This is a genomic window from Actinoplanes sp. M2I2 (genome assembly GCF_023544445.1).
In the GTDB taxonomy this organism is placed as follows: domain Bacteria; phylum Actinomycetota; class Actinomycetes; order Mycobacteriales; family Micromonosporaceae; genus Actinoplanes.
The window spans coordinates 168660-224381 of sequence record NZ_JALPVJ010000014.1 but is presented as its reverse complement, the minus strand read 5'-3'; the positions used below and the strand labels follow the sequence as shown (position 1 = coordinate 224381).

Sequence of the window (55722 nt, the reverse complement as noted above, 5' to 3'; positions counted from 1 at the left end):
CGACCGGTCCGGCGGCGGGCCGATCCCGTTCCGCGTCACGCTGGACGGCCAGGCCCCGGGCGACGCCGCCGGTCTCGACGTCGGAGCCGACGGCGCCGGAGTGCTCGACGAGGGCCGGATGTATCAGCTCGTCCGCCAGCCCGGCCCGGTCGAGGAACGGTTCCTCGAGATCACGTTCGCAGCGCCGGGTGCCCGGGCGTACGTCTTCACCTTCGGATAGGCGCGGCGTCTCAGCCTTTGTCCTCGCCGCGGCGCTGCCGCTCGTCGGAGTCGCGGCGGGTCGCCTCGGCGTCGAAGGGGGTGCCGCCGGGCTGGTCGGCCGCGTCGGGCGCCCGGATCTCGTCCGGTTCGGGTACGCGGACATTCCGGGCCCCAGAGCGCGGGTCGGGCTGGTAGCCGCGGGCGGCCTCGCTGCCGGTCGCCCCGCCGGGCGTCGCCACGTCGGAGCCGTCCGGCCCGCCGTCGGAGCGCAGCTCCGATGCGACCGACTGCGCCACCCGGCTGTCCCCCGTGCGCAGCTCGCGACCCAGGTCGGACACCTCGTCGCCGTACTTGGCGTCGAAGGCCGGCCGCTCGGACCGGATCCGCGGCATCTTGTCGAAGTTGCGCAGCGGCGGCGGGCACGAGGTGGCCCACTCCAGCGAGTTGCCGTAGCCCCACGGGTCGTCCACGGTCACGACCTGGCCGACCTTGTACGACTTCCAGACGTTGTAGAGGAACGGCAGCATGGAGGCCCCGAGCACGAACGAGCCGATGCTGGAGATCGTGTGCAGCTCGGTGAAGCCGTCGGAGGGCAGATAGTCGGCGTAGCGGCGCGGCATGCCCTCGGCCCCCAGCCAGTGCTGCACCAGGAACGTGGTGTGGAAGCCGACGAACGTCAGCCAGAAGTGCACCTTGCCCAGCCGGTCGTCGAGCATCCGGCCGGTCATCTTCGGGAACCAGAAGTACAGTCCGGCGAAGACCGCGAAGACGATCGTGCCGAACAACACGTAGTGGAAGTGCGCCACGACGAAGTAGCTGTCGTGCACGTGGAAGTCGATCGGCGGCGAGGCGAGCAGCACGCCCGACAGCCCGCCGAACAGGAACGTCACCAGGAAGCCGATGGCGAACAGCATCGGCGTCTCCAGCGAGATCTGCCCGCGCCACATCGTGCCGATCCAGACGAAGAACTTCATGCCCGTCGGTACGGCGATGAGGAAGCTCAGGAAGCTGAAGAACGGCAGCAGGACCTGGCCGGTGGCGAACATGTGGTGGGCCCAGACGCTCATCGACAGGCCGGCGATCAGCAACGTCGCCGCGACCAGGCCCTTGTAGCCGAACACCGGCTTGCGGCTGAACACCGGGATGACCTCGGTGATGATGCCGAAGAACGGCAGCGCCACCACGTAGACCTCGGGGTGGCCGAAGAACCAGAACAGGTGCTGCCACAGCATCGGCCCGCCGGTGTTCACGTCGAAGACGTGCGCCCCGAGCACGCGGTCGGCGGCCAGGGCGAACAGCGCGGCGGCCAGGAACGGGAAGACCATCACGACCAGCAGACTGGTGATCAGGATGTTCCACGTCATGATCGGCATGCGGAACATCGTCATGCCCGGCGCCCGCAGGGTCAGGATCGTGGTGATCATGTTGACCCCGCCGAGGATCGTGCCGAGACCCGACAGGGCCAGGCCGACGACCCACATGTTGCCGCCGACGCCGGGGGAGTGGACCTCGTCGCTGAGCGGGGTGTACGCCGTCCAGCCGAAGTCCGCGGCGCCGCCCGGGGTGGCGAACGACCCGATGGCGATCAGGCCGCCGAACAGGAACAGCCAGTACGCGAACGAGTTCAGCCGCGGGAAGGCCACGTCGGGCGCGCCGATCTGGATCGGCACGATGTAGTTGGCGAAGGCGAACACGATCGGCGTCGCGAAGAACAGCAGCATGATCGTGCCGTGCATCGTGAACAGCTGGTTGTACTGCTCCGGGGAGAGGAACTGCAGGCCGGGCCGGGCCAGCTCGCCCCGGATCAGCAGCGCCATCACCCCGCCGATGATGAAGAACACGAACGCCGTGACCATGTACATGAGGCCGATCTGCTTCGCGTCGGTCGTGCGCAGCAGCCGGGCCAGCGCGGATCCCTTGACCTGGCGCCGCACCGGGGCGGGCCGGGTCACCACGGGGCGTGGGGTAACGGCAGTCACGGCGGCTCCTCAAGCGGCGGAATCGATGGCACGGGAAGTCGGTCGTACGGGAAATCGGCGCTGCCTACCCGGCGGGCCCGGTGATTAACGCCGGACCCGGGATCGATCAGGATCGGTGTTCCAGCGGCCGGTGAGCGGGTACCTGCACCTGCGGCAGGTTGAGCAGCGAAGGGAAACGCAGTGACAGAGCGTCGGATCGCCGTGATCACCGGAGGAACCGCCGGGGTCGGCCGGGCCGTGGTGCGGGAGCTGGCCGGAAACGGCTGGGACGTGGCGGTGCTGGCCCGGGGCCAGGCCGGGCTGGACGGGGCGGTCGCGGATGCCGAGAAGGCCGGCGCGCGGGCCCTGGGCATCCCGACCGACGTGGCCGACGCCGAGCAGGTGCGCCAGGCCGCCCTCCGGGTGGAGCAGGACCTGGGGCCGATCGACCTCTGGGTGAACGACGCCTTCTCGGGCGACCTGCGCTACTTCTGGGACATCCCGGAGGACGAATATCGCAAGATCACCGACGTCACCTATCTCGGCCAGGTGCACGGCACCCGCGCCGCGCTGGAGCACATGCGGCCCCGCGACCGCGGGGTGATCGTGCAGGTCGGCAGTGCGCTGGCCTTCCGCGGCATCCCGTTGCAGTCGGCCTACTGCGGTGCCAAGCACGCCGTGAAGGGCTTCACCGACAGCGTGATCGCCGAGCTCAAGCACACCGGCAGCGCCGTCCGGGTGTGCTCGGTGCAGCTGCCGGGGATCAACACGGTGCAGTTCGACTGGAACGCCACCGAGTTCGCGGACCACCCGCAGCCGGTCGAGCCGATTTTCCAGCCCGAGATCGCCGCCCGCGCGGTGCGCTTCCTGGCCGAGAACCCGCGCCGCAACCTGTGGGTCGGGATCTCCACCGCCTACACCATCCTGGGCAGCCGGCTGGCCCCCTCGTTCATGGACTGGTATCTGGCCCGCAAGGTGGTCGACGGCCAGCTCAGCGAGGATGCCGGCCCCCGGTACGGCAGCAACGTCTTCGAGCCGAAGGACGACGACACCGACCGCGGCGCCCACGGCATGTTCGACGACAAGGCCAAGTCCCGGGATCTGTGGTCATGGTCGTCGATGCACCGTGCCGGCCTGGCCGGCGCTGCCGTGGCCGTCCTCGTGGGCGCCGGCGCGATCCTGGGTCGCCGCCGCGGTTGACGCCTCCCGCGTACGGGTGCCGGAGAGACCGGGATGGCGGTCGCGGTCTCCCCGGCATGAAGGACCCGCGCCCTGGCCACCGAACCGGTGGGCGGAGCGCGGGCCCTGTGGGAGGGTTCGTTTCCCGCGTCCCATGCTCCGGGCGGGCGATGGCGATAGACCTCCGGGCATATGACGGTTGCGTGACGAAACCGGGGATTCGGCACTGCGCCGTGTCGTCCCGTGGTCGGCGCGGCATCATGCGGTTATGAGCGCCGTGCTGTTGATCGAGGACGACGACCGGATCCGGCTGTCGCTGGCCATGGCTCTGGAGGACGAGGGCTACGAGACCCACGCCGTGGCCACCGCCGAGGAGGGGCTGGAGCTGCAGCGCCGGCAGCCCGCCGACGCCGTGCTGGTCGACCTCATGCTGCCGGGCATGGACGGTTTCGAGTGCATCCGGCAGCTGCGCCGCACCGATGACGTGCCGGTCATCGTGGTCAGCGCCCGCGACGACACCCACGACATCGTGGCCGGGCTCGAGGCGGGGGCGGACGACTACGTGGTCAAGCCGGTCGCCGTGAAGGAGCTCGCGGCCCGGCTGCGGGCGCTGCGCCGCCGGGGGCGGGCCGCGTCGGCCGGCCCGTCGATGACCGTGCTGACCTTCGGTGACCTGGAGATCCGGCCCGAGGCGGGTGAGGTGCGGCTGCACGGCGAGCCCGTCGCGGTCACCCGGACGGAGTTCCGGCTGCTCTGTGAGCTGGCCGAGCACCCCGGGCAGGTGCTGTCGCGCCAGCAGCTGCTGAGCCGGGTGTGGGAGTACGAGATCGGCGACGAGCGGCTGGTGGACGTGCACGTGGGCCGGCTCCGGCACAAGATCGAGGACAGCGCGGGCAAGCCGCGGCACCTGGTGACCGTGCGCGGTCTGGGCTACAAGCTGCAGCCGTGAGACGGGCCGGGCTGCGGACCCGGGTCAGCGCCGCCTTCGCCATCGGCGCTCTGGCCCTGTCGGCCGGGGTCACCTTCGTCTCGTACGAGTTGATCAGCAACACGCTGTTCCGCGAGCGTGAGCGGGCGGCCGTGCGGGCCACCTACTTCGACGCGGCGGCCATCAACGCCGGGCTGACCGGTCCGAACCCGGACGTACGGGAGCTGTTGCAGTCGCTCGACTTCGGCGCCGACCGCTACGTGCTGCTGGAGTTCCAGGGCGAATGGTATTCGCGCAGCGCCGGTCCGGCCGCGAGCGACTTCGTACCGGAGGCCCTGCAGGAGATGGCCGCGAGCGGCGAGGCCGGCGCCCAGCGGATCCGCCGCGGCCGGGAAGCGTCCCTGGTCGTGGCCGTGCCCGTGCAGGGTTCGGCGGTGTTCTACGAGATCGTGTCGCTGGGTGAGCTGGAGCGGACGCTGCAGCTGCTCGCGCTGGTCCTGACCGCCGTGGCGATCATGGTGTCGGCCGGGGGAGCGGCGGTCGGCTGGTACGTCACCCGGCACGCCCTGCGACCGCTGGCGGCGGTGGCCGAGGCGGCGAGCGGCATCGCCGACGGTGACCTGGACACCCGCCTCGACCCGGACGCCGAACCCGACCTGGCCCGGCTGACCGCCTCGTTCAACCACATGGCCGACGAGCTGTCCCGGCGGTTGCGCCGGGACCGCCGCTTCGCCGCCGACGTGAGCCACGAGCTGCGCTCCCCCCTGCAGACCCTGGCGGCCGCGGTGAGCGTGCTCAACCGGCGCCGCGACAGCCTCGACGAACGGTCGGCCGCGGCCGTCGGGCTGATCGCCGACGAGGTGGCCCGGTTCCAGGCGCTGGTCGACGACCTGCTCGAACTGGCCCGCAGCGACCAGCCGGTGCACCTCGAGGACGCCGACATCGGGCTGCTGGCGGCCCGCGTGCTGAACACCCGGAACCTGCCGGCCGAGCTCATCGAGGTCGAGCCGGGCACCGAGGTCGACTGGCACGTCGACCGGCGCCGCGTCGAACAGGCGCTGGGCAACCTGGTCGACAACGCGATCCGCTACGGCGGGGGGCCGGTGGCCGTCCGGATCGGGCCGGGGTTCCTCGAGGTGGACGACGCCGGGCCGGGGGTCCCGGACGAGGCGCGGGCCACCATCTTCGACCGATTCGTGCGGGGGCCGGCCGCGAACGCGCGCGGCGGGGGCGACGGCACCGGGCTGGGGCTGGCGATCGTGGCCGAGCACGCGGCGGCCCACGGCGGCACGGTGTCGCTGGCCGACCGGCCCGGCGGCGGGGCGCGGTTCCGGATCGACCTGCCTACGCGCTGAGCGCGGCGTCGACGTCCGGGTACAACGGGAAGACCTGGTGCAGCTTCATGGTGTGCAGCACCGTCACGACGTACCGCGAAGGCGCGGCCAGGGCCAGGGTGCCGCCGTTGCCCTTGGCCTCGTTGTAGGCGCGCACGAGCATGCTCAGCCCGGCCGAGTCGATGGTCGGGGCCGCGTGCAGGTCCACCACGACGTACCGATGATCACGGACGGCCTCGGTCAGCGACTCGCGCAGCAGCTCCACGGCGGCCGCGTCCAGATCGCTGAGCGGGGTGACGACTGCTGTGTCGAGGTCGTCGCGTACGTCGGTCATCGGAGGCCCTCCTTCTCGGGCGTTCGGCGGTCGCCGGTGGTCACCACGGCGGCCACCCCGGCCCCGCCGAACACCACCTGCAGGGTCAGCTCGGCCAGGCTCAGCCCCGTGGGCAGGTCGGCGGCGATGCGGGCGACGGTCGTGGCGAACACGGCCGCGCCGACGCCGACCGTCGGGGGCAGCCAGAAGGGGACCCGGCGGTCCGCCTTCGTCAGCAGGTGCCCGGCGACGCCCAGGGCGCCGCCGATGACGACGGCGGTGACCAGACTGGTGACCGTCATGCTCCCCACAGTGCCCGTCGAGGTTGGCGGAAGTTCTCCGGCGATATGACAGTTCCATGACGGAGTCCGGATGCCGGCCGGTCGCGGGGCATCATGGGGTGGATGCGGCGGCTCGGGACGGCTCTGACGGCGGCCGTCGTGCTGCTCGGGGGCTGCGGCGTACGCGCCCAGGACGAACCGCACGGCGTCGACCTGCCCCGGCACCCGCTGACCACGCCGGGCGCCGGGCCGGCGGTCGCCAACGGCGAGGTGGCGCAGGTGCTCTGCCTGGTGCGCGACGGCCGGCTGGTGCAGACCGTGCGGCGCACGCCCGCCTATCCCGCCGTCCAGGCGCAACTCAACACCCTGACGGCCGGGCCCACCGCCGCCGAGCGGACGGCCGGCCTGGGCACGGCGCTGTCCGGGCTCACGCTCACCGCGGAGGAGATCGCGGGCGCCGAGGTGACCGTCGGCTTCCCCGAGGTCGACGAGGGCAACGCCCGCAACGACGAGATCCTGGCGTACGGGCAGATCGTGTGCACGCTGACGGCGCGCGCGGACGTGGGCACGGTGCTGTTCACCCGGGCCGGGCAGCCGCTCGAAGTGCCGCGTTCCGATGGCACGCTCACCGGTGCGCCGCTGCGCAGCAGTGACTACTCCGACCTCCTGCAGCCGGGCTGAGCGGTTGTCTCATTTCTCGCAGAGACGTGACAACGGGCTGGTCAGGCCGCACTCTGGGGCCACGTCACCGGCGCGCGGGACCCGCGTGGCGGTGTGCGTGGGACGCGGAGGAAGCCATGGACACACCGATTCTGCGGCGGCTGCGTGAGGGTTCGATCGGCACCGGCTCGGTGATCGACGGGCCGTTCGGGCCGCGCCGCGTCACGTACGCCGACCAGACCGCCTCCGCGCAGGCGCTCGATTTCGTCGAGGACCACATCCGCGACACGGTCCTGACCGGTTATGCCAACACCCACACCGAAGCCTCGGCGACCGGCGCCCGGACCGGGGCGTTCCGCGAGCAGGCCCGCGAGCTCATCCACCGCTCGGTCGGCGCCGGCCCCGACGACGTGGTGCTGTTCTGCGGCTCCGGCTCGACGACGGCGGTGAACAAGCTCGTCGCCCTGCTCGGCCTGCGCGTCCCCGAGAACCTCGACGACCGGTACGGCTGGAGCGCCCGGATCCCACCGGCCGAGCGCCCGGTCGTCTTCGTCGGCCCGTACGAGCACCACTCGAACGTCCTGCCCTGGCGCGAGTCGATCGCCGACGTGGTCGAGATCGGCAGCGACGGCCGCGGCCGGCCCGATCTCGACGACCTGCGGGAGCACCTCCGGGCGTACGGGGAAAGGCCGTTGCTCCTCGGCAGCTTCAGCGCCGCCTCGAACGTGACCGGCCTGCTCACCGACGTCGCGGCCATCGCGGCCGTGCTGCGCGAGCACGGGGCCCTGTCGGTGTGGGACTACGCGGCCGGTGGCCCCTACCTGCCCATCAGCATGCGCGACAAGGACGCCGTCTTCCTGTCCCCGCACAAGTTCCCGGGTGGCCCGCAGACGCCCGGCGTCCTGGTCGTCGGCCGCCATCTGCTGCTCAACCGGGTCCCCACGGTTCCCGGCGGCGGCACAGTCGCGTTCGTCGACCCCGACAGCCACCGCTACCTGGACGACCCGATCGCCCGCGAGGAGGGCGGCACCCCGGCCATCGTCGAGTCGATCCGGGCCGGCCTGGTCTTCGCCGTGAAAGAGTCGGTCGGCACCGAACTGATCACCGCCCAGGAACACCGACTGTGGCAGCGGGCGCGCGACCGCTGGGCCACCGACGACCGCATCGAGATCCTGGGCGACCGGGACGCGGACCGCCTGCCGATCGTCTCGTTCCAGCTCCGCTCGGGCACCCACTACCTGCACCACAACTACGTGGTCACGCTGCTCAACGACCTGTTCGGCATCCAGGCCCGGGGCGGTTGCTCCTGCGCCGGACCGTACGGTCACCGCCTGCTGGGCATCGGCGCCGAGCTCTCGCACCGCTTCCAGCACGAGATCGAGGACGGCTGGGAAGGCATCAAGCCCGGCTGGTCCCGCCTGAACTTCCCGTACTTCTGGTCGGACACGGTGGCCGACTACGTGATCGAGTCGGTCGTCCTGATCGCCCGGCACGGCGCCCACCTGCTGCCCGACTACCGCTTCGACCCGCTCACCGGCCAGTGGTGCCACGTCCGCGGGCCCAAGGTGCTGCCCCGGCTGACCGACCTGAGACTCGCCGCCGACGGCACGGTGACCCGGCCGCCGGTGCCACCCCGGCTGGGCGAGGACGTCCTCGAGGAGCAGCTGGTCGCGGCCCGGTCCATCCTGACGAGCCGTCCGGCCCCGATCGACGGCGACGGCGCCCGGCTCCCGGCCGCTTTCGAGAAGCTGCGCTGGTTCCTGCTCCCCGACGAGTGCCTGGACGGCTGGCCGGGCCGGCCCGGAGACGGCACGCCGCTGCTGTAGGGCGGACGGCCGGTGTGTCATGCTCCCGCGGTGCGAGAGGACGCGATAACGACGCCACGGCTGGTCGTCCGGCGCTTCACCAGCGGCGACCTGGCCGACTTCCTGTCCTACCAGAGTGATCCGGCGGTGCGCCGATACCTGCCCGGCGCGCCGATGACCGCCGACCAGGCCCTCGAGTATCTCGCCGCCCAGGCGGTGCTCGACGACGACCAGCTGGACGCGTGGCACGGTTTCGCCGTTCACCACGTGGCCGACGACCGGGTCATCGGCGACGTGGGCGTCTGGCTGGCCTCCGATCGTGACCACGCGGGCGACGTGGGATTCCAGTTCGATCCTCGCTATCACGGTCAGGGCTATGCCCGGGAGGCGATGGAGGCCTTTCTGGGCCACCTGTTCGGCCCGGCCGGCCTGCGCGCGGTGACCGCCGGCTGCGATCCGGGCAACGACGCGTCGTGGGGCCTCATGCTCCGACTGGGCCTGCGCCCAATGCCCGGCACCGAGCAGTCCCTGATGTACGGCCTGACGCGCGAGCAGTGGCTGGCCTCCCGCTGACTCCGGTGCACGACCTAACGTGACGGCGGCCATCGCCGCCCGCTAAATACTTGACGGTACAAGCAATTGGCGTATCGTGGACCATAGCTTGAGGCTTCAAGTAATTGCCGCGCTTCAAGTAACAGTCGCGCTTCAAGTAACAGTCGTGGAACCGAACGCCGGGAGCTCGCATGACCAGCACGCCCAGCACCACCGCGGTGGCCGACGCCGGCATCCCGGTCGCCCACCCGTTCGCGCAGCACGTGCGCCGGGCCGCCGCGGCCGAGGCCGCCGACCCGCACCGCGAGTGGACGCCCGCGGACGGCCCGCTGCCCAGCCTCTACGTCAGCCACGGCGGCGGACCCATGCCGTTCGAGAACCCGGAGTGGCTGAACCCGCTGCGCCGGTGGGCCCGCGCCCTGCCCAAGCCCAAGGCGATCCTGGTCGTCAGCGCCCACTGGGAGTCGGCCCCGCTGTCGGTCAGCGCCGCGCGGCCGAGCGAGCTGGTCTACGACTTCGGCGGCTTCGACCCGCTCTACTACACGTTCCGCTACGACACCCCGGACGCCGGCGCGCTGGCCCGGCAGGTCACCGCGATGATGCCGGGCAGCGAGCAGGTGCACGAGCACAACCGGCGCGGTCTCGACCACGGCGCCTGGGTGCCGCTGAAGATCATGTATCCGGCCGCCGACGTCCCGGTGCTGCAGCTCAGCCTGCCGACCGACGACCCGGACCGGCTGCTCGCCCTGGGCGAGCGACTGCGCCCGCTGCGCGAGCAGGGCGTGCTCGTCGTCGGCTCCGGCCACATGACCCACGGCCTGCCGTTCCTCACCCGCGAGCAGTTCGTCGACAACAAGGTGCCCGGCTGGTCGGCCGACTTCGACTCCTGGGCCGCCGACGCCCTCGACCGCGGCGACGTCGCCGAGCTGGCCCGCTTCCGCAGCGCCGCCCCCGGCATGCCGTTCTCGCACCCCACGGTCGAGCACTTCACGCCGCTCTTCGTCACGCTCGGCGCGGCCGCCGACCCGGCCGCCCCGGTGGTCACCACGCTCGACGGCTACTCCCTGGGCCTCTCGCGGCGGTCGTTCCAGACGGCCTGAACACAGCCCGCACCCAGCCTTTACCCAACCCTGACAAAGGCCCCCTAGCGTCGCCGGCATGACTGACCGACGCCAGGTGTCGCATCTGCTGCGCCGGCTCACCTTCGGGCCCACCTCGGCCGAGGTGGACGCCGCCGTGCGAGCCGGATACGACGCCACCGTGGAGAGGCTGCTGCGCCCGGTGGCCTCGCCGGATCCGCCCCCGCTGGAGACGGCCCCGGCGGCCGGCGACAGCCGGGAGCAACGGCAGGCCGCCCGCAAGGCCCAGCGCGAGCAGGTCACCGTGCTGACGCGCTGGTGGCTGACCCGGATGGTGGCCGGGGGAGCGGCCGAGAAGCTCACCTTCTTCTGGCACGGGCACTGGGCGACCAGCGTCCAGAAGGTGCGCTCGGCCCCCCTCATGCTCGCCCAGCAACAGACCTTCCGGCGGTACGGGTGGGGCGACACCGGTCCGCTGGTCCGGGCGATGCTGCGCGACCCCGCGCTCATCCTGTGGCTGGACGGGCAGAAGAACACCCGCAAGGCGCCCAACGAGAACCTCGCCCGTGAAGTCATGGAGCTGTTCACGCTGGGCGCCGGCGCCTACACCGAGGCGGACGTCAAGGCCGGGGCGCGGGTCCTCACCGGGTGGCAGGTCGACCGGGCCACCGGCCGGACGCGTCTCGTCCCCCGGCGGCACGACGATCAGCCCGTCACCCTGCTCGGCCGCGACGCTGTCCAGGGCGTCGACGCGTACGCGGACCTGCTCGTCCGGCACCCGGCCCACGTGCCGTTCGTGGCCGGCCGGCTGTGGGCGCGCTACGGCGGCCCGGGGACGCCGCCCCCGGGGGTCGCGGCGGCCGGGCGCACCACCACAGCCCTGCTGAAGGCCGTCTGCACGGCCCCCGAGTTCGCCGCGACCGCCGGCACCCTGGTCAAGCAGCCCGTCGAATGGCTGATCGGCGCGCTGCGTCACCTGGCACTGCCGCCCGAGGGGGCGGAGCCGGTCCTGCGCGCGCTGGGACAGGTGCCGCTGCGGCCGCCGTCGGTCGGCGGGTGGCCCGAGGGCGCGGCCTGGCTCACCACGTCGTCCACGCTGACCCGCCTGCGGGCCGGGCAGAAACTGGCCGCCCGGGCCGAGGTCGACGGGCTCACCGGCGCCGACCGCCTCGACGCGCTGGCCGACCGGCTCGTCGTCGACGGCTGGAGCGACCGCACCCGGGCCGCGCTCAGCGGCACCAAGGACCCCGAGAAGTTGCTCGCGCTCGGCCTGGCCAGCCCCGAATACGCCGTCCACTGAGGAGATCGACATGGATGCCCTGACCAGACGGCGGTTCCTGATCGCCAGCGGCGTCACCGCGGGCGCGGCGGCGGCGACCACCCTCGGGCTGCGCGAGATCCTCGCGACCGCCGGCGACCGTGACCCGGCCGCGAGGACGCTCGTGCTGATCACGCTCTACGGCGGCAACGACGGGCTGAACACGGTCATCCCGTACGCCGACCCGGCCTACGCCGCCGCCCGCCCGGACTTCACCTACCAGCCCGAGGAAATGCTCGACCTGGGTGAGGGCGAAGCGCTCAACCCCGGCCTGCCCGGCCTGCACAAGCTGTTCGGCGAGGGCCGGCTGGCGATCATCCGCGGCGTCGGCTACCCCCGGCCGAACCGCAGCCACTTCCAGTCGATGGACATCTGGCAGACCGCCCAGCCCGACCGGCCCGGCACGACCGGCTGGCTGGGCCGCTGGCTCGATACGGCCGGCGGCGACCCGCGCCTGGCGATCTCGTTCGAGCCGGTGCTGCCGCCGCTGCTGGCCGGGTCCGGCAGCGCGGGCGCCACCGTCCCGGGCGGCGAGCTGAAACTGCCCGCCGGGGTGACCCCGGAGCAGCTGGGCCACCTCGGCCGGCCGGAGCCGGGGGAGTCGGCCGCCCGGGCCCGGGCGGCGGCCTGCTTCACCGACCTGGCCCGGGTGCGCGACCTGATCGCGTCGGCGCCCCTGGCCGAGGACGACGACACCGAGGCCCCGGCGACCGCGACCGGTGGGGCCGCCCCGCCGCTCGACCAGCAGCTCGACCTGGTGGCCCGCTGCGTCGAGGCGGGCGTGGCGACCCGCGTCTACTCGGTGTCGCTGGGCGGCTTCGACCTGCACGCCGACGGCAAGGACGCGCAGAAGACGCTGCTCGCCAAGCTGGACAAGCCGCTGGCGGCGTTCGCCTCTCGCATGGCCGGCCACGGCGTGGTCACCGCCGTCTACTCCGAGTTCGGCCGCCGGGTGCGCGCGAACGCCTCCGACGGCACCGACCACGGCACCGCGTCCCCCATGTTCCTGCTCGGCGACGGCATCCGCGGCGGCCTGCACGGCGAGCAGCCCAGCCTGACCGACCTCGACGACGGCGACCTGAAGTTCACCACCGACTTCCGGGACGTCTACGCCCTGCTGCTCGCCGACGTCCTCGGCAGCGACCCCGAAAGGGTGCTCGACGGCTGGACCGGCCGGCTGAAGCTAAGCGCCTGACTACTTGGTGGCCCGGCCGGTGAGCTTGTCGCGCAGACGGTCGACCAGACCGACGCCGGGCCCGACGAGCTTGTGGAACAGCTCATTGTTGGGGGCGCCCGGGTGCGGGCGGGTCGGGGCGAGCTTCTTGGCCGTCTCGACCTTGCCGGCCAGCTCGACCAGCTCGTCGGCCGGCACCCGGCGGCGCAGCTCCGGGAACTGCTCGGTCTCCTCGTCCTGGACGTGGTCGGCCAGGATCGTCTCGAGCTTGCCCAGCGCCTCCTCGAACGCGGTGCTGTCCACGTCGACGTCCTCGAGGCGCTTCATGGCCTCCTCGAGCTCCTTGTGCTCCTCGACGTCGTGCTCGACCGCCTTGTCGCCGTCGGGCAGATACTTCTTCATCGCCGGATAGACGTACATCTCCTCGGCCACCGCGTGCCGCACGAGCTCGCTGATCGCGGTGTCGGTCAGGTCGCGCCGGATCATCGGGTCGCGTACCGTCCGGATCTCGCCGATCAGGGCGGTCACGTCCCGGTGGTCACTGGTCAGGATGTCGACGACATCGGCAGTCATGCTGTCTCCTCAGCTGGTGGACTGCGGCGCGGCATACCCGGTCCGGAGTGATCTATGCGGTCACCCTTCGCGCCAGGCGTCGCTCTCCAGATGCGAGCCGGCCTGCGGTCCCATCAGCAACATGCCGCCGTCGACCACGTACGACGAACCGGTCACGTAGGCCGCCGACGGCCCGGCCAGCATGGCCACCACGGCCGCGACCTCGTTGGCGTCGCCCGGCCGGCCGGCGGGGATGCCGGGGCGCTCGACCGTGAACGGGTCGACGTCCTCGTTGCCGGTCATCTCGGTGGCGATCTCTCCCGGCGCCACGGCGTTCACCGTGATCCCCTGAGCCGCGAGCTCCTGAGCCATCACCTTGGTGAGCAGCCCCAGCCCGCCCTTCGCGGCGCAGTACGCGCCCGACCCCACCCGCGGCGCATGCTCGTGCACACTGGTGATGTTGATGATCCGCCCGCCCCGCCCGGCCGCGAGCATCCGCCGCGCCGCCCGCCGCGCGCACAGAAAGGGCCCGTCCAGGTCGGTCGAAAGCACCTCACGCCAGTCCTCGAACGACGTCTCCACCACCGGCGTCGAGGTGCCGGTGCCCGCGCAGTTCACGAGCACCCCGAGCCCGCCCAGCGCATCGGCCAGCTCGTCGACCACCGAGGCCGCGCCGGGGAGCCGGGTGAGGTCGAGGTGACGCACTTCGGCCCGGCGCCCGGCGGCTCGCACCTTCTCGGCCGTGGTGATCGCGCCGGCCTCGTCCGACCGGTAGGTGACGCCGACGTCGAAACCGTCCCGGGCCAGCGCCACAGCGATGGCTTCCCCGATGCCCGAGTCGGAGCCGGTCACCACGGCGACGCGGTCGTAGGTTTCGTAGCGCTGTGGCATGGGAGTTCCCTTCGGCTTGGGGCGATGTGGGCGCGGTTACCCCGGAGCTGGGGCGGCACACGCGTGGTCTCGGATCTCCTTGGCTGGGTGGGCTGGGGATTCTTGCGGTCGACCTTGGGGGATGGTCACTGTGGGAGCTGCCGTGTGGTCCCGCGCTGAGGGGTGCGGCTACGCGATGTGCGGGCACGATGCTCCTGCGCGGAGCGGACCTGATCGAAGTGCGCTCCGCACAGTTCTCTTGCGCTGAGCAAGATATGCCTGAGGGCTGCTTCCGGCGGTGTTCTTCACGCGACGCAAGGTTGTTTCGCGACTGTCTGTGCGGATTATCGTCTTTGCCGATGACTAGGGTCTGTTTCGTAGCTGGGGCGGGGCTGCGGCGAGGCCCAGATCCCGCCTGGCGGCGTCCCGCGAAAACCCGGTTCCAACACCGGGAGCCGGGCTTCCACGGGCCACCACCAGACGAAATCTGAACCGCGCCTCGCTCCCACCCCAGCTACGAAACAGACCCTAGTTCCGTCAGTCCACCCTGGAGCTTAAGGTCGGCTTGGCAAGATCAAGGAATCGACGGATCAAGGGGATCTTCATGAAGTTCGCTCTGCTCTATCAATATGATCCGACGCAAGCCGGGCCTGCCGACGGCGAAGTCCAGGATTGGTTGGAGTTCGACAAGCACGTCCGCGACGCGGGCTCATTCGTGTACGAAGCCGGCTTCCATCCCGCCGACGCCGCACGCTGGGTGACGGTTCGCGACGGGGTGAGCGCGGTGGATGGCGCCGGCGGTCGACCGGGTCAGGCAGTTGCCGGCCTCTACGTCGTCGATGTCGCCGACCTCGACGCGGCGACGGCGTTGGCGGAGCAGCTTCCCACCGCTCGATACGGCGCTGTCGAGGTGCGCGAGGTAGTCGATTACGCAGGCTGACTCAAGGGTCGCCGATGAGCGCCGATGGACCTCTCGCGGTATAGGGCCGAGAATGGCGGCCGGTGTCTTGCGCACCGGCCGCCATTCCCTGGCCGCAACCGGAAGGCGACGGGCCATGCGTTTGTGTCGTGGTCGGTCGCTTCGACGCTTATGGGGGCGCGGCTGGACGCCATCTCGCCGGTGGCGGCGGAGGGCATGACGTACTCAGGTACGACGAGGCCGGCAAGTCACAGCCACGTCAGCTGACCGAGCGAATCGCACTCGAAGGGTCGAACGGAAACAGGCGGTGAATGCACCATCAGCCCAATCTGGCCGGTGAGGAATGCGGTATTGATGGTGCCATCACCTCTTATCAGCGTTGGTTAGAATCACAATCGGTGAATATGCAACCACTTACGGTAAGCAAAAGAGAGCCCTGAAGACCTTTTGCCGGAGGTCGCAGTGACTATCTATCGAACTGCCGCCCACGGCGAGGCCACGAGGACAAGCATGCGCCCCGGTCGCCGTCCACTGTCTGAGCGGGCCGCAATCGCCACCGTCATCGCTGCGCTGGCTGCGGTTCTCGGGCTTGCACGCGACGTCGCGGAATGGGTCCTGCCTCAGCCGCCGGCCAACAAACAGGCACCTGCGATGGTTGTCGTTCCGGATCCCCCATGCCGGTGGGTGCGACCGACTTACCCGGTGTCGTCGCCCGACGAGTTGCGAAGAGCCTGACGAAGGTTGACCACCGGCTCCTGCCGCGGGCGGTGTGGCCGGCTTCCACTCGAGCCTTCGTCCTTGCGGTCCGGACTCTGAGCGGTGCCGGGTGGGCGTGAAGGCCGCCGGGGCGGTGGGCGCGTGGACGCTGGAGGAGGGCCTGCTGGGCAGGGAGGTCGCAATGAAAGGATGGCAGGCATGGACGAGCTGAGAAGCTACGGCGTAGATGCTGAAGCGCTGGTGAGTGCGATGTCGGAGCCGGTCTCGGAGAGTGAACCGGAAGATGATCTGGTGACCTGGCTCCGGCTGCGGCTTCAGGAGCGGGAGCGCCACCTCGGGCACAGCGCCTCCGCCTGTGACGACCCGGAAAACCACGTCAGCGACCCACAGTGGGAGTCCGTGATCGTCGCCGGCCGGAAGCTTCTCGCTCTGTACGAGGCCAACCAGGACATCACCGTGCCGCCGCTGGCCCTGGTGGTGCTGGACGAGGCGGTTCAGGTGTTCGCCGAGGCGTTCGCCGACCAGCCCGGCTATCGCGAGGAGTGGCGACCGGAGTAGGCGCGCCGCCTCACGGGACAGGGGACCCCGGAACGGCCGGCCACGAATCCTCCCTGATCCGGGCGTGCAGGTGCATGTCGTGGCGGCCGTCCGCGTGTACCGCCTCGCTGCGCTTGGTGCCCTCCAGCCGGAAGCCGGCCTTGACGGCGACCCGGCAGGAGGCGTCGTTCGTGGTCGAGTGGCTCAGGTGCAGTCGGTGGAACCCGGCTGCCCCGAGCGCCCACCCGGCGACCGCCGACAGCGCCCGCGGAGCCACCCCCGTCCCGCGCGCCGCGGGCAGCACCCAGTACGCGCACCCCGCGATCCCGTCGGCGAGCTCCATGTTTCCCAGCGCCACCCGGCCGGCCACCTCTCCGCCCCGGGTCACCGCCCAGCTCGCGCCGGCCTCGCGCTCCCAGTTGTGGCGGTACTGCTCGAACCACTGCCGGACGTCGCCCTCGGAGGCCGGCCGGCGGGTGTGCCAGCGCCGGATCGCCGGGTCCTGGTAGGCGCCGAGGAAGACCGGCGCGTCGGCGTCCTCCCACGGGCGCAGGGTCACCTCGCCCGGCGCGGTCAGGACCGGTTGCCGGCCGGCCGCGATCGAGCCGGGCGGGATGGCCGGCGGGGTGCTCAGGTACGGGTCCATCGGCTCATCCCTCGGCGGTCTGCGGGCGGTCGGGCAGTTTGCCGGCGAGCTCCGTGCGGGAGGTGACGCCGAGCTTGCCGAAGACCTTGCCCAGGTGCCATTCGACGGTGCGGGCGCTCAGGAAGAGCTGCGCCCCGATCTCGGGGTTGCTCAGGCCTTCGGCGGCCAGCCAGGCGATCAGGGACTCGCGGGCGGTCAGCGCGGCGGGGGCGACGTCCCTGCGGCGGCGCGCCGCGCGTTCCCCGGTGGCCAGCAGTTCGCGGCGGGCCCGGTCGGCGTACGCGGTCATGCCCATGGTTTCGAACGCCTCCCGGGCGGTGCGCAGCTCGGAGCGGGCCTCGTCGAGGCGGTTGTCCTGGCGCAGCCGTTCGCCGAGCAGCAGACGGGCCCGGGCCTGTTCGGTGCGGATGCCGGCCCGGCCGAACAGGTCGATCGCCTCGCCGTACGCGGGGCCGTCGCCGAGCAACGCACGGCCGAGCGCCTCCTGGGCCCGGCCGAACTCCGTGCCGTCCCGGGTGGTGGCGGTCAGCTGTTCCCAGGCTCGCGCGGCCACGTCCTGCTCGCCGACCTTGACTGCCGACTCGATCAGCTGGGGCAGGGCCCAGGTCGAGACGAACACGTGGCCGTCGTCGACCGCGAGCTTGGCCTGCGCGTACGCGTCGGCATGGCGTCCGTGCCCGCCCGCGAGGACCGCGTTGACCCAGTGGGCGTAGGTGGCCTGGGACTGCTGACCGATCCGGGCGACGGCGAACAGGGTCTCGGTGTGCGGGGCCAGCGTGGCCGGGTCGCCGCGCAGCGCCGCGAGGAAGGCCGTGGTCGAGGGCGGCATCTGGCTGCCGGTGATCTCGCAGATGGCCGCGGTCTCGGCCATGTGGGCCTCGGCCGAGGCGAAGTCGCCCCGCCAGGCCTCGGAGAGTGCCAGCGCGACCAGGTCGAGTGGCAGCTGGTCGAGGGCGCCGGTCGCGCGGGAGACCGCCACCTGCCGGGCGTTGATCCGGTACGCCGCGTCGTCGTCCCAGATCACCGCGGAGGCGAGCCAGCCGAACGCCAGCCCGTCCTCGCGGGTGAGCGGGCTCGTGGCGAACTCGCGCGCGACCTGCCGCAGGGCCGGGGCGGCGGCCGCCGGGCTCTCGGTGAAGATCGTCGCCAGCGCGTCGAGCAGCCGGTCCACCGGACGTGGCCGGGCCGCGGGCGGCAGCGCCCGGGCGGCGAACGCGATCTCACGCATCGACCCCGGCCCGGTCATCCGGCCCGCGAACGACGCCGCCCGGATCGCCTCCAGGTAGCTCAGCCGGGCCAGGCCGGGGTCGAGCGGGGTCAGCGTCTCGGCCGAGCGGATCAGCACGGCGAGGGCGTCCTCACCGACGCCGGCGACGAAGGTGATGCGGGCGCGCAGCTGGCCGGCCTGCGCGGCGGCGAACGGCGGGAGCGGACCGGCGGTGGCCGTGTCGAGCAGTTCGCGGGCCCGGCCGAAGGCGCCGGACGCCATGGTGACGGCCGCGGCGGCCAGGGCCCGCTCGGCGTGCCGGGCCGGGTCGGGGGTCAGCCGTACGGACTGCTCGCGGAAGGCGGCCGCGGCGGCGAGCCCGCCTCGCGACTGCGCCCGGTCGGCCGAGAGCTCCAACTCGGCGGCGACGGCCTCGTCATGGCCGGAGACGGCCTGCGCGCGGTGCCAGGCCCGGCGGTCCGGATCGGCCACCGCGTCGGTGACCTCGGCGAGCGCCGCGTGCATCTCGCGCCGGGCCGGTCCGGAGGCCGACCGGTACGCCACCGTGCGCACGATCGGGTGCCGGAAGTGCACCCGCTCGTTGAACTGCAGCAGCTCCGCCTCGGCGGCCGGCACCGCGGCCTGCGGCGGGATGCCGAGCCGGCGGGCCGCGCGGTGCACCAGCACCGGGTCGCCGGACGGGTCGGCCGCCGCCAGTTGCAGCAGCCGCTGGGCCGGGGCCGGCAACGACTCCATCCGGCGCAGGAAGCCCTCCTCGAGGCGGGCCGAGACCGACGGCGTCACCGGGAACCCGAACCCGCCGGCGAAATCGGCGGTGGTCAGGCTGCGCGGCAGTTCCAGCAGGGCCAGCGGGTTGCCCTGGGCCTCGCTGACGATGCGGTCGCGCACCTGGTCGTCGAGCGGCCCGGACAGGCTCGCGTCGAGCAGGTCGCGGGCGTGACCCGGCTCGAGCCCGGCGACCTCGAGCACCGGCAGTCCGGCCAGGTGGGCACTGGGCTCCCGGGCGCCGAAGACCAGCCCGACCGGGTCGGCCGCGAGCCGCCGGGCCACGAAACCGAGGGCCTGGGCCGACGCCTGGTCGAGCCACTGCTCGTCGTCGACGACGCAGATGAGCGGTCGGTCCCCGGCCGACTCGGAGAGCAGCGTGAGCAGGGCCAGGCCGACCAGGAAGCGGTCCGGTGGCGGCCCGGCGCTGAGGCCGAGCGCGGTGCGCAGCGCGGTGCGTTGCGGCGCGGGCATCTCGTCCAGCCGGTGCAGGAGCGGCTCGACGAGCAGGTGCAGGGCGGCGTACGCGAGCTCCATCTGGGACTGCACCCCGGAGACCGGGAGCACCTGGAACTCCCGGGCCCGCCCGGTGAGATAGCCGAGTAGCGCGGTCTTGCCGACACCCGGGTCGCCCCGGACGATCAGGGCCTGGCTGCGGGCCGAGCGGACGGTCTCGAGGAGGCGGTCGAGCGACGCGCGTTCGGTTTCACGGTCCATCAATGCCGGCACGACGAGCCCCCCACGACAGTCAGCACGGTGATCCTAACCAGCTCGGCAACCCCTGTGACCTGGGGCACATCGGCCCGCAGCGATCCGGAGTTAGGATTCCGGCACGCCGTCGGCGCGGGAGGCGGAGATGGCTGCGGACGCGGAACGGAGACCGGCCGGGCTGCTCGGGCGACAGGCGGAGTGCGCCGCTCTCGACCGGCTTCTCGACGACGTCACCGGCGGCAGCGGCCGCGCGCTGGTGGTGCGGGGCGAGGAAGGCAGCGGCAAAAGCGCGCTGCTGACCTACGCGACCGGGCGCGCCGGCAAGTTCCAGGTGTTGCCGGTCGCCGGGGTCGAGTCCGAACAGGAGATGCCGTACGGCGGTCTGCATCAGTTGTGCGCGCCGCTGCTCCTGCATCTCGACCAGTTGCCCGCTCCGCAGCGTGACGCGCTCGCCGTCGTCTTCGGACTGGGCGCCGGCCCGCCGCCCGACCGGCTGATGGTCGGGCTGGCCGTGCTCAACCTGCTGGCCGAGGCGGCCGCCGCCCAGCCGGTGCTCTGCCTGGTCGACGACGCCCAGTGGCTCGACAGCGCCTCGACGCACATCCTGTCGTTCGTCGCCCGCCGCCTGCGGGCCGACCCGGTCGGCTGTGTCTACGCCACCCGGGACAACGGTGACGACCTGCTCGCCGGGCTGCCCACCGTGTGGGTCCGCGGGCTGGACGACGCCGACGCGCGGGCGTTGTTGCGGCGCACCGTCCACGGCTTCCTGGACGTCGCCGTTCTCGACCAGATCGTCGCCGAGAGCCACGGCAACCCGCTGGCCCTGCTCGAACTGCCGCGCACCTGGACGGCCACCGGCCTGGCCGGGGGCTTCGGCCTGCCGGGCAGCCGGTCGGTGGCCGGCCGGATCGAGCAGAGCCACGGCCGCCGCCTGGGCCGGCTGCCCGCCGACACCCGCCTGCTCGTGCTGGCCGCCGCGGCCGACCCGCTGGGCGACCCGGCCCTGCTCGACCGGGCCGCGCACCTGCTCGGCGCCGACCCGGCCGCCCTGGCCCCCGCGGTCGACGAGGGGCTGCTCGAGGTGGGCCGGCGGGTGGTCTTCGCGCACCCGCTGGTCCGGTCGGCCGCCTACCGGTACGCGGAACTGGACGACCGCCACCGGGTGCACCGCGCGCTGGCCGGCGCCACCGACGCCGCGGCCGACCCGGACAGGCACGCCTGGCACCGGGCCCGCGCGGCGCCCGACCCCGACGAACAGGTGGCGGCCGAGCTGGAGCACTCGGCCGGCCGGGCGCAGTCACGGGGCGGGCTCGGCGCCGCGGCGGCCTTTCTGAGCCGGTCCGCCGAGCTCACCCCCGACCCGGGCGACCAGGTCCGGCGCGGCCTCGACGCCGCCTTCGCCAACCTGCGCGCGGGCGCCGTGGACCAGGCGCGCCGGCTGCTCGTGCTGGCTCTGGCCGGTCCGCTCGACGCGTTGCAGCACGCCCGGACCGACCTGCTGCGCGCCCGCCTGGCGTCCGCGTCCCGGGCCACGGACGCGGTGCCGCTCCTGCTCGCGGCGGCCGAACGTCTGCAGCCGCTCGACCCGGTGCTGTCCCGGCAGGCCCGCCTGGACGCTCTCGTCGCGGCTCAGGACCCGCAGGGCCGGCGGCACGGTGGCGGCCTGGCCGAGGTGGCCCGGGCAATCCGCGCCGCTCCCCGCCGGCCCGGCGGCTCACCGGGCACGACCGATCTGCTGCTGGAAGCGTTCGCGGCGATCACGCAGGACGACTACGACGCCGCCGGGCCGGCCACGCGCGAGGCTCTGATCGCGTTGCGCGACGGCGAGCCGGCCGCCGCCGAGCTGGGCCAGGGCGCCAAGCTCGCGGTCAGCCTGTGGGCCGACCAGGACGCGTACGACCTCTCCGACCGCAACCTGCGCGCGGCCCGCATCACCGGCGCGCTGAGCGAGCTGCAACCGGCCCTCACCATCCGCGCCGCCGTCCTGGTGCTGTGCGGCGAGGCCGCCGCGGCCGCCTCCCTGATCGAGGAGGCCCGGTCGGTGCGCGCGGCGACGGGGGTCGGCGAGACGTCGTACGCCGCGGTCATCCAGGCCGGCTGGCAGGGCCACGACGGCCGTGCCCGAGGCCTGATCGAGGGTGGCGGCGCGCCCGTGGAGTACGCCCGGGCCGTGCTGGCGAACGGGCTCGGCCGGCACGACGAGGCCCTGGCGGCGGCCCGGCGGGCCGCCGACGAGCGGGGCGAGACGACCGCGGGCAACCACGCGCTGCCCGAGCTGGTCGAGGCGGCCGTGCGCGGCGGACACGACGACCTCGCCGCCGGAGCGCTGCGCGAGCTGACCCGCCGGGCCGAGGCGAGCGGCACCGACTGGGCCCTCGGCCTGGCCGCCGGCGCGCGGGCCCAGCTGAGCCGGGACGACGCCGACTTCCGGCGGGCGGTCGCGCTGCTCAGCCGCACCCGGGCCCGGCCCGCCCTGGCCCGCGCCCATCTGCTGTACGGCGAGTGGCTGGGCCGCACCGGACGGCGCGCCGACGCCGGCCGCGAGCTCGCCCTGGCGTACGAGATGTGCACCGCGATGAGTCTGCTGGGTTTCGCCGAGCGGGCCCGCCGGGAGCTGCTCGCCGCCGGGGCGGCCGCCCCGCACCGCCAGGCCCGCCTGCGCGAGGAGCTGACCGCGCAGGAGGCGCAGATCGCCCAGATGGCCCGCGAGGGGCTGTCCAACCCGGAGATCGGCGCCCAGCTGTTCCTCAGCGCCCGCACGGTCGAGTGGCACATGCGCAAGGTCTTCACCAAGCTGGGCATCAGCTCGCGCCGCCAGCTGCGCGAGGCCCTGTCCCGCTGAGGTCCGGCCGGCGAGGGTCAGCCGGTGAGGGTCTGGCGCAGGCGCCGGCGGTTGTCGACGCCGAGCTTCGAATAGATGCGCCGCAGGTGCCACTCCACCGTGCGCGGGCTGATGTAGAGCGCCGCGCCGATCTCCGGGTTGGTCAGGCCCTCGGCGGCGAGGCGGGCGATGTGGGCCTCCTGCGCGGTGAGCTTGCCCGGGGCCTCGACCGTACGCCGCCGGATGGTCTCGCCGGTGGCCTGCAGCTCCCGGGCGGCCCGCCCGGCGAACGCCTTCGCGCCGATCGCCCCGAACGCCTCGTGGGCGGCCCGCAGGTGAACCCGCGCGTCCACCCGGCGACCCTCGCGGCGCAGCCACTCCCCGTAGAGCAGGCGGGCGCGGGCGGCCTCCAGCTCTACCCGGGTCCGGTCGAGCCGCTCGATCGCCTCCCGGTGCAGCTCGTCCGCGGTCCGGCCGCCCTCGGCCAGGGCCCGGCGGCTCGCCTCGACCCCGAGCGCCCAGTCGGTGCCGCTGGCCCGGGCCAGCGAGGACAACTCGGCCAGGGCGGTGGCCGCCGAGCCGGCATCGCCACTGTGCACCGCGGCCTCGACCAGCTCGCCGAGCGCCCACTGCGGCAGACCCAGCTCCCGCGGGTCGGCGACGGCCTCCCGGGCGGCCGCCGCCGCCTCCTGATAGCGGCCCGACCCGTTGTACAGCACGGCGCGGGCCCACTGCGTCAGGTTGACGCCGACCCCCTCGCCCCGGGCCGTGACGTCCTCCAGACAGGCCCGGATCAGCGGTTCGGCCCGCTCGACGTCGCCGCGCACGGCGACCAGACCGATCTCCCCGTACGGGGCCAGGCCGCTCCGGGTCGCCTCGGCGACCGACCGCCGCTCCTCGACCAGCGCCGCCGCCGCGGCCAGGTCGCCGGTGAACAACTCCACGATCGCGCGGGTGTCGAGAGCCAGCGGGAGCGCGCTGAGCGCCCCCGACGACCGGGCCATGGCCAGATGCCGCCGGGTGAGCACATCCCAGCCGGCGTCGTCCCAGAGAGCTGAGGCGGTCACCAGCGACAACCACTCGGAGCTCATCGCCTCCTGCAGGGTCACCGGCTCGGTGCTGAAGGCCCGCACCGCGTCGCGCAGCAGCGGCGCCGCGGCCGGGTAGCCGTCGGTGAACAACGTCGTCAACCCGTCCAGCAGCACATCGCTCTTGCGGGACATGGCCCAGCGCATTGGCGAGGAGGCCCGCACCGCCCGGGCGACCTCGGAGGCCCCGGCGCCCGCGGCGAGGCGCCCGGCGAACAACGCGGCCGACATCGCGTCCAGATAGGTGTCGCGGGACAGCAACGGGTCGAGCTCCTCCAGCCGCCGCGCGGCGGTCAGCAACAGCGGGAGCGCCTCGTTCCCGCGGTGGGCGGTGAACGAGATCCGCGCGCGCAGCACCTCGGCGCGGGCCTGCTCGGCCCGGCCCAAGGGGCTCGACTCGGCCATGGCCAGCACGTCCAGCGCGTCCTGGAACGCCCCGGCGTGGGCCTTGACCTGGGCCGCGTCGAGCGAGCGCCGGACCCGCCGCACCGGGTCGGGCGTCAACGCGGCGGCCTGGTCGAGAAAGGCGGCCGCGGCGGCCATCCCGCCGTGGGTGGCGGCCCGGCCCGCGCAACGCTCCAGCTCGGCGGCGACGTCCTCGTCGGGCCCGACCGCGGCCCGGGCCCGGTGCCAGGCCCGCCGATCGGCGTCGGTGCGCGGGTCGGTGCTCTCGGCCAGCGCCCGGTGCGCCGCCCGCCGGTCGGCCAGGCGGGCCGACCGATAGATCGCCGAACGGACGAGCGGGTGCCGGAACCGCACCTGGTCGCGGAACGAGACCAGCCCGGTCTGCTCGGCTGCGGCGGCTGCCTCGTCCCCGATGCCGAGCCGCGCGGCGGCCAGCCACAGCAGGCCGGCGTCGCCGACCGGGTCGGCCGCCGCGATCAGCAGCAGCCGCCGCGACGCGGCCGGAAGCGACGCCAGCTGACGCTGGAACCCCCGTTCGAGGCGGTGCACCAGCGGGGTCGCCTCGGCGTCGGTCGCCCCGCCGAAGGCCAGCTCGGCCCGGGACAGCCCGCGCGGCAGCTCGAGCAGGGCCAGCGGGTTGCCGCGGCACTCGGCCAGGATCCGCTCCCGGACCCGGGGATCGAGCCCGCCCGGCGCGGCCGAGTCGAGCAGCGCGGCGGCGTCGTCGTCGCCGAGCCCGCGGACGGTCATCGCCGGAAGCCCGTCGAACAGGACCGGGTCGCGGACGGCGAGGACGAGCCCGACCGGCTCGGCGGCGAGGCGCCGCGCCACGAACTCCAGCGCCCGGGCGGAGGCCTGATCGAGCCACTGGGCGTCGTCGACCACGCAGATCAGCGGCCGGTCCTCGGCGACCAGGCTGAACAGGGTCAGCACGGCGAGGCCGACGACGAACGGGTCGGGCGCGGCTCCCGAGCGCAGGCGGAACGCGGTGCCGAGGGCCTCGCACTGCGAAGGGGGTAGGTCGTCGATTCGGTCGAGATGGGGGCCGCAGAGCTGATGCAGCGCGGCGAACGGAAGCTCCATCTCGGACTCGACACCGGCGGCCCGGGCGATCCGGCATCCGGTGGCGGCCCGGCCGAGCAGGTCGAGCAGGGCCGTCTTGCCGATGCCGGCCTCACCCCGCAGCACCAGCACCTGGCTGCTGCCGCCGCGCACCGTGCCGACCAGTCCGGTCAGGGCTCTGCTCTCGCGCTGCCGCCCGAGCAGCCCGTTGCCGTCCATCGATGTCCCCTCGCCCGCGCCGGTCCCGTACCGGAGCCTTGCCGAGTGACAAGATCGATCGCGCCAGGGGAACACCCGGGTCGGGGTGGCGCGTAGCACGGGACCGATCTCACCCTAGGCCCGGACGCGGCCGGTTGTCAGCACCGGCGCCGGGTCGGCGAAGTCACGTGCCCGCGCCGTCCGGGGGAGACGGACGGCCAGGGCGGCGGTCGCCACGGCGAAGGCGAAGCCGGCGATGGGCTGCAGGGGCGGCCAGAGGATCGCGCCGACCGTGAAGACCACGATCAGGACCGCGTACGCGACACCGTGCCACCGGAGCTGCCGGTCCGCGCGGGCGATGGTGGTGCCGAGCACGACCGCGGCCACCATGAACAGGAACGAGGCGGACAGGGCGGTGCCGAACAGGGCCGGACCGTACGCGGTGTCGTCGTTGATCGCGGCCATGCCCGGGACCCCGGCCAGGTGGGCCCGGCCCAGACCCGGCTGCACGAAGGCGGCGGCGCCGAACGCGGCGGCCAGGAACGTGTTGGCGACCGTGGTGAGCACCAGCCCGGCGACCGCGCCCGGCCGTGGGAAGAGGTACGCGGTCACGGCCACGGCGCCGAGGACGGCCAGAGCCGCCCCCAGGACGCTGGCGCCGAGATGGCTGATCAGGAACACATCGGTGGTGACATAGCGCGCGTACGCGTCGAAGTCGTCGACGGGCGGCTGATGGGTGAGGGTGCTCAGGCCGAGAAGGACGCCGTACACGGGAAGCGCCCACAGTCCCAGTCTCATCGGTCTTCTCCGTTCAGGAAGAGCTTGGCCACGTCGCGAGCCTCGGCGTGGGCCAGGCGGCGACCCGTGGCGGCGTCGGCGGTCACGAGGTTGGGCCGGAAGTGGATGCCCCGGATGTCGTCGATGCCGGTCCAGCGCAGCCAGTCCTCGAGGTAGGTGGTCTGGAAGTCGGCGCCGAAGGCGGGGCCACGGCCGGGACCGTGGACAGCGCTGGTGTAGATCACGGCGGCCCGCTTGCCGCGCAGCAGGCCGGTGTAGCCGGTGGCCGGGTCGAAGCCGAAGACCAGGCCGGGCTGGCTGATGACGTCGATGAACTGCTTGAGGATGTACGGGATGCCGGCGTTCCACATCGGCACGCTGAACACGTACCGGTCGAAGGCGTCGAAGCGGCGGAAGGTCTGCCGGGCCGCGTCCCACGCCGCGGCGGGGGCTCCCTGCGGGGTCTCGCCGGCGAACACGGCCATCTTGGCGGCCGCGGCGTCGGGGCCGAACTCGGGGAGCGTGCCGTCCCACAGGTCGTACTCCTCGATGGGGGTCCGGGGGGAGAGCTCGCGGAGGGTGTCCAGGAGGGTGGCGGCGATCGCCCGGGATTCGGAGCGGGGGCCGCGGGGAGAGGCGGAGATGTGCAGGACCTTGTTCATGGCGGGACCTCCATAGTGAATATGCGTGCGCACGCACATTCTGACTCTCGTGTGTGCGCACGCACAAGATGTGGATAGGGTGGGGTGATGAGTGACACCGAGGTGGCGGCGTGGGCGGCGTTGCTGCGTGTGCACGCGGCGCTGGTCCCACGGATGGACAAGGAGCTCCAGGCGGCGTGTGGATTGCCGTTGACCTGGTACGACGTGTTGCTCGAGCTGAACTCGGCGCCGGGGCGGCGGTTGAGCATGGGGGAGCTCGGGGCGGTCGCGGTGGTCAGCCGGACGCGGGTCAGCCGGGTGGTGGATCAGCTTGTCGAGGCCGGTCTGGTGAGCCGGGAGAGCAATCCGGACGACAAGCGGTCGGCTTTCGCGGTCATCACCGATGCTGGGCGGCGGCGGTTGCGGGGGGCTGCTCCGGTGTATCTCGATGCGATCTCGCGGTATTTCACGTCTCGGATGACGGCTGGGGAGGCCCGGGCTGTGGCTTCTGCTTTGGAGAAGGTTCTGGGGTCTCCGGGTGGGTGATGTTGGTGTGTTGCGGGGTCTGCTCGGCTGGGCGCCACCATGGCGAGGCTTCGTCGCGGAGCCAAGACGGCTCGTGGCCTGGGACTCGACGGCGCGATATCTGTGTGGTGCCGCTGACGTTGGTTTGTTGCGGTTGACGGTCGGGGCCGAGGGTGACCAAGCTCGGACGGTAAGGCATCTATGTGTTGTGGTGGTGACACACGGCCCCCCCCGGGTGGGGGCGGTGGGTGACCATGCTCGGACGGTAGGCCTTTTTGGTCTGAGCTTGGTCACCCTCGGCCCCGACCTTGGGGGGTGGCCTCTGACGGGTTCGTGGTGGGTCGCGGGCTGCTGATTGCCTGGTGGAGGTGGCGGTCACCTGGCGGGTGAGGGGTCTGGCTGCCGCGTTGTGGATGCTGGACTGCGCGTCGGTTTGGGCGGGCGGGCCTGGGTGGTGGGTCATGGGAGCAGGACCGTGCCGGTTGCGGTCAGCACGTTGCGCTTGGGCGATGGGTCACCGCTCTGAATCGCGGGGCGAGAGCTGGGGCCGTGTCGGTTCGTTTGCGGGCTGTCGCCGTCGCGTGCTCCGCCCGAGGCTTCCGTCGGCGGCGAGCGGCGGGCGTTGCCAGAATGGCGCTGCTGCGTGCTTCGCTTCGAGGCTGGTGCCGGCGGCGGGCGGCGGGCGCTGTCGAATAACGCTGCCGCGTGCTCCGCTTCGAGGCTTGCCGACGGCGCGGCGCGATTCCAAGGAGCCTGTCAAATAAGGCCGAGCCCCATAAAGACGAGGCTGCGTTCGCCGGTGACGAGGCCGAGCTCGCCGGTGACAAGGCTGAGTTCGCCAGTGACGAGGCTGCGTTCGCCGGTGACGAGGCCGAGCCCGCCGGTGACAAGGCTGAGTTCGCCGGTGACGAGGCTGCGTTCGCCGGTGACGAGGCTGCGTTCGCCGGTGACGAGGCTGCGTTCGCCGGTGACGAGGCTGAGTTCGCCGGTGACGAGGCTGAGTTCGCCGGTGACGAGGCTGAGTTCGCCGGTGACGAGGCTGCGTTCGCCGGTGACGAGGCTGCGTTCGCCGGTGACGAGGCTGCGTTCGCCGGTGACGAGGCTGCGTTCGCCGGTGACGAGGCTGCGTTCGTCAGCGACGAGGCCGAGCCCGCCAGTGACGGGGCGAGCCTGTCGGTGTCAAGGCTGGGCCCGCCGAAGACAAGCATGACGAGTCCAGCCGTCCGACAACCTCCGACGTCCGCGTCGATTAGTCCGGCGTCTCATCCGGTCCAAGATCGACTGAGCTGCGGATCTCCGAGATGTTGCGGTAGGTAGCTACCGGCATCGCCCGCAGAGCCCGGACCGCCGCCGAGTCCCCATCCCCGCCGCGCCGCTCCGCGTGCTCGACAATGGCGTCCTTGTCCGCCGGAAAATCAAGATCGTTCAGCAGTTCCTGCACTTCAGCGAAGGTGTTAGCACTCATCCGCCCCGCGTACCCGCAGAAACCCACCCCACACCGGCCGATCCGTGCCCACGGGCGCGGCCCTTCGCCACGCCGACATCCGATGGCCCGAACCCGCGAAACCCGATCGCACCAGTCATCCGCCCGCCGGCAGCCGCACGTGCGTCGCTCAGCTCTACACGGCCGGAGCCCACAGGCCGCCCGTCCACAGCCGGATTGTCTGTAGCGGGAGCGTCCACAGGCCGCCCGTCCACAGCCGGATTGTCTGCAGCGGGGCCGTCCACAGGCCGCCCGTCCACAGCCCGATCGTCCACGGCGGGACCGTCCGCGGGCCGCCCGTCCACAGCTTGACCGTTTACAGCGGGAGCGTCCACAGGCCGCCCGTCCACAGCCGGATTGTCTGTAGCGGGAGCGTCCACAGGCCGCCCGTCCACAGCGCGATCGTCCACGGCGGGACCGTCCGCGGGCCGCCCGTCCACAGCTTGACCGTTTACAGCCCGATCGTCCACAGGGGGACCGTCCCGGCGGAGCAGCTACCGGGGAACGTCTCACGGCGGAGCAGCTACCGGCGAACGACCCCAGACGGGTGGTCGACGGCAGCGCAAATTCATTAAGGCCCAGGACCGACGGCACCCGGCATCACCAGCTGGGTAGTGCCTCGGCGTCCTATGTCCGGCGTAACCGGGTGGGTAGCGGCTTGGCGCCCCTCAGTTCGGATCACCGCTGGGCAGCGGCTTGGCGTCCTGCATCCGGCGTAACCGGGTGGGTAGCGGGTTTGCGCACTTCAGCCCGGATCCCCGGCTGGGCAGCGGCTCGCCGCCTTCGGCCGGTAATGCCGGGGGAAGGCGGCGAGTGCTTCAGGGGTGTTGCGGGGTCACGGGGTCAGGAGGCGTAGGTCTCGAACTCGGTGATTCGGGGGGTTGTGGTGGCTGTGGTGATTTCGAAGGTGACCTTTTTGAGGGAGGCCGGGGTGAAAGTGATCGCGCCGGAGCCGGTGCCGGTCTTGAGGACTGTGCCGGTGTCGGCGTTGAGGACGCGGTAGGAGCCGATCGCGCTGCCGGACTCTTTGATGATGATTCTTGAGACTGTGGTGGCTGTGCTCCACTTGATCGAGATGGAGCCTGTGGAGCCGGCGGGGGACCAGTACGTGGTCAGGTTGCCGTCCTTGACGTTGCCGTAGCTTGTGCCGCCGGCCTTGCTGGTGCCGTCGGCTCCGGCCGTGAGGCTCAGGTTGGTGCCGCTGGGCTGGGTGGGGGTCGGCGTCGTGGGGCCGGGTGTCGTGGGGCCGGGTGTCGTGGGGGTCGGCGTGGTGGGGCCCGTTGGGGAACAGTTGCCTGTGGACGTGCGGATGCCTGTGTTGGCGCCGGCGGTCTGGCGCACGACGTCGGGCACGCAGGCGGCGCCGTCCAGGCGGTAGGAGTACGGGATGCTGACGCTGGTGGTGGACTGCAGGTTCGGGCCGGCCGGGTTGGTGTCGCCGCCGGGGCTCGACCAGGTCACGTTGTCCAGGATGTTGCCCGCGACCTGCCAGTAGCCGGCCTGGTCGGTGTAGAACGTGCCGAGAACGTCCTTGGAGTCCTCGAAGTAGTTGTTCTCGACCTTGGCCCGTGCGCCGGCCCGCGAGTTGATGCCCGACTCGTGCAGCTGGAAGTAGTAGTTGTTGTAGATGTGGGCGACACCGCCGCGCAGCAACGGCGTACGGGAATCGATGTTCTCGTAGCGGTTGTGGTGGAAGGTGATGAAGCTGTTGCCGGTGTCGCTCTCGCTCGAGCCGATGAGCCCGCCCCGGCCCGAGTTCCGCAGGATGCTGTACGACAACGTGACGTACTCGGTGTCATCCTTCATGTCGAACAGGCCGTCGTAACCCTCCGACTCGCCGCCCGACGCCTCGAGCGTCACGTGGTCGACCCAGACGTTGCGCACGGTGCTCTCCATGCCGATGGCGTCACCGCCGTTCGAGGTGGGGGAGCCTGACTTCTTGACGTTCCGCACGGTCACGTTCTGGATGATGATGTTGCTGGAGTCTCGGATGTGGATGCCGAGCTGGTCGAAGACCGCGCCGCCGCCCACACCGATGATCGTGACGTTGCTGATCTCCTTGAGCTCGATCCGGTCGGCGGCCGTGTTGCAGCTGCTGCCCGACACCTTGGTCGTGTTGCCGTGGTTGATCGTGCCGGAGACCTCGATGGTGATCGGGGTGCTGCTGCTGGCCCGGCCGCACAGCGCCTGGTGGATCTGGGTGCCGGTGCTGGCCCGTACGGTGGCGCCGCCGTTGCCCCCGGTCGTGCCGCCGTTGGTGCTCGCGTAGCCGGTCGCGGCGCCGACCGCCGCCGCGCTGGCCTGGGGAAGGGGCACGGCGACGACGATCGCCGCGCCGGCGGCTCCGGTCGCCAGCGCCGCGAGGGCACGTCTGGTTGGTCTCATGGGTTCGCTCCTTGTCGCATACGGGCGCCGCCACCACGAACCGTTGTCTCGGGTCCACGACCGTCCGGGTCGTCGACCAGCCACCCACGCCGACTCGGCGATTCGTCTGCAGGAAAGCGCTTACCACTGCGAGGATAGAAAGCCGTGAATGCGAGAAGCAAGCGTTTGCAGTGTTTGCAATGACGGGCTTTGCGGGTTGGCATCGCCGGGAGTTCGCTCCGGGTCTCGCAGGACCGGTGATGGGCAGCGTGGAGCTTCGGGCCGGTGTCGCAGGCGTCCGCTTGCATCGGGGGATTCGCGGTGGGGGGTCGAACGGGGCCGCGGCGGTGTCGCATGGCTTTGCGGCGGTCGGGTAAGAGGAGGGGTTGACGAAGGAGGCTGACATGAGTGTTCGCCAACCGAACGACCAGCCGGAATTCGAACACCCGATCGACCTGACCGACCTGCCCGACCGGGGGGAGCGGCCGCAGCCGGGCCGCCTCCTGGAGCACCACCCGGACGACTCCGGTCTGCCGGGCGACGTCCCGGGGCCGAGCGGTCCCGACACGCCGCGCCGCGAGTAACGGCACAGTTCAACGACCCGAACCCGGCCCGTCGATCGTCGGCCGCTTGTCCACAGAGGCGAGTTGTCCACAGGCCACACGAACGATCTCGCGCTTTTGCGCGACAATGTTCGAGGGGGCTCCCCCAGGGAGGGTGGGCTCTGTTTGGTGATCGCGGGCGGGGTCAGGTCCAGTAGAGGATGCGGCACTGTGGCAGGCGCGCGGCTATCTCGTGCTCGAACCAGCCGCGTAGCTCGGCCATCACGTCGGCCGGGTAGACGTACTTGACCGCGCCGAACTTCCCGTGTTTGCGGCTGCGGGACTCCTCGTCCATCTCCAGCCGGGTGCGCGGATACCAGCCGAGCAGCACTTCCTTGCTGCCCGGGGTGAAGCGGTGGGTGATCAGCTCGGCGGTCAGGTCCAATTCCGGTACGCCGTCGACGGCCGCCGCTACCGCGTCGAGCAGTTCGCCGTAGGCCTCCCGCCAGTCGTCGACCGTCATGATCGGCGCGATGGTCAGCCCGACCGGGTAGCCGTCGAGGGCCAGCTTCCGCAACGCCGCCAGCCGCTCGGGCAGTGGGCTCGTGCCGCCCTCCATCCGCGTCGTGACGGGCAGGCAATTGACGCTGAACCGCACCCGCGTACGCCCCTGGTGCGGCAGCCCGACGAAGCTGTCCACGTCGCCGAACTTGGTCGTCCAGCGCAGCTGGACCGAGGCGTCCCAGGCGCCGAAGTGCTCGACCGCCCGCCGCCAGCTGCCGGTCAGGTGTTCCAGGGCCAGCGGATCGGTGTAGCAGGACGCCTCGAACGTGGTGCCCTCGTCCCGGCGCGCGACCCGCCGCGACGTGACGGTGCCCCGGCCGGCGTACTCGGTCAGGTTGTCGAGAATGTCGTCGAGGTCGGCGTAGACGCGGGTGACCGGGGGGCCGGAGAGCGAGCCGGCCAGGTAGCAGTACTGGCAGTGGGCCGGGCAGCCCTCGGCCAGGTCGAACCGCCAGTCGGCGCTGGGTGCAATCGGTTGCAGCTTCCGGCGCGACGGCGGGCTGACCACGATGGCCAGGGTCGACTTCGCCCGCGCGTACGTCTGACGGTCGTTCTCGCCGCGGACGCCGGTCAGCCGGGCCGACGTCAGCCGCTCGACCTCGATGCCCTGGGCCTCGACGCGCTCGATGATGCGCCGCCCGTGCGGGTGGTCGTAGGCCGGCGGGGTGGCCACGACCCGCTTGGGAAACCACCGCCGGGCCGGCCGGGCAGGCGGCGCGACGTCGCTCAGGTCGTGGGTGCGCACCGTCTCGCCGCTGGCGCTGTGCGGCGCGGCCGGGTCGTCGAGGGCCAGGGGCACGTCCAGGTCGGTCACCCTCGACCAGTACCCCGGCCTGCGCGGATGTACCGTGACAGCGGGCCGCGATCGGGTCCGCGATCAAGGCGGCCCCCCGAACACGAAGCGGTCCGCTATCAAGGAGTGGAACAGCGATGACGGCGATCCAGGACATTCCGCTGACGACCATCTCGGGCGGGACGAGCACGCTCGGCGACTACGCGGGGCAGGTGCTGCTCGTGGTGAACGTGGCCTCGAAGTGCGGGCTCACCCCGCAGTACGAGGGTCTCGAGAAGCTGCACGAGCGGTACCGGGAGCAGGGGTTCTCCGTGCTAGGTTTCCCGGCCAACGACTTCGCCGGGCAGGAGCCGGGCAGCGACGAGGAGATCGCGGAGTTCTGCCGCAGCACGTACGGCGTCGAGTTCCCGATGTTCTCCAAGATCGCCGTGCTCGGGCCCGAGCGGCACCCGCTCTACCGCGCTCTGGCCGGTGACCAGGACGTGCAGTGGAATTTCGAGAAGTTCCTGATCTCCCGGACCGGCGAGGTGGCGGGCCGCTTCGCGCCGGGCGTCACCCCGGACGACGAGCAGTTGACGGCCGCCGTCGAGCGGGAGATCGCCGCGCCTCGCTGACGCCGGGCCGGAGGGCGAGCAGGTTCCGCATGCGGACGGCGCGGGGGTGCCGTAGCGTCACGCCGCATGGTCTCGGCGCTCTCCGGATTCGCGGTGATCGGCGTGATCGTGCTGGTCGGCTGGGTGGCCGGTCGCTGGGGCGGGCTGCCCGAGGAGACCGAGGCGGTGGGCGGCCGGCTCACGTTCGCCGTGCTGACGCCCTTTCTGATCTTCAGCGTCGCGGCCGCGTCCGACCCCGGTGTGCTTTTCACCCGGCCGCTCGTTGTGTCGGCGGCGGCCGCGCTGCTCTGTTTCGGCCTGCACGCGCTGACGACCCGTGGCCGTGACCGCGGCACCCGGATCGTGGGGGCTCTGGCCGCGGGCTACACCAACGCGACGTACATCGGCGTTCCCGTGGCGACCTACGTGCTGCGGGACACCGCGCTGGTCGTGCCGATCGTCATGCTGCAGTTGCTGGTGATCACGCCGATCGCGCTGACGATGTTGCAGGTGGTCACGACCGGTCACTCGTCCTGGCGTACGTCACTGAGGGCACCACTGCGCAACCCACTGACGGTAGCCCTGTTGCTCGGCGTGATCCTGGCTGTCACCGGGCTGAAGCTGCCCGGCGTGCTCGCTCAGCCCGTCGACGCGATCGGCCAGGCCGCCGTACCGGTGGTGCTCCTGGTCTTCGGCATGTCGCTCTCGGGCCGCCGGCTCCTCGCGCCCGGCCCCGACCGCGGGCCCACCGCGGCCGCCGTCGTGCTCAAGACCGCGGTCATGCCCGCGCTGGCCTTCGCCCTGGCCCACGTGCTGCGGCTCCCACCCACCCAGACATACGGGGTGACCGTGATGGCAGCCCTGCCGACGGCGCAGAACATCTTCCTGTACGCGCAGAGCGCCGGTACGGCCCTGATCCTGGCCCGGGACGCCATCTTCCTGTCCACGCTGGCCTGCGTGCCCGTGCTGCTGGCGATCACCCTGCTGCACACCTTGACGTGAAGCCGACTTCAAGTTTTACAGTGGGAGAGTGTTGCCCAGTGTGCAAAATGACGTCGCGCAGGACTTCAAGGCCGCCTTCCGCCGCTACCCGACCGGCGTGGCGGTCATCTCGGCGGCCGGGCCCGTCGGCCTGACCGCCTCCAGCGTCGCCTCGGTGTCGGCCGACCCGCCCGCGTTGTCGTACTCGGTGATGGGTTCGCCATCGGCCCGCGCGATCCTCGAGGCGCCCAGCTTCGTGGTCAACCTGCTCGGCCCCGGCTCGGTCGCCCTGGCCCGGGCCTTCGCCGGCCCGGGAGGCCCGCGCTTCACCCCCGATCAGGGCTGGGAGCTGCTGCCCACGGGGGAGCCGGTGCTGACCACCGCCCTGGCCTCGCTGCGGTGCACCCCGCTCGACCTCGTCCCGGTCGGCACCTCGACCGTCGTCATCGCCCAGGTCCACGACGTCCTGCTCGGCGACGCCACCGGCCACCTCGTCTACCACGACCGCGCCTACATCGAGACTCATCAGCAGTAGCGGCCCAGGGCGGATGGATCACGCGCGGCTGCGGCGAAGTCCACCAGATGCGCCGTAACTTGCATGCGGGTGCGCGGGTCCTCGCTTACGCTGCTGTCGCCGTCCGGCGATCGGGGGATACGCGATGACACTCAGCTTGTTCGCTGTCACTTTCGGAGCGAGCCGGCCGCCGGAACAGGTCCGGTTCTGGTCCGGCCTGCTGGGCCGGGAGACAGCCGACGACGCCACGATACTGCCCGAGGACGACTTCGGATTTCGCATCCGCTTCCTTCCGATGGCCGAGCCCAAGGCCGCCCAGAACAGGATGCACTTCGACCTGACGAGCGAATCGCCGGAGCGCCAGGCCGAGACCGTGGCCCGGGCGCTGTCACTGGGCGCGCGGCACGTCGACATCGGCCAGACCGGCGAGGAAGGCCACATCGTGCTGGCCGATCCCGAGGGCAACGAGTTCTGCGTCATCGAGGCCGGCAACAACTTCCTGGCCGGCACCGGCTTCATCGGGGCCCTGTCCTGCGACGGCACCCGGCAGGTGGGCTGTTTCTGGAGCGAGGCGCTGGGCTGGCCCCTGGTCTGGGACCAGGACGAGGAGACCGCAGTCCAGTCCCCGCGCGGCGGCGCCAAGGTGACCTGGGGCGGCCCGCCGCTGGACCCGCGCCACGGCCCCGACCGGGTGCACTACGACCTCGCCCCGCCCGCCGACGGCGACCAGCAGGCCGAGGTCGACCGGCTGCTCGGCCTGGGCGCCACCCACCTCGGCGACGGCCACGACGACGGCAGCGTCCGGCTGGCCGACCCCGACGGCACCGGCTTCTGCGTCCTGACCCCGCGCCGCGCATGACCACAGCGGCCGAGTTCCACGCGGCCGAGGGGGTCGAGGACTGGCGCGTTCTCTACCACGTCGTCGCGGCCCACTTCCGTACGCGGTCGTTCGCCGAAGGCGTCGCGCTGGTCGACGAGATCAATCGGCTCCCCCTCGACGCTCCTCCGCGGATGGACCTGCGGGACGCCGGCGTGACCGTGACCCTGACGGCGCGTGACATCGCCGCGGCCCGGCTGATCTCGGCCGCGGCCGCCCAGGTGGGCCTCCTGTCGGAACCCGCTGCCGTTCAGCTCGTCAACGTCACGATCGACGCCCTCGTCGGCGCCGAGGTGTTGCCGTTCTGGTGCGCGGTGCTGGGCTACCGGCAGGTCGGTGACGACGTCGCGGGGGATCCGCGGGGTCGCGGACCGGGGATCGGCCTGCAGCCGCTGGACGTCGCCCGTCCGCAGCGCAACCGCGTCCACCTGGACGTGGCAGTTCCCCACGATCAGGCCGAGGCCCGTGTCGCCGCTGCGCTGACCGCCGGCGGGCGTCTCGTCTCCGACGCCCATGCCCCGAAGTGGTGGATCCTCGCCGACGCCGAGGGCAACGAAGCTTGCGTCGCCACGTGGCAGGGCCGCGGCTGAGTCAGCCGCGGCCCCGCCGTCCCGGTCCGGGGGTTCAGGCGATCTTGCGCCGGTACGCCGCCAGGGCGGCCAGGTAGGCGATCAGGAGCACGCCGGCGCACCAGGCCAGGGCGGTCCAGATCTCGGTGCCGACCGGTTGCTGCTCGAACAAGGCCCGGATCGTGTCGACGATCGACGTGACCGGCTGGTTCTCGGCGAAGGCCCGCACCGGGCCGGGCATCGAGTCGGTCGGGACGAAGGCCGAGCTGATGAACGGCAGGAAGATGATCGGGTAGGAGAAGGCGGCCGCCCCGTCCTGGGTCTTGGCCGACAGCGCGGCGATCACCGCGATCCAGGTCAGCGCAAGCGTGAAGAGCACCAGGATGCCGGCCACGGCGAGCCAGGCGAGCGGGCCGGCCGACGAGCGGAAGCCCATGACCAGGGCCACCAAGGCGATGATGATCACCGAGATGGCGTTGGACACCACCGAGGTCAGCACGTGCCCCCACAGCACGGACGGGCGGGCGATCGGCATCGAGTGGAACCGTTCGAAGATGCCGCTCTGCAGGTCGTTGAAGAGGCGGTAGGCGGTGTAGGCGACGCCGCTGGCGATCGCGATGAGCAGGATGCCGGGCAGCAGGTAGTTGACGTAGTTGTCGGTGTTCGCCTGGATGGCGCCGCCGAACACGTAGACGAACAACAGCATGAAGGCGATCGGCATGATCGTCACCGTGATGATGGTGTCCAGGCTGCGCGTGACGTGACGCAACGAGCGCTTGAGCATCACTCGTGAGTCGCTGAGAGCATGGGTGCTCATCGTTGCCCCTTCTTGTCGCCGATGACGGCCAGGAAGATCTCTTCGAGGGTGGGCTGTCGTTCCACGTACTCGGCCTTGGCCGGCGGAAGCAGGAGCCGGAGCTCGGCCAGGGTTCCGGACACGATGATCGTGCCCTGGTGCAGGATGGCGATCCGGTCGGCCAGCTTCTCGGCCTCCTCGAGATACTGCGTCGTCAGGAACACCGTCGTGCCGGCGTCGGCCAGGTCCTGGATCATCTGCCACACCTCGATGCGCGCCTCGGGGTCGAGGCCCGTGGTCGGCTCGTCGAGGAAGATGACCGGCGGGTCGCCGATGAAGCTCATGGCGATGTCGAGGCGACGGCGCATGCCACCGGAGTAGGTGCCCACCCGGCGCCGCCCGGCGTCGGTGAGGCCGAACCGGTCGAGCAGGTCGTCGGCCACCTTGCCGGGGCTGCCCACCTGCCGCAGCTCGGCGATCATGATGAGGTTCTCCCGCCCGGTGAGGATCTCGTCCACCGCCGCGAACTGGCCGGTCAGGCTGACCGACTCGCGTACCCGGGCCGGCTGCGACCGCACGTCGAAGCCGTCGACGGTCGCCGAGCCGTCGTCCGCTTTGAGCAGGGTCGACAGAATGCGGACGACCGTGGTCTTGCCGGCGCCGTTCGAGCCGAGCAGCGCGAAGATGCTGCCCCGCGCCACCTCGAAGTTCACACCCTTGAGAACTTCCAACTGCTGGTACGCCTTGCGGAGTCCGTGGACCCGGATCGCGGGTTCAGTGGTTTGCATGGTCGGTGTCTCCTCAGGCCATGGAGCGGTGGACGGTGATGTCGCCGTACGAGGTGCGGCCGCGCACCTCGACGGTCTGGTCGCTTCCGCCGGGCCCCGGGACGTCCGCCAACTCGTTGCGGACATGGCCGAAGCCGGAGTTGAGCTCGAGCCAGGCGGCCGTGCCCTCGGCGATACCGATGTCGACGTTGCCCGCGGCCGTCTGCAGCACGACCGAGCCACGGACCGCCTCGCCGAGTCGTACGGCTCCGGTCGAGGTCTTGAGGTCGGCGCCCGCGCCGGCCCGGCCGACCTCGATGACGCCGTTGGCGTTGCGCACCCGGAGGTCGCCGATGATCGCGTCGATCGCGGTGTCGCCGTTGGAGTTCTTGACCTCCGCGCCGCCGTCGATCTCGCCGATCCGGATCTTGCCGGAGCCCGTGGAGACGTCGGCCCGGCCGTCGACGCGGCCGACCGTGACGTCTCCCATCCCGGTATGCACCCGCAGCGCCCCGGTCCGTTCGAGCGAGATGTCGCCGGTCGTCTTGAGCCGGCAATCGCCGAGCCGGCCGGCGCTGTGCATCCGGCCCATCCAGAAGTGGGCCGACACCTGCGAACCACTGGGCAGTTCGAGGGACACGTCGACCGACCGGGTCTTGCGGGAGAAGTCGAAGATCCGCTTCGGGCCGGTCACCCGCAGCTCGCCGTTGGAGAAGTCGACGGTGACCTGAGCGGCCGCCTGGACGTCGGACTCGTCGGCCTCGTTGCTGGCCCGGACCTCGACGACGGTGTCGGTGCGGTCGCTCGCGGCGATGCGCAACTCGCCGACGCCGAGCTCGACAGTGACGGTGATCGATTCAGGAGTGTCGAAAACAGGCATGGGGGTCCCCTCGTGACAGGTCGATGACGCGTCCCCGCAGGTCAGGGACGTGATGGGAGAAAGGTGGGCGGTGCGGTCAGCGCACCCAGCCGGTGAAGCGTTGCGCGTTCGGCCGGGAGCTGCCGCGCGACTCGGGGCGTTGCTGACGGTCGCTCTGCTGGAGCCCGATGGTGGCCGCGCGGACGAGCCAGGCGTTGACCGAGCGCCCCTCCCGGGCTGCGGCGTCCTCGATCGCGGTCTTGAGCTGCTCGGGCATCCGTACGTTGATCCGGGTGGCCGGCCCGTCGTCGGTGATCGGCAGGTCGGCGCTCTCCGTGGTGGTCGCGGCCTCGTCGGGCGCGGCCGGGGGCAGCGTCACCACGAATTCCGGGTCGCGGGCCCGCAGGCGTACCTCCACCGAGCCCGGGGCCAGGTCGCGGGTGATCTCGTCGGCGGCGGCCGACAGTGCCTCCAGGAGCGTCATGCGGATCGCTGACTCGAGCGAGCCGGTCAGGCGCTCGACCAGCGCACGCGCGTCTTCCCCGCCGGCCTCGGCGAGCGTTGCGAACTGCCGACCGAGGTTGTTCACATACGTGGTCAGGTCCATGGCACCATCGTGGCACACGGGTGGCACAACTGCAAGCGTCTATGACGTCATAGTGGTGCCATCGTGGCGCTGGATGGCACACGCACGGCTCCGGAAGCCAGCCACCACCGACGGTGTCCAGCCCAGATCGAGCGCCGACGGCCTTCGAAGGACGTCAGCGAACGCGGACAGGCAGGGCTTTTGATGTCCCGGTAGGGCGCCGCGCGGAGTCAGCACGACCGTGGCGGGTGCCGAAGCGTCCGCACTGACTCGGCCATGGCCATCAGTGCAACGACCTCGGAATCCGACAGCTGAGGTGGGCGCCCGAGGGGCCGTCGGTTGGCAATCGCCGCCATACAATCGACCCTCGACAGGGACCGGCCAGATTGGAGACCATGATGGGCGGACTGGAGTTGCCACCGCTCGACGAGGACTGCCCGCGCTGCACCGGGGCGGACGCTCGGGAGGAGCGGGCGAGAGATATTCAGGCGTGGCACGAGGAAGAGCAGCGCGCCTTCCAGGACTGGGTGGCCGAACGCAGGGCCCGCGGCAATCCGAACGCCGGCGACCGGGACGCTTGGCGGCGCGTCGCCCAGGGGCGTGCATGGTTCGCCCGGAAGCCGGAGGAGATCGGGGACGTCGGCTGTGTCGAGTGCGACTACACGGGCCGTCGGCCAACCGCCGCGGGCCGGACGATCCTCGAGTTCCTCGCGGTCCACCGGCCGAAGGGCTGACTACAGCTAGCGGCAGCTACCACGATCCTCCTCAAGTCAGTCGACCAGTCGGCGCCAGCAGATCAGGACGCAGGCGAGGCTGCCGCCCCGGGTGGGTGGTCAGACGGTACGCAGGCTCTGGAGCAGCCGGGCGGCTCGGTTGCCGGGGTGGGCGGTCAACCGGTCGAGCAGCACGCCGGTGTCCTCGGTCCAGTCCGGCCCCGGCACCAGGATCTTCGCCGGCGGCACCGCGTCGGGCCCGTCGATCCGCGCGGCGCGCACCCGTGCCTGGTCGACGCCCTCCGCGAGCAGCCTCTCCCCACCGCCATAACCGTCCTTGGCGACCCGCGAGAGATGGGGATAAGCCGCCGCCACCTCATGCGTGACCAGCATGGCGAGCAGCACGTCATCGGTACGGGTAGGCCGGTTCTCGCCGCGGGCGCGCTCGTCCGCCTCGAGCCGGGCCCACAGCACCGGCCGGGCGGCGTGGTTGCTCTGACGGGCCAGCACCGAGAACAGCAGGCGGTCGCGCAGCCCCCGGCCCCGGTAACGGACCCGCCCGATCAGCGCGTCCCGGGCCGGCCGCAGCTCGGGCGCCAGGCGGTCGGCGCGCTGCGGCGGTCGGCCGTCGAGAGCGGCCTGGCGTACCTCGCCGGGAGCGACCCCGCAGGCCCGGACGACCGCCGACGCCCCGAAGGCGGGGTCGGCGAGCAACGCCGCCAGCAAGGCCACCGGGGAGTCCTGGGCCCGGCTCAGCGCGGTGGCCGCGACGGCCGAGACCGGGACAGTCCGGCCGTCCGTGCCTCGCGCGCTGGTCTCCTCGCCCGAATCGACCGGGGCGTCCGGGTCCCGCAGGACCGTGAGGACCACCAGCGACGTGATGTCGAACGCGCCCAGCAACGGCGCCACTTCTTTGTCGTACGCCGCCGAGAACAGCAGGTGGCCGGAGCCGACCGGGCCGTCGGCGGCGGCGCGCGCCCGCGTCAGCGTGCCGGTCAGCCGCTCGCCGACCGTGAATTCCTCAGCCATGTCGTCTCCTCGCCGGTTCGGTGATGGAGATCAATCTAGGGCGGGCGCGGGTCGGGGTCATCGGGCCCGGGACGGAGTCCGGCCCCCGCCCCAGGGCATAGATCACGGCCTGCGCGGCACAGGAGCACGTCGGGCGGCCCACCCGAGCACGGCGGCCGCTTCCTCCCGACCCTGGGGTGTCTGACACTCACTCCGGGCTCAGCTCACGTGAGCCGCACCACGCGGGGCAGGGGAGAGGGGTGCGGCGCGAGGGCCGGACGGCGGCGGTACTCCTGGGGGCTGACCCCGCGCTCGCGCTTGAACGCCGTGCTCAGCGCGAACGCGCTGCCGTACCCGACCCGCCGGGCGACGGCCTCGAGCGTCGCGTCGTCCTGGCGCAGCAGATCGGCCGCCAGGGTGAGCCGCCAGCCGGTCAGGTAGGCCATCGGCGACTCGCCCACGACCTCGGTGAACCGGCGCGCGAGCGAGGCCCGGGAAACGCCCGTGCGGGCGGCCAGCGAGGCCGCGGTCCAGCCGTACGAGGGGTCGTCGTGGACGAGACGCAGCGCCGGGCCCACCACCGGGTCGGCCTGCGCCCGCTGCCAGCCCGGGGCGTCGTCGGACGGCGCGGCCAGCCACGATCGCAGCACCGACACGAGCACCAGGTCGAGCAGGCGGTCGAGCACCAGGTCCTGGGCCGGCTCGGTGCCGGTCATCTCCCGTACGAGCAGGTCGATGAGCGCCTGGTCGCCCGCCTCGGCCGGTCGGATGAGCAGCCCGGGCAACGCGTCGAGCAGGCGCCGGCTGACCTCGCTGTGCATCTGGTACGTACCGCTGATCAGCACGGTCGCGCCGTCCGCGGCCGCGCCCCACGTGCGGACCCCCTGGCCGGTCATCGCCATCTCGGTGCCGTCCACCGATTCGCAGCGCTGGCCGGGATGGATGACGATCTGCGGCGCGGTGCCGGGGGAGTCGGCCACGTCGTACGGCTCGGTGCCGGCCACGACGGCCACGTCGCCGGGCTCGATGCGGACCGGCCCGGCGTCGCGCTTGACGATCTACGCCTCGCCGCGCACCAGCGTGATCAGCGACAGCGGCGAGCCGTCCTGGATCCGCAGCGACCACGGTGGATCCAGGACCGAGCGCAGCAGGAACGCCCCCCGGGCGCGGGGCCCGTCGAGCAATCCGGTCAGCGCGTCCACCCGCTCACCGTACCGGTGCCGAGCCCCACACCCCGGTGGCGGCGGCCCGGGTCGCGTACCCGGCGAAGTCCCGCGCCGGGCGGCCGAGCGCCTCCCGCACCCCGTCGGCCGGCTGGGCGTTGCGGCCGTCCAGGATGCCGCGGAACATCTCGCCCAGCTCCACCGGCAGCCCGGCGTCGCGCAGGACACCCTCGTACTCGTCGTGGCCGATCGCCGTGTAGCGGATGTCGCGGCCGGTGGCCCGGCTCAGCTCGGCCGCGACCTCGGCGAAGGTGAGCGCCCGGGGGCCGGTCAGCTCGTAGCGCCGGCCCCGGTGGCGCGGGTCGGTGAGCGCGGCGGCCACCACGTCGGCGATGTCGTCGGCGTCGACGAACGGCTCGGCCACGTCGCCCGCCGGGAGCCGGATGTCGCCGCCGGCCACCGCCCCGGCCAGGAAGTCCTCGCTGAAGTTCTGCGCGAACCAGCTGCAGGTGACGATCGTCCACCCGGTGCCCGCCTCGCGGACGCGCTGCTCGGCCGCCTGCGCGAGCGGCTCACCCCGCCCGGACAGCAGGACCAGTCGCTCCACCCCGGCGCCGGCGGCCAGGTCGGCGAAGGCGCCGACCTTCTCGGCCGCGCCGGGCAGTCCCAGGTCGGGATGGAAGGTGACGTAGACGGCGCGCCGGCCGTCCAGGGCGGGCTTCCAGCTCGACTCGTCGTCCCAGTCGAACCGGGTCGCGCTGTGCCGGGAGGCGATCCGTACGTCGAGGCCCAGCCGGGTGAGTCGCTCGGCGACCCGCCGCCCGGTCTTGCCGTTACCGCCGATGAGAAGTGTCATGCGTTCAGTACAGCGTCCCGCGGTGAGACGTTGAATGGCTCACCGGCGCAAGGGCATAAGCGAAACACTCAGCGCCGGGGCGGGCGGGAGGTCAGCGCGTTCACCGCCGACAGCAGCGGACCCCACTGCCTCGTCTGCCGGCATGTCACCTCCTCCTTCACCAGGTGTGTCCCACCGTCGGTCGGTGGAGTGGCGAAGCACCCGCGAACATGTGACAGTCGCGTGACGATCAGCGACGGAGACCCGCGTCGCATCGGGACCGTCCCGCCGGGTATACCTCGGAGGGTGGAAGATGTCGCCGGGCCGGCTCTGGCCGCGATCAGAGCCGCCTTCGGCACCAGCACGGGGCTGCCCGGCCTGGCGTCCGACCTGGTGGTGACCGACCCGGACGGCTGGGTGCCGGCGTCCACCCTGGCCGACGACCCGGCCGGCCTGCTCGCCGCCGGGCAGCGCCGCTGGTCCGCCCCGCCGCACGTCTCGGCCGCCCTGGTGTGGAAGTCGTACTCGTACTGGCTGGCCCTGCCGGTCGCGTTCGGCTGGGTGGCGGCCCGGCGGGTGCCGCATGTGACCGCGGCCGAGGTCCTGGTGCGCTTCGACGCCCCGCGTACCTCCGCCCGGCTGGGCCTGCATCCCGGCACCCCGGTCTCGGTGCTGCCCTCCGACCCGCTGGCCGCGAGCGGGAACCCGGCGATCTCCGTGGTGCCGGACGAGGCCGCGCTGCTGGGAACGCTGCGCCGGGTGCTGCTGGACGAACACGTCGACCCGCTGCTGGCCGCCGTCCAACGGTCGGTCCGGCTCAGCCGGCGGCTGCTGCTCGGGTCGCTGGCCGCGAACATCGCGCACGGCGCCCGGCACGCCGCCGGGGCGGTCGGGGCTTCGGCGCCGGAGGCCATCGCGACGCTGATCGCCGCCCTGGACCTCGGGGCGCTGGTCGAGTGGACGCCGGGCGCGGCCGGGCGCGTCGCGGTGCACCGGCAGACCTGCTGTCTGGCCTTCACGCTGCCCGAACCACGATTCTGCTCCGACTGCTGCTATCGGCCACCCCAGCCGGGCGCCTGACCCTCCGATGAGGACGATCGCCGGCGACCGGGTCAGTCCGTGGTGAAGGCGGTGCGGAACCGCTCGATCGCCTGCTCGGGCGGGCCGGACGCCCAGGCCTCGAGCCCGACCACGCCCTGATACCCGAGCCGCCGCAGGGCGGCCGCGACGGCCGGGTAGTGGATTTCCCCGGTGCCCGGCTCGCACCGGCCGGGCACGTCGGCGACCTGGATCTCGCCGATCCACGGCAACGCCCGTTCTACCAGCTCGATGAGGTTCCCCTCGCCGATCTGGGCGTGGTAGAGATCGAGGTTGAGACGCAGGTGCGGGCTGTCCACGGCCTCGACCAGCGCCAGCGTGTCGGCGGCCCGGGCGAACGGGGTGCCGGGATGGTCGACGGCGGTGTTGAGATTCTCCAGAGTGAACGTACGCCCGGTCCGCTCGCCCAGTTCGGCCAGGCGGCTGAGGGTCCGCGCCGCCGTGAGCCACATCGCCGGCGTCACCACGGCGGCCGGGACGACGGGCCGGCCGCGGTCGTCGAGCCCGGTGCCGTGCAGGTTCAGGCGAGCGCAGCCGAGACGCTCGGCCGCCTCGAGGGCCAGGCGGGCGGTGCGCACCAGCTCCTCGGCGCCGTCCCGGTCGGCCAGCGTGCCGGTCAGATATCCGGTCATCGACGAGATCGTGGCGCCGGTCCGCGCCAGCGCGTCGAGGTCCTTGGTGGCCCAGTTCCACATCTCCACCTCGAAGCCGAGATCGTGGATGCGCCGGACCCGCTCGTCGAACGGCCGGTCGAGGAAGACCATCTCGGCGCAGACGGCCAGCCTCACTTGGCCACCTCCGCGACCTTTCCGGTACGCGCCGACTCGGCCGCGGCCAGCGCGATGGCCAGCGCGCCGCGGGCGTCCGTACCCGTCACCGGGGCCTCGCCGCCCGACCGGACGGCGTCGGTGAAGGCGGCCAGCTCCGCGGTGTACGCCCCGGCGAACAACTCCTGGTCGCCGCGCACGGTGTCGGCGACGCGCCCGTCCGGGCCCGAGAAGGTCATCCCCGTACGCCGGCCGTCGCCCATGGTGACCAGGCCACCCGAGCCGAGCACCTCGCCGCGGACGTCATAGCCGTAACTCGCCTCGAAACAAGCCTCGGCCGTGCCGACAGCGCCGTTGGAGAACCGGACGGTGACCACGGCGGTGTCGAGCAGCCCGCGATCGCGCCAGTCCGGCTCGACCAGGGCGTCAGCGGCCGTGTACACCTCCGTGGCCTCCGCGCCCGGGTTGAGGAACCGCAGCGTGTCGAAGTCGTGGATCAGGGTCTCCAGGAAGATCGTGCCGGCCGCCACCCGGGCCGGGTCGAAGCCGCCGGGATCACGGGTGAGCGACCGGAGCAGCCGCGGGGTGCCGACCTGTCCCGCGTCGATGAGCTTCCGGGCGCCGGCCCAGTCCGGCGCGAACCGCCGGTTGAAACCGGTCTGCAGCACCACCCCGGCGTCCCGGGCGGCCTCGATGACCCGGTCGGCGTCGGACAGCGTCAGCGCCATCGGCTTCTCACAGAACACGTGCTTGCCGGCCCGCGCCGCGGCGACGGCCAGCTCGGCGTGGAAGCGGATCGGGGACGCGATCACCACCGCGTCGACCCGAGGGTCGTCCCACACCTCGGCCGGATCGGCGCAGGCGCGGTCGGCGCCCAGCTTCGCGGCCGCCCCGGGAACCGGGTCGACGACCGCGGCGAGGCGCACGCCCGGCAGCCGCCGGCTCAGCGTCTCACCGTGGAACAGACCCATCCGCCCGGCTCCGATCAGAGCGACTCCCACCATGCCGTGCCTCCTCTGGAACGTTCCACCTCGATGCAGGCTCGGCGATGGGACGGGCCGCGGTCAAGGTGCGCCCTGGAACGTTCCAGATGATGCGATTACGCTGTCCGGGGTGCGCGACGAACGCAGACCCACGCTGACCGACGTGGCCCGGCGGGCCGGAGTCTCCAAGTCTCTGGTCTCGATCGTCATGCGCGACGAGCCCGGGGCCGGGGCCGAGACCCGCCGACGCGTCCTCGAGGCGGCCGAGGCCCTGGGCTATCAGCCCGACAGCCGGGCCCGCTTGCTGCGCAGCGGCCGCAGCCGCCTGCTCGGTGTCGTGTTCGGCCTCCAGCATCCGTTCCACGCCGACCTGGTGACCGGCCTCTATACGGCCGCCCGCGAAACCGGGTACGAGCTCGCGCTGAGCGCGGTCACCCCGGAGCGCGACGAACCCGAGGCGATCACCAGCCTGCTCCGCGACCGCTGCGAGGCCCTCATCCTGCTCGGCCCCCGGTCCACCGCGGCCGTGCTGGCCCGGCTCGCGGCCCGCCGGCCCGTCGTCGTCCTGGCTCGGTCGGTGCGCGACGCCGCGGTCGATGTCGTCCGCACAGCCGACGCCCGCGGACTCCACCTGGCCGTCGACCACCTGGCCGGCCTGGGTCACCGCGCGATCGCCCACATCGACGGCGGGCGCGCGCCGGGAGCGGCCGACCGCCGCCGCGGCTACCGGGACGCCATGCGCCGCCACGGCCTGAGCGACCGAATGACGATCCTCCCCGGCGGCCTCACCGAGTCGGACGGCGCCGCCGCGGCTCGTACGCTGCTGACCGACCGGCCGACCGCGGTCACCGTCTTCAACGACCGCTGCGCCACCGGCGTCCTCGACGTGCTGACCCGGGCCGGGGTCGGCGTGCCGGGGGAGATCAGCGTGGTCGGCTACGACGACAGCAGCCTGGCCCGCCTGGCCCACGTCGACCTGACCACGGTCGCCCAGGACGTCCCCTCGATGACCCGCCTCGCGGTCGCCCGCGCAACCGACCGCCTCGAGGGGGCGCCCGTCGCCCGGCGCGAGGTCGTCGTCCCCCCACGGCTGGTCGTCCGGGGCACTACGGGTCCGGCCTACCCCGGCTGAGGAAAAGCGCTTCCGGCTTCAGGTGTGGGCGCTTCATCGAGGCTGGTCCGGTCCATCGGCGCCGGGAAGCGTTGCCGGTTGGCGGCTTTCGTGCGGTGGCCGCATCCGGACGCCGGCATCAACGGCATAGCTCAGGCACGTCTTCGACGACTGCGGTTTCTCGCTGCAGACGATCCGCAGTACCCGGCCGGTCGACGTGGACAAGACCCTTGATCCCGAGCTCGTCGCCGCTCCGGCCTCGACCGGCCACCTCGGCGACTTTTCCGCTATCGCGCGGAGCCGCGTACACCGTCACGCCAGACGTCTCAGGGTTCGCGCTCGTCGTGCGCGTGCCACTACTCGGCAGGGCGCCGTTCGACCCATACGGCCGCGGGCCACCCGGGACGTTCGTCAGCCTCCCGGCGGATCTCGACGAACCCGTGCGCAGCGTAGAAGTCGGCTGCCGGCGCGTTTCCGTCGGTGTACTCCAGCCGTACGGGGCGGCCATCGGCGTAGCCGAACAGTTCTTTGATCAGCGCCGAGCCGACTCCTCTTCCCTGCGCCTCGGGAACCACGTAGAGCTTCCAGATGATCGGAGCCTCGCCCCGCAGGTCGATGTTCCCCGTGCCCATCACGGATCCGTCTTCCTCCGCGACGAGCACCGTCGTGTTCTCGAGACTTCGCCTGATCGCCTCGGTCGACCACCACGTCTCCAGGCCCTTGGCGACGTACTCCGGGCCGGCGAATCCGTACGTCGTCGGCCACGTTCGCTGTCCCACGGAGATGATCGCCTCGATGTCATCCGGGCCGGCCTTGCGAATCTCGATGGTCACCACGACATCATCCCGGTTGCCGACGCCGGTGCGCAGACCTCCATGCCGCCGAGCAAGTCCGGAGCATCGGGCTGACCCACAAGCAGCAAGCCGACCAGCGCGCGGTTGGGTTGGTGCGGCGGGTCGCGGTCGGGCGGCCAGTTGAGATTGGGCGGCTGGTTGGGATTGGGCGGCCGGTTGCGGCCGGGTGTCGGGTCTGGGTGCGGTCAGCATCAGGGCCGGCGGCTCCTGGACCATCCGCGAGGCCGTCACCAACGTGGTGCGCGGCCCTCGCCTGGTGGCGGGCCGTGGCCTTCGGTGGCCCACCCCGGCCTCGACAACGTGGTCTTCACCGGCTCTGATGTGGGCCGGCACTCGAACCGCGACCAGATGCGGATGACCAAGCGGACAGACCATGACGGGGCAGCGGCACAGCTGGCCCAGGCACGTCCGGGTGCGGCTGGACTCGGCCGGAGTCGAGATCCTCGACGACGATGTAATTCAGGGCGATCGGCCCGCCTCGGGGGCGAAAAATTGCTGGCCCCGCACGGCTAGCTCCCCGGCGAACTCGTCCCCGATCGTCGGGCGGCACCGGCCGCTGGTCGAGCGGCCAGTAGGTCACATCGCCGGCACGGCCACCGCGCGGCGAGTGGCGGGCGCGATGGCGCGGCCGTGGGGGACGAGCAGCTGCAAGGCGGCCGCGCGCTCGGCGGCGGCGTCCGCCTCGAGGCGCAGGCTGGTGCTCGCGCGGCGCGCCGACTCGGCGTCTCGCCAGGCCGCCCGCTCGGCCACGACCGCGTGCTCGTAGCGCTCGCGCAGCCAGGCCACCGACGCCCGGGCGATGACCAGCTGCTGGTCGACCGGGTGCAGCCGGGCGTCCCAGCCCGCGCGCTCGGCCAGCGCGTCGGCCACCGCCGCGGCGGGCAGCTCGCCCCGGTCGGCCGCGGCGGTCACCTCGCGGTGCAGGTAGCGCTGCCGGGTCGCGTACTCCTCGCAGGTCCGCACCGACCACGGCGTGCCCCACGCCGCCGCGGCGGTCGCGGTGCGCAGCCGGGCGTCCGCGTCGAGCCAGGCCTGGTACGCGTCGGTGAGCTCGTCGCCGGAGCGGTCGCGCAGCTCCTGCCAGCGCTGCGCCGCGACCTCGGCCCGCTCGGCGGCGACGCCCACCTCCTCGGCATAGCGCGAGGCTTCAGCGGCCTCCGCGGCCCGCCGGCGGATGAGCTCACCGCGCCCGCGCAGGGCCGCGACGAATTCCTGGGCCGCGCGCCGCGGGCGGCGCATCGTCTCGGGGCTGCCCAGCAGCAGCAGTGCCGGGAACGTCAGGAGCATCAGCATCGCCCAGATGGCCATCGGCGCCGGGTCGTTGAGCAGCATTTCCGCAACCACGTTCATGTCGAATCCGTCCGTCCGCAAAACCGTCCAGGGAAGGCTGCGACCGTCGAGGAGCGACGGTCAGGCGGACGCGGCCGGCGGCGCGCGGGAACCGCGGACACCCGCGGCGAATTGCGAAAGAAGGTCGCGCGTGCGGTCGCCCGGCAGCAGCTCGGCCGGAGCGGCGGCCGGAACCGGCTCGAACGGCCCGCGACGGCGGACGGCGGCACCCAGGACAGTGACGACGAGAGCGGCGACGAGCAGCGCAGCGACGATCATCAAGATCGCCGAGAGCACCGCCACCGTCACCATGCGTCCACCTTAGCCGATGTCTCCGGGGCCCGCAGGGTGCCGCTCCGGCGTGCGCCGGGCCGCTCCACCGGGCGTGCGCCGGCCATCTCCCGGGCATACGCCGGGCTGCTCCGGGCGTGCGCCAGGCCCACCGGGCGCTCCGGGCGTGCGCCGGGCCGCTCGGGCGTGCGCCGGCCATCTTCTGGGCGTGCGCCGGCTGCTCTGGGCGTGCTCCGGGCCGCGCCGGGCCCGCTCGGGGTGCGCCAAGCCGCTCGGGCATGCGCAGGGCATTTTCTGGGCGTGCGCCGGGCCGCTCCGGCCGTGCGCCGGGCTGCTCCGGGCTGCTCTGGCCGTGCGCCGGGCTGCTCCGGCCGTGCGCCGGGCGTGCACTTGGGCGTGCACTGGGCATTTTCTGGGCGGCGCCGGGTCGCACCGGGCCGCTCGGGGCGTGCGCCGGGCCGCTCGGGCGTGCGCCGGGCATCTTCTGGGCGTGCGCCGGGCCGCGCCGGGCCGCACCGGGCCGCACCGGGCTGCGCCGGGCTGCTCGGGGCGTGCGCCGGGCCGCACGGGCGTGCGCTGGGCATCTTCTGGGCATGCGCCGGGCCGCACCAGGCCGCACCAGGCCGCACCAGGCCGCACCAGGCTGCTCCGGGCGTGCGCCGGCCCGCGCCGGGCTGCTCGGGGCGTGCGCCAGTCCGCGCCGGGCTGCTCGGGGCGTGCGCCGGTCCGCGCCGGGCTGCTCGGGGCGTGCGCCAGTCCGCGCCGGGCTGCTCGGGGCGTGCGCCGGGCCGCGCCGGCTGCTCCGGGCGGGCGCCGGGCCGCGCGGGCGTGCACCGGGCATTTCCTGGGCGGCGCCGGACCGCACCGGGCCGCGCTCCCGGCGTACGCCCGGCCGCTCCGGCGTGCTGTGGCCGCTCCGGGCGTACGGTGGAGAAGTGATGATCTTGCCCGAGGGCCTGCTGAAACTGTTGCGTGGGCCGAGCCCCTGTTTCCTCGCTACCACCGACCCGGACGGGTCGCCTCAGCTCACCGAGGTCTGGGTGGGCACCGATGGTGAACACATCGTGATCAACACGGTCGAGGGCTTCCGCAAGGTGCACAACGTCCAGCGTGACCCGCGCGTCTCGGTGGTCGTCACGAAGCCGGAGCAGGTGTCCGACTACTACTCGGTCAAGGGGCGGGTCGTCGACGTGTCGCCGAAGGGCGGCGCCGAGCACATCGAGGAGCTGGCCCAGAAGTATCTCGGCGGCCCGTACCCGTGGTTCGGCGGCCGTGACCAGGTACGCCTCATCATGACCATCGCGGTCGACAAGATCGTCCACCAGCCGTACGGCTGACCGGCCCGGTTGTTTCGGCCGAGGATCTTGAGGGTAGGTCGGGCGAAACCGGCAGAAGGAGATGCAGATGCCCGCGCAGAGCCCGTCCGACCCGGACAAGTACCCGCCGCTCGACCCGGGGGCGCCCATCCCCGACGACCCGGGCGAACTGGAGCCGGACAGCCCGGAGCCGCTGCCCCCGGCGCCGGTCGAGCCGATCGTCGAGCCCGATGTCGAGCCGGCTCCCGAGCCCGGTGGAGTGCCCGAACCGGCCTGAGCCCGTCGGCCGCCGGCTTGACCGGCACGGGTATCTTCGTCGCGCCACCGACCGGCACGAGCCGGTCGGGGCGACGACAACGGGGACAACCTCATCATGAAGATCAAACTTGCCGGCGCGGTGGTCGTGTTCGCCTCAACCGCCCTGCTGGCGACCGGTTGCGCAGGCCAGGACGACGACGCGGCGAACCCGGCGGCGCCGGCGACCTCCGCCGCTCAGGCCACTTCGGCCGCCCCGGCCGGCAACGGGGTCGAGGCGCTCGAGGCCCAGCAGATTCTCGACAAGGCGAAAGCGGCCCTCAAGAAGGCCGGCTCGTTCCACATGAAGGGTGACATCGTCACCGACGGCAGCAAGATGGGCCTCGACTTCAAGACCGGCAACGGCGAGGTCATCGGCAAGCTGTCGATGGGCGGCCCCAGCGTCGAACTGCTCGAAGTCGCCAAGAAGCGCTACATCCGGCCCGACGCGGCGTTCTGGAGCATGAGCGGCGGCGGCAAGGAGCAGGGCGAGCAGATGGCCAAGCTGGTCGGCGACCGCTGGGTCGCCGTCAAGGCCACCGACAAGAACACCGCCGACATGTTCGGCTTCTCCGACATCGACTCGATGCTCAACGCCGACGGCAAGGTCACCAAGGGCGCGGCCAAGGACATCAACGGCCGGCCCGCGATCGGCCTGGTCGACAACTCCCAGGACGGCGGCACGCTCTACATCGCCACGACCGGCGAGCCCTACCCGCTGCGCATCGAGAGCAAGAACGCGGCCGAGGGCGGCCTCGACTTCACTGAGTTCGGCGAGAAGTTCCCCGACATCAAGGCCCCGGCCCCGGCCGACGTCGTAGACATCGAAAAGCTGATGGGCAAGTAGACCGACCCTTCCGGTACGGCGCGGAGCCACCACGGTTGCCGGTGGCCCGCGCGCGCTCGCCGCACCGCCTCGACTGCGCACTGCTGGGCGGCGATGACCACGGTGGTCTGGCCACGGTCAGTTGTTCCCGCTGGATCACCCGAGGCGGAGCGGCACTCGGCCGACGCCAGGACTGCTGGTCAGACCTTGCGCGTGGTTCTTCCACGCGCTGACCTAGGCCTGTTTCGCAGTGACAGCCGGGCCGCTGAAATAGCCCCACTTCCGCCGGGACGCACGTCCAGATCGCCGTGATGTGCCGGTGCCGAGGAATCTTCGGTGCGCACCCAGCCGACACGTTTGCCGCTCGGCGACTTGGCCCTCACTGCACGCTGCACGCTGCCCGCTTCCCGCTTCCCGCTTCCCGCTTCCCGCTTTGCGCTCGTGCTGCTGGGTTTCGCTTCGCGCTCACGGCTTCCCGCTTTGCGCTCGTGCTGCTGGGTTTCGCTTTGCGCTCACGCTCCAGGCTCCCGCTTCGGGCTCAGGCTCCCGCTGCCGCCTCCCGCCTCCCGCCTCGCGCCTCCCGCCTCGCGCCCCTGCCTCGCGGTCATGCTCCTGCCTCGCGGTCATGCTCCTGCTTCGCGGTCATGCTCCTGCCTCGCGGTCATGCTCCTGCCTCGCGGTCATGCTCCTGCCTCGCGGTCATGCTCCTGCCTCGCGCTTCCGCCTCGCGCTGAACCTCCCGGCTCCCGCTTTCGGTTCATGGCTCGCGCTCCCGTCTCTTGGCTCGCGGCTCGCGGCTCGCGGCTCCCGTCTCTTGGCTCGCGGCTCGCGGCTCGCGGCTCGCGCTCCTTGCTTCCGGCTTCGGCCTTCGGCCTTCGGGCTTCGGGCTTCGGTTACGGGCTTCGGCTTCCGAACGGTCGTAGTGGAGGGCCGGCGGTCCAGAACCCTTCAGCCCGCCGGTTGATCTTCACGTCGACTCCGACGTGACTGCCTGTGGGCGACTTGCAGGCGGTGACCGCTGAGGGGCGCGGAGATGGACGGGGACGCGCGGACTTGGCGTCGATCTGGAGCGGGCGCCTGCGCCGTCCCGGAGAAGTCGCAGAGTCAGGGCCTCAGCCTCGCGCACCGGGCGTGATTCTGCTGTTCATGTGACCATCTGACCGGGGCTTGGCGGTTCGTCGGGTTACACGCAATCATCAACAAGATTGGCATTGATCCGCCACTTGTTTCGATGTGCACAGTGCCACCGTGCCGGCCCTGTGGATAACTCCTTGCCAAACTGCCGAAAGGTGTAGCGTCCTAGCGCGGATGGGGATCGAGTTCGGGATGAGGTGACTGCCGATCATGGAACCGCAAAGTCATCATTAAATCGCGCCGTGGCTTCATTGATCGGAGGATGATGGCATGATCGAAAAGTCCTCCGGGGCAGTATTTCCCGGTTGGGCGCGAGACAATATGGTGGTGCGGCAGCTTCAATTGTTCACCCAGGCTCAATTGGCGACGATGCGTGATCGCAGTGCGTCGAGAAGGTATTCGGCTGCGGCGGAGGAATTTCGACGTCGGCATGCTCGTCATCGAGACTGGGGGTTGGCGCGCCGGCACGCTGAGAAGCTTCGCCGGCTTGAGGAGGAGCGCGCCGCGATGGTCGCTCCTGCGGAAGCCGCTCGATCATCTCAGCGCGTGAACGCCGCGACCGCGGGGATGGAGACCGAGCCCCCGCCGACACCACTGGCCGACATGCGTGCGTCGCGAGCAGCGTCGAAAGTGGAACTCGGGGACAGGCCTTCGGGTTCAAGCGTGGAGCCGGCCGTTGAACCGACGGCTGATGTTCCGGCGACACGTTCTGCTCAGATCGCCTGTAGGCCAACGCTGCGTGGCGCGATATCGCGCGTTGCAGCGGACCTCAAGCCTCACAGTGTCGATCGGTGCGTCTCCCGGCCGAGCGTCGATGCGTCGTCGCTGGGGCCTGAGCCACCGAGTCCCTCTTCGATTGCTCCGCGGTTCTGGTTCGCCGTCCCGGCGACACCTGCCGTGAGGGTGTCGGCCGATGGTTTGTGGTCGGCCGCCGCGGTGGGAAGGCTTGGCGCGAGGGTGTCGAGTGCCGCGAGGGTGGGAGTTGCGTTGACGCGCACCGCGATCCCGCGATCCGTCCGAGCGGCCGGTCGGCAGTCGATCGCGGATCGGCCGCAGACCTTTCGCCACCGCTCACCGGCTCGACCCACCACTGCTGCTGCGCAGGCTCGATGGCGCGGTGGATGTTTTCCAACGTCTCACGACCGTTGCTTGCGCCGTGCCCCTCCTCCGACCGGCCGAGAGCGGTCAGGTCGAACCGGGGGTTGCTCACGGCTTTGATTTGCCCTTCATCAATACCGACATCGCATCGGTTCTGGGTTTGTATGCCGTGCGCCGCCGGAAGCGATACCGATAGTGGGCCATTGTCGCAACTGTGGGGGTGTCCGGCCAATACGTTATTGTCCGAGTGTGGAATGCTGCAGGCGCGGTCGTCTTGATGGCGCCGTTGCGGCATAGGGCCCAACCTGCAATGCCTGAGGGTTCACCTCGACGACCGAAGTGCGACGGCATATGCCAACGATCAATGCTGCTCAGGTTAGAACTGAGAGTTGGGCACTCAGTGCAGCCGCTCGATTTCAGACTCCGAATCTGAACGAGCCCGCGGTAGTGGCGGCAGCAGCCGGGTCGGCGTCGGCAGCGGCGGCAGTGGCCGCGCAGCGGTGGCCCGTGGCGTCGGCGGTGGCCGCGCGGCGGTGGCCTGCGGCGTCGGCGGTGGCCGCGCGGCGGTGGCCCGCTGCGACGGCGGTGGGCTCACCGTCGCTGTCCTGCCGCGCGAGACCGATCGCCAGGCGCGTGCGGCTCGGGATCGCGATGGGTGAGCTGCGCGGGTACTGCACCAGCCGGGTGCGACGGCGGTCGCTGCAGTGGCAGTCGCGGCGTTGTCGGCAGTGGCCGGTCGGCAAGCAGACTCGGCCAGGCGGCGGCCCGGGGTGTGGCGTTCCTCAATGGAGACGTTTGGATGTCCCCTGCTCGCGGTAACCGGGGGCATGCTTTCCGACGAAGTGCGGCAGGTCACCCATCCGATGGCGCAGTTCGACGGGCTGGCGCTCGAGGTGAGCGACCCGGAAAGCCAGGCCGCGTTCTGGCGGTTGGCGCTCGGTGGCCGGGTGCACGGCGGGGGAGAGGAGCCGTGGATCGCGCCCGGGGCAGGCCGGCCGCCGCGGGAGATTCTGCGGCTCGATCGGGTGGACGACCTGGCTTTGGATGACGCCAAGGTGCACGTCGACGTGCGGCTGGACGGGGCGGAGCCGGGGGAGCTTCTCGGGGCCGGCGCGCGGCTGGTTCGCCGGCCGGGGGCCGATCCGTGGTTCGTGCTGGCCGACCCGGAGGGCAACGAGTTCTGCGCGTTCCCGGCGGCTGACGACCGGCCGGCCGGGATGTTCGAGCTGGTCGTCAAGTGTGCCGACGCGCACGGGCTGGCGCGGTGGTGGGCCGGGGTCCTCGGTGGACGGGTGGAGGAGGAGGGCGAGGCCGCCTCGGTGGTCGGGGCGCCCGAGTTCCCGTGGGACTTCATGGTGTTCGACCCGGTG

The 55722-nt window shown here is 72.2% G+C and carries 51 protein-coding genes and 2 pseudogenes (2 of these 53 running past the window's edge); 27 read left to right on the top strand and 26 right to left on the bottom strand.

From position 1 onward, the window contains the following. Window positions 1-220, top strand: the final stretch of a protein-coding gene (locus HJC40_RS28390; protein ID WP_250005635.1) for a thioredoxin. The gene continues 713 nt to the left of window position 1, outside the view; 220 of the gene's 933 nt are visible here — the last part of the coding sequence; the start codon falls outside the window, past its left edge; it ends in the stop codon at window positions 218-220. Window positions 221-230: 10 nt separating this feature from the next. On the opposite strand, the gene ctaD is transcribed toward HJC40_RS28390, so the two are convergent. Next, the gene (gene ctaD / locus HJC40_RS28385) at window positions 231-2180 is read right to left on the bottom strand and encodes a cytochrome c oxidase subunit I (protein ID WP_250005634.1); all 1950 of its coding nucleotides are present in this window, start codon (window positions 2178-2180) and stop codon (window positions 231-233) included. A gap of 180 nt (window positions 2181-2360) precedes the next feature. Here ctaD and HJC40_RS28380 point away from each other — a divergent pair, with 180 nt between their 5' ends. The 3 genes from HJC40_RS28380 (at window position 2361) to HJC40_RS28370 (ending at window position 5621) form a co-directional block, all read left to right on the top strand. Next, complete coding sequence (locus HJC40_RS28380) at window positions 2361-3359, top strand: SDR family oxidoreductase (RefSeq protein ID WP_250005633.1); 999 nt, start codon at window positions 2361-2363, stop codon at window positions 3357-3359. A gap of 247 nt (window positions 3360-3606) precedes the next feature. After that, complete coding sequence (locus tag HJC40_RS28375) at window positions 3607-4287, top strand: response regulator transcription factor (RefSeq protein WP_250005631.1); 681 nt, start codon at window positions 3607-3609, stop codon at window positions 4285-4287. Then, entirely contained in the window at window positions 4284-5621 is a 1338-nt protein-coding gene (locus HJC40_RS28370; RefSeq protein ID WP_250005629.1) for an ATP-binding protein, read from the top strand. The genes HJC40_RS28375 and HJC40_RS28370 overlap by 4 nt, the downstream gene beginning before the upstream one ends. Here HJC40_RS28370 and HJC40_RS28365 read toward each other — a convergent pair. Next, window positions 5611-5934, bottom strand: coding sequence for an STAS domain-containing protein (locus HJC40_RS28365; RefSeq protein ID WP_250005627.1), 324 nt, complete (start codon window positions 5932-5934; stop codon window positions 5611-5613). The genes HJC40_RS28370 and HJC40_RS28365 overlap by 11 nt on opposite strands. Next, a complete protein-coding gene (locus HJC40_RS28360) occupies window positions 5931-6215 on the bottom strand; it encodes a GlsB/YeaQ/YmgE family stress response membrane protein (RefSeq protein ID WP_250005626.1) in 285 nt (94 codons plus the stop codon). The genes HJC40_RS28365 and HJC40_RS28360 overlap by 4 nt, the downstream gene beginning before the upstream one ends. A gap of 102 nt (window positions 6216-6317) precedes the next feature. Here HJC40_RS28360 and HJC40_RS28355 point away from each other — a divergent pair, with 102 nt between their 5' ends. The 6 genes from HJC40_RS28355 (at window position 6318) to HJC40_RS28330 (ending at window position 12803) form a co-directional block, all read left to right on the top strand. Then, a complete protein-coding gene (locus HJC40_RS28355) occupies window positions 6318-6875 on the top strand; it encodes a GerMN domain-containing protein (RefSeq protein WP_250005625.1) in 558 nt (185 codons plus the stop codon). Between the two features lie 116 nt (window positions 6876-6991). After that, a complete protein-coding gene (locus HJC40_RS28350) occupies window positions 6992-8680 on the top strand; it encodes an aminotransferase class V-fold PLP-dependent enzyme (RefSeq protein WP_250005624.1) in 1689 nt (562 codons plus the stop codon). 30 nt (window positions 8681-8710) lie between these two features. After that, window positions 8711-9232: a GNAT family N-acetyltransferase gene (locus tag HJC40_RS28345; protein WP_250005623.1), complete on the top strand. Its 522-nt coding sequence runs from the start codon at window positions 8711-8713 to the stop codon at window positions 9230-9232. A 170-nt stretch (window positions 9233-9402) separates the two neighbouring features. Further along, window positions 9403-10311, top strand: a complete 909-nt coding sequence (locus tag HJC40_RS28340) for a dioxygenase (RefSeq protein WP_250005622.1) — start codon at window positions 9403-9405, stop codon at window positions 10309-10311. A 58-nt stretch (window positions 10312-10369) separates the two neighbouring features. Further along, window positions 10370-11590 carry a DUF1800 family protein gene (locus tag HJC40_RS28335; RefSeq protein ID WP_250005621.1) on the top strand — a complete coding sequence of 407 codons (1221 nt, stop codon included), beginning with the start codon at window positions 10370-10372 and terminating at the stop codon, window positions 11588-11590. Between the two features lie 10 nt (window positions 11591-11600). Continuing rightward, window positions 11601-12803, top strand: coding sequence for a DUF1501 domain-containing protein (locus HJC40_RS28330; protein ID WP_250005620.1), 1203 nt, complete (start codon window positions 11601-11603; stop codon window positions 12801-12803). Here HJC40_RS28330 and HJC40_RS28325 read toward each other — a convergent pair whose 3' ends face one another. Further along, window positions 12804-13355, bottom strand: a complete 552-nt coding sequence (locus tag HJC40_RS28325) for a hemerythrin domain-containing protein (RefSeq protein WP_250005618.1) — start codon at window positions 13353-13355, stop codon at window positions 12804-12806. Between the two features lie 60 nt (window positions 13356-13415). Further along, a complete protein-coding gene (locus tag HJC40_RS28320; protein WP_250005616.1) occupies window positions 13416-14225 on the bottom strand; it encodes an SDR family oxidoreductase in 810 nt (269 codons plus the stop codon). A 583-nt stretch (window positions 14226-14808) separates the two neighbouring features. Between HJC40_RS28320 and HJC40_RS28315 the strand changes: the two genes are divergently transcribed. Then, on the top strand, window positions 14809-15144 hold the full coding sequence (locus tag HJC40_RS28315; RefSeq protein WP_250005615.1) for a YciI family protein: 336 nt from the start codon (window positions 14809-14811) through the stop codon (window positions 15142-15144). An 894-nt stretch (window positions 15145-16038) separates the two neighbouring features. Continuing rightward, entirely contained in the window at window positions 16039-16398 is a 360-nt protein-coding gene (locus HJC40_RS28310; RefSeq protein ID WP_250005612.1) for a DUF6221 family protein, read from the top strand. 10 nt (window positions 16399-16408) lie between these two features. On the opposite strand, the gene HJC40_RS28305 is transcribed toward HJC40_RS28310, so the two are convergent. Further along, the gene (locus HJC40_RS28305) at window positions 16409-17023 is read right to left on the bottom strand and encodes a GNAT family N-acetyltransferase (RefSeq protein ID WP_250005609.1); all 615 of its coding nucleotides are present in this window, start codon (window positions 17021-17023) and stop codon (window positions 16409-16411) included. A 4-nt stretch (window positions 17024-17027) separates the two neighbouring features. Beyond that, window positions 17028-19733 (bottom strand): AAA family ATPase, encoded by a 2706-nt coding sequence (locus HJC40_RS28300; protein WP_250005607.1) that lies wholly within the window; start codon window positions 19731-19733, stop codon window positions 17028-17030. Between the two features lie 139 nt (window positions 19734-19872). On the opposite strand from HJC40_RS28300, the gene HJC40_RS28295 reads away from it, so the two are divergent. Then, window positions 19873-22569, top strand: coding sequence for an AAA family ATPase (locus HJC40_RS28295; protein ID WP_250005605.1), 2697 nt, complete (start codon window positions 19873-19875; stop codon window positions 22567-22569). 17 nt (window positions 22570-22586) lie between these two features. Here the strand turns inward: HJC40_RS28295 and HJC40_RS28290 are convergent, their stop codons facing one another. The 3 genes from HJC40_RS28290 to HJC40_RS28280 all read right to left on the bottom strand — a co-directional run bounded on the left by HJC40_RS28290 (window position 22587) and on the right by HJC40_RS28280 (window position 26740). Then, window positions 22587-25322, bottom strand: coding sequence for an AAA family ATPase (locus tag HJC40_RS28290; RefSeq protein ID WP_250005603.1), 2736 nt, complete (start codon window positions 25320-25322; stop codon window positions 22587-22589). 114 nt (window positions 25323-25436) lie between these two features. Next, a complete protein-coding gene (locus HJC40_RS28285; RefSeq protein ID WP_250005600.1) occupies window positions 25437-26099 on the bottom strand; it encodes a hypothetical protein in 663 nt (220 codons plus the stop codon). Then, complete coding sequence (locus HJC40_RS28280) at window positions 26096-26740, bottom strand: FMN-dependent NADH-azoreductase (protein ID WP_250005598.1); 645 nt, start codon at window positions 26738-26740, stop codon at window positions 26096-26098. Before HJC40_RS28280 ends, HJC40_RS28285 begins: the two co-directional genes overlap by 4 nt. 87 nt (window positions 26741-26827) lie before the next feature. On the opposite strand from HJC40_RS28280, the gene HJC40_RS28275 reads away from it, so the two are divergent. After that, window positions 26828-27265: a MarR family winged helix-turn-helix transcriptional regulator gene (locus tag HJC40_RS28275; protein ID WP_250005596.1), complete on the top strand. Its 438-nt coding sequence runs from the start codon at window positions 26828-26830 to the stop codon at window positions 27263-27265. 735 nt (window positions 27266-28000) lie between these two features. Here HJC40_RS28275 and HJC40_RS46690 read toward each other — a convergent pair. The 3 genes and pseudogenes from HJC40_RS46690 to HJC40_RS28265 all read right to left on the bottom strand — a co-directional run. Next, window positions 28001-28312: pseudogene (locus HJC40_RS46690) on the bottom strand (hypothetical protein); the annotation flags it as partial. A 181-nt stretch (window positions 28313-28493) separates the two neighbouring features. Beyond that, entirely contained in the window at window positions 28494-28709 is a 216-nt protein-coding gene (locus tag HJC40_RS46685) for a DUF2795 domain-containing protein (RefSeq protein ID WP_374272928.1), read from the bottom strand. Window positions 28710-29570: 861 nt separating this feature from the next. Continuing rightward, on the bottom strand, window positions 29571-31112 hold the full coding sequence (locus tag HJC40_RS28265) for a polysaccharide lyase family 1 protein (protein WP_250005592.1): 1542 nt from the start codon (window positions 31110-31112) through the stop codon (window positions 29571-29573). A 383-nt stretch (window positions 31113-31495) separates the two neighbouring features. Here HJC40_RS28265 and HJC40_RS28260 point away from each other — a divergent pair, with 383 nt between their 5' ends. Further along, complete coding sequence (locus HJC40_RS28260; protein ID WP_250005590.1) at window positions 31496-31675, top strand: hypothetical protein; 180 nt, start codon at window positions 31496-31498, stop codon at window positions 31673-31675. A 163-nt stretch (window positions 31676-31838) separates the two neighbouring features. On the opposite strand, the gene HJC40_RS28255 is transcribed toward HJC40_RS28260, so the two are convergent. Further along, the gene (locus HJC40_RS28255; RefSeq protein WP_250005588.1) at window positions 31839-33011 is read right to left on the bottom strand and encodes a spore photoproduct lyase family protein; all 1173 of its coding nucleotides are present in this window, start codon (window positions 33009-33011) and stop codon (window positions 31839-31841) included. 116 nt (window positions 33012-33127) lie between these two features. On the opposite strand from HJC40_RS28255, the gene HJC40_RS28250 reads away from it, so the two are divergent. From HJC40_RS28250 to HJC40_RS28230, 5 genes are all read left to right on the top strand, one after another. Then, the gene (locus HJC40_RS28250) at window positions 33128-33604 is read left to right on the top strand and encodes a glutathione peroxidase (protein WP_250005586.1); all 477 of its coding nucleotides are present in this window, start codon (window positions 33128-33130) and stop codon (window positions 33602-33604) included. Window positions 33605-33670: 66 nt separating this feature from the next. Beyond that, window positions 33671-34585 carry an AEC family transporter gene (locus tag HJC40_RS28245; RefSeq protein WP_250005584.1) on the top strand — a complete coding sequence of 305 codons (915 nt, stop codon included), beginning with the start codon at window positions 33671-33673 and terminating at the stop codon, window positions 34583-34585. Between the two features lie 28 nt (window positions 34586-34613). Beyond that, on the top strand, window positions 34614-35099 hold the full coding sequence (locus tag HJC40_RS28240; protein WP_250005581.1) for a flavin reductase family protein: 486 nt from the start codon (window positions 34614-34616) through the stop codon (window positions 35097-35099). Window positions 35100-35223: 124 nt separating this feature from the next. Next, on the top strand, window positions 35224-35937 hold the full coding sequence (locus HJC40_RS28235) for a VOC family protein (RefSeq protein ID WP_250005578.1): 714 nt from the start codon (window positions 35224-35226) through the stop codon (window positions 35935-35937). Continuing rightward, window positions 35934-36545: a VOC family protein gene (locus HJC40_RS28230; RefSeq protein WP_250005575.1), complete on the top strand. Its 612-nt coding sequence runs from the start codon at window positions 35934-35936 to the stop codon at window positions 36543-36545. The genes HJC40_RS28235 and HJC40_RS28230 overlap by 4 nt, the downstream gene beginning before the upstream one ends. Window positions 36546-36579: 34 nt before the next feature. On the opposite strand, the gene HJC40_RS28225 is transcribed toward HJC40_RS28230, so the two are convergent. The 4 genes from HJC40_RS28225 to HJC40_RS28210 all read right to left on the bottom strand — a co-directional run bounded on the left by HJC40_RS28225 (window position 36580) and on the right by HJC40_RS28210 (window position 39553). After that, entirely contained in the window at window positions 36580-37341 is a 762-nt protein-coding gene (locus tag HJC40_RS28225) for an ABC transporter permease (protein WP_250005572.1), read from the bottom strand. Further along, entirely contained in the window at window positions 37338-38108 is a 771-nt protein-coding gene (locus HJC40_RS28220; RefSeq protein WP_250005568.1) for an ABC transporter ATP-binding protein, read from the bottom strand. Before HJC40_RS28220 ends, HJC40_RS28225 begins: the two co-directional genes overlap by 4 nt. Before the next feature lie 13 nt (window positions 38109-38121). Next, window positions 38122-38967, bottom strand: coding sequence for a DUF4097 family beta strand repeat-containing protein (locus tag HJC40_RS28215; RefSeq protein WP_250005566.1), 846 nt, complete (start codon window positions 38965-38967; stop codon window positions 38122-38124). Between the two features lie 76 nt (window positions 38968-39043). Next, entirely contained in the window at window positions 39044-39553 is a 510-nt protein-coding gene (locus tag HJC40_RS28210) for a type II toxin-antitoxin system HicB family antitoxin (RefSeq protein ID WP_250005563.1), read from the bottom strand. 374 nt (window positions 39554-39927) lie between these two features. Here HJC40_RS28210 and HJC40_RS28205 point away from each other — a divergent pair, with 374 nt between their 5' ends. Further along, window positions 39928-40266, top strand: coding sequence for a hypothetical protein (locus HJC40_RS28205; protein ID WP_250005560.1), 339 nt, complete (start codon window positions 39928-39930; stop codon window positions 40264-40266). 99 nt (window positions 40267-40365) lie between these two features. Here the strand turns inward: HJC40_RS28205 and HJC40_RS28200 are convergent, their stop codons facing one another. The 3 genes and pseudogenes from HJC40_RS28200 to HJC40_RS28190 form a co-directional block, all read right to left on the bottom strand. Beyond that, window positions 40366-41274 carry a hypothetical protein gene (locus HJC40_RS28200; RefSeq protein ID WP_250005558.1) on the bottom strand — a complete coding sequence of 303 codons (909 nt, stop codon included), beginning with the start codon at window positions 41272-41274 and terminating at the stop codon, window positions 40366-40368. Between the two features lie 203 nt (window positions 41275-41477). Then, window positions 41478-42455: pseudogene (locus HJC40_RS28195) on the bottom strand (AraC family transcriptional regulator). 4 nt (window positions 42456-42459) lie between these two features. Beyond that, on the bottom strand, window positions 42460-43272 hold the full coding sequence (locus tag HJC40_RS28190) for an NmrA family NAD(P)-binding protein (RefSeq protein WP_250005555.1): 813 nt from the start codon (window positions 43270-43272) through the stop codon (window positions 42460-42462). Between the two features lie 285 nt (window positions 43273-43557). Here HJC40_RS28190 and HJC40_RS28185 point away from each other — a divergent pair, with 285 nt between their 5' ends. After that, window positions 43558-44331: a (2Fe-2S)-binding protein gene (locus tag HJC40_RS28185; RefSeq protein ID WP_250005552.1), complete on the top strand. Its 774-nt coding sequence runs from the start codon at window positions 43558-43560 to the stop codon at window positions 44329-44331. A gap of 32 nt (window positions 44332-44363) precedes the next feature. On the opposite strand, the gene HJC40_RS28180 is transcribed toward HJC40_RS28185, so the two are convergent. Continuing rightward, window positions 44364-45137, bottom strand: a complete 774-nt coding sequence (locus tag HJC40_RS28180) for a TIM barrel protein (protein WP_250005551.1) — start codon at window positions 45135-45137, stop codon at window positions 44364-44366. Beyond that, window positions 45134-46120 carry a Gfo/Idh/MocA family oxidoreductase gene (locus HJC40_RS28175; protein WP_250005548.1) on the bottom strand — a complete coding sequence of 329 codons (987 nt, stop codon included), beginning with the start codon at window positions 46118-46120 and terminating at the stop codon, window positions 45134-45136. Before HJC40_RS28175 ends, HJC40_RS28180 begins: the two co-directional genes overlap by 4 nt. Window positions 46121-46229: 109 nt before the next feature. Between HJC40_RS28175 and HJC40_RS28170 the strand changes: the two genes are divergently transcribed. After that, window positions 46230-47231 carry a LacI family DNA-binding transcriptional regulator gene (locus HJC40_RS28170; RefSeq protein ID WP_250005545.1) on the top strand — a complete coding sequence of 334 codons (1002 nt, stop codon included), beginning with the start codon at window positions 46230-46232 and terminating at the stop codon, window positions 47229-47231. A gap of 335 nt (window positions 47232-47566) precedes the next feature. On the opposite strand, the gene HJC40_RS28165 is transcribed toward HJC40_RS28170, so the two are convergent. The 3 genes from HJC40_RS28165 to HJC40_RS28155 all read right to left on the bottom strand — a co-directional run bounded on the left by HJC40_RS28165 (window position 47567) and on the right by HJC40_RS28155 (window position 49705). Continuing rightward, on the bottom strand, window positions 47567-48043 hold the full coding sequence (locus HJC40_RS28165; protein WP_250005542.1) for a GNAT family N-acetyltransferase: 477 nt from the start codon (window positions 48041-48043) through the stop codon (window positions 47567-47569). A gap of 597 nt (window positions 48044-48640) precedes the next feature. Next, window positions 48641-49414 (bottom strand): hypothetical protein, encoded by a 774-nt coding sequence (locus tag HJC40_RS28160; RefSeq protein ID WP_250005539.1) that lies wholly within the window; start codon window positions 49412-49414, stop codon window positions 48641-48643. Window positions 49415-49474: 60 nt separating this feature from the next. Beyond that, window positions 49475-49705, bottom strand: coding sequence for a hypothetical protein (locus tag HJC40_RS28155; protein ID WP_250005536.1), 231 nt, complete (start codon window positions 49703-49705; stop codon window positions 49475-49477). 917 nt (window positions 49706-50622) lie between these two features. Here HJC40_RS28155 and HJC40_RS28150 point away from each other — a divergent pair. The 4 genes from HJC40_RS28150 to HJC40_RS28135 all read left to right on the top strand — a co-directional run. Next, window positions 50623-51021: a PPOX class F420-dependent oxidoreductase gene (locus HJC40_RS28150; RefSeq protein WP_250005722.1), complete on the top strand. Its 399-nt coding sequence runs from the start codon at window positions 50623-50625 to the stop codon at window positions 51019-51021. Window positions 51022-51088: 67 nt separating this feature from the next. After that, window positions 51089-51277 carry a hypothetical protein gene (locus tag HJC40_RS28145; RefSeq protein ID WP_250005534.1) on the top strand — a complete coding sequence of 63 codons (189 nt, stop codon included), beginning with the start codon at window positions 51089-51091 and terminating at the stop codon, window positions 51275-51277. A gap of 96 nt (window positions 51278-51373) precedes the next feature. Then, window positions 51374-52141 carry a hypothetical protein gene (locus HJC40_RS28140; RefSeq protein WP_250005532.1) on the top strand — a complete coding sequence of 256 codons (768 nt, stop codon included), beginning with the start codon at window positions 51374-51376 and terminating at the stop codon, window positions 52139-52141. A gap of 3038 nt (window positions 52142-55179) precedes the next feature. Further along, window positions 55180-55722 carry the 5' portion of a VOC family protein gene (locus HJC40_RS28135; protein WP_250005530.1) on the top strand. Its footprint extends 180 nt past the window's final position, so only the first 543 of its 723 coding nucleotides appear in the window; the start codon lies at window positions 55180-55182; its stop codon lies beyond the right edge, outside the window.

Coding starts and splice junctions, on each gene's coding strand:
- HJC40_RS28375 (WP_250005631.1), top strand. CDS start 3,607: ATGAGCGCCGTGCTGTTGATCGAGGACGACGACCGGATCCGGCTGTCG.
- HJC40_RS28365 (WP_250005627.1), bottom strand. CDS start 5,934: ATGACCGACGTACGCGACGACCTCGACACAGCAGTCGTCACCCCGCTC.
- HJC40_RS28360 (WP_250005626.1), bottom strand. CDS start 6,215: ATGACGGTCACCAGTCTGGTCACCGCCGTCGTCATCGGCGGCGCCCTG.
- HJC40_RS28355 (WP_250005625.1), top strand. CDS start 6,318: ATGCGGCGGCTCGGGACGGCTCTGACGGCGGCCGTCGTGCTGCTCGGG.
- HJC40_RS28350 (WP_250005624.1), top strand. CDS start 6,992: ATGGACACACCGATTCTGCGGCGGCTGCGTGAGGGTTCGATCGGCACC.
- HJC40_RS28340 (WP_250005622.1), top strand. CDS start 9,403: ATGACCAGCACGCCCAGCACCACCGCGGTGGCCGACGCCGGCATCCCG.
- HJC40_RS28335 (WP_250005621.1), top strand. CDS start 10,370: ATGACTGACCGACGCCAGGTGTCGCATCTGCTGCGCCGGCTCACCTTC.
- HJC40_RS28330 (WP_250005620.1), top strand. CDS start 11,601: ATGGATGCCCTGACCAGACGGCGGTTCCTGATCGCCAGCGGCGTCACC.
- HJC40_RS28325 (WP_250005618.1), bottom strand. CDS start 13,355: ATGACTGCCGATGTCGTCGACATCCTGACCAGTGACCACCGGGACGTG.
- HJC40_RS28320 (WP_250005616.1), bottom strand. CDS start 14,225: ATGCCACAGCGCTACGAAACCTACGACCGCGTCGCCGTGGTGACCGGC.
- HJC40_RS28315 (WP_250005615.1), top strand. CDS start 14,809: ATGAAGTTCGCTCTGCTCTATCAATATGATCCGACGCAAGCCGGGCCT.
- HJC40_RS28310 (WP_250005612.1), top strand. CDS start 16,039: ATGGACGAGCTGAGAAGCTACGGCGTAGATGCTGAAGCGCTGGTGAGT.
- HJC40_RS28305 (WP_250005609.1), bottom strand. CDS start 17,023: ATGGACCCGTACCTGAGCACCCCGCCGGCCATCCCGCCCGGCTCGATC.
- HJC40_RS28300 (WP_250005607.1), bottom strand. CDS start 19,733: ATGGACCGTGAAACCGAACGCGCGTCGCTCGACCGCCTCCTCGAGACC.
- HJC40_RS28295 (WP_250005605.1), top strand. CDS start 19,873: ATGGCTGCGGACGCGGAACGGAGACCGGCCGGGCTGCTCGGGCGACAG.
- HJC40_RS28290 (WP_250005603.1), bottom strand. CDS start 25,322: ATGGACGGCAACGGGCTGCTCGGGCGGCAGCGCGAGAGCAGAGCCCTG.
- HJC40_RS28285 (WP_250005600.1), bottom strand. CDS start 26,099: ATGAGACTGGGACTGTGGGCGCTTCCCGTGTACGGCGTCCTTCTCGGC.
- HJC40_RS28280 (WP_250005598.1), bottom strand. CDS start 26,740: ATGAACAAGGTCCTGCACATCTCCGCCTCTCCCCGCGGCCCCCGCTCC.
- HJC40_RS28275 (WP_250005596.1), top strand. CDS start 26,828: ATGAGTGACACCGAGGTGGCGGCGTGGGCGGCGTTGCTGCGTGTGCAC.
- HJC40_RS46685 (WP_374272928.1), bottom strand. CDS start 28,709: ATGAGTGCTAACACCTTCGCTGAAGTGCAGGAACTGCTGAACGATCTT.
- HJC40_RS28265 (WP_250005592.1), bottom strand. CDS start 31,112: ATGAGACCAACCAGACGTGCCCTCGCGGCGCTGGCGACCGGAGCCGCC.
- HJC40_RS28260 (WP_250005590.1), top strand. CDS start 31,496: ATGAGTGTTCGCCAACCGAACGACCAGCCGGAATTCGAACACCCGATC.
- HJC40_RS28250 (WP_250005586.1), top strand. CDS start 33,128: ATGACGGCGATCCAGGACATTCCGCTGACGACCATCTCGGGCGGGACG.
- HJC40_RS28245 (WP_250005584.1), top strand. CDS start 33,671: ATGGTCTCGGCGCTCTCCGGATTCGCGGTGATCGGCGTGATCGTGCTG.
- HJC40_RS28235 (WP_250005578.1), top strand. CDS start 35,224: ATGACACTCAGCTTGTTCGCTGTCACTTTCGGAGCGAGCCGGCCGCCG.
- HJC40_RS28230 (WP_250005575.1), top strand. CDS start 35,934: ATGACCACAGCGGCCGAGTTCCACGCGGCCGAGGGGGTCGAGGACTGG.
- HJC40_RS28225 (WP_250005572.1), bottom strand. CDS start 37,341: ATGAGCACCCATGCTCTCAGCGACTCACGAGTGATGCTCAAGCGCTCG.
- HJC40_RS28220 (WP_250005568.1), bottom strand. CDS start 38,108: ATGCAAACCACTGAACCCGCGATCCGGGTCCACGGACTCCGCAAGGCG.
- HJC40_RS28215 (WP_250005566.1), bottom strand. CDS start 38,967: ATGCCTGTTTTCGACACTCCTGAATCGATCACCGTCACTGTCGAGCTC.
- HJC40_RS28210 (WP_250005563.1), bottom strand. CDS start 39,553: ATGGACCTGACCACGTATGTGAACAACCTCGGTCGGCAGTTCGCAACG.
- HJC40_RS28205 (WP_250005560.1), top strand. CDS start 39,928: ATGATGGGCGGACTGGAGTTGCCACCGCTCGACGAGGACTGCCCGCGC.
- HJC40_RS28200 (WP_250005558.1), bottom strand. CDS start 41,274: ATGGCTGAGGAATTCACGGTCGGCGAGCGGCTGACCGGCACGCTGACG.
- HJC40_RS28190 (WP_250005555.1), bottom strand. CDS start 43,272: ATGACACTTCTCATCGGCGGTAACGGCAAGACCGGGCGGCGGGTCGCC.
- HJC40_RS28175 (WP_250005548.1), bottom strand. CDS start 46,120: ATGGTGGGAGTCGCTCTGATCGGAGCCGGGCGGATGGGTCTGTTCCAC.
- HJC40_RS28160 (WP_250005539.1), bottom strand. CDS start 49,414: ATGAACGTGGTTGCGGAAATGCTGCTCAACGACCCGGCGCCGATGGCC.
- HJC40_RS28155 (WP_250005536.1), bottom strand. CDS start 49,705: ATGGTGACGGTGGCGGTGCTCTCGGCGATCTTGATGATCGTCGCTGCG.
- HJC40_RS28150 (WP_250005722.1), top strand. CDS start 50,623: ATGATCTTGCCCGAGGGCCTGCTGAAACTGTTGCGTGGGCCGAGCCCC.
- HJC40_RS28145 (WP_250005534.1), top strand. CDS start 51,089: ATGCCCGCGCAGAGCCCGTCCGACCCGGACAAGTACCCGCCGCTCGAC.
- HJC40_RS28140 (WP_250005532.1), top strand. CDS start 51,374: ATGAAGATCAAACTTGCCGGCGCGGTGGTCGTGTTCGCCTCAACCGCC.